We start from the raw sequence: 57671 nt of genomic DNA, 5'->3' as shown, positions 1-57671 counted from the left end.
GGGCCAGGCACCGGCCACCGACGGGCGTTCGGCATACGGGTCGAGGAACGGCGCGGCGCGCAGGCGTTCGTCGACACCGGGACGCCAGCGCACCGAGCCCAGCACCATCGCCGCGACGTTGATCAGCAGCGACCAGAACGTGCCGTGGGTGAGCGGGTCCCAGCCGCTCATGCCGAACAGGCGCTGCGGCTGCAGCCAGGTCAGGCCAAAGGGACCGGCGGTCAGCCAGGCCGGGTCGGTCCAGCCGGCATGGGTCAGCGCCGGCAGCAGCAGCGTGTATATCCAGGTGCCGAAGCCGAGCACGATACCGGCCTCGACGCCGCGGCGGCTGGCCCCGCGCCAGTACAGCCCGCCAATCAGGCCGGGTGCGAACTGCGCCACCGCTGCAAACGCCATCAGGCCGTAGGAGGCCAGGGTGCTGTCATTGCTGCTGCCGCGGTAGTAGCTGTAGGCGGCGAAGGCCAGCATCAGGATCGCCAGGCGGCGGATCCACAGCACGCGCGAGGCCACCTCGGCCGCTTCGCGGTGGTCGCCACTGCGGCGCAGCAGCACCGGCATCACCAGGTCGTTGCTGACCATGGTGGCCAGTGCGATGGAGGTGACGATGACCATGCCGGTGGCCGCCGAAAAACCGCCCACATAGGCCACCAGCGCCAGCAGGCGGCGGCCCTCGGCCAGTGGCAGGGCCAGCACCATGCTGTCATCGGCGACCGTGCCGCCGCTGCCGAACAGCGAGACGCCGGCCGTGGCGATGGGAATCACCATCGCCGAAATGATGATCAGGTAGCCGCCGAACATCCAGCGCGCGCGCCGCACGTCGCCGACATCGGCGCATTCCACCACGGCCACGTGGAACTGGCGCGGCAGGCAGATGATGGCCAGAAAGCCCAGCAGCGTCTGCGAAATGAAGCCCACCGGCGGCAGGCCGGTGAACAGCGTATGCGCGCCGCGCACCACCGCTTCGCCACGGTCATTGAGCCAGAGGAAGGCAAACAACCCCACTGCGACCATCGCGATCAGCTTGATCATCGACTCGAAGGCAATAGCCAGCATCATGCCGTGGTGATGCTCGGTGGCATCGATCTGGCGGGTGCCGAACAAGGTGGCGAACAGCGCCATCAGCAGCGCCACGTACAACGCCGGGTCTTCGAAATAGCCGGTAGGCCCGTGGTGCCCGGTCAACACCTCCAGGCTCATTGCCACCGCTTTGTACTGGAGCGCCAGGTACGGCACGATGCCGATCAGCGCGATGCCGGCGACCAGCGCCGCCAGCCGCCGCGAACGGCCGAAGCGCGAGGAGATGAAATCGGCGATGGAGACCACGTTCTGGCTACGCGCGATCAGCGCCAGGCGCTCGATGATGCGCCAGCCGAACAGCAGCATCAGCAGCGGGCCGAGGTAGATGGGCAGGTAGCCGATGCCGTTGCGCACCGCGGTGCCGACCGCACCGTAGAAGGTCCACGACGAGCAGTACACCGCCAACGCCAGGCTGTAGACCACCGGGCGCAGCCACGGGCGGTCCGGGTACATCGGCCGCCGGTCGCCCCACCAGGCCACGCCGAACAACAGCGCGGCGTAGGCAACCGAGACCAGCAGCAGAATCCAGCTTGAGACCAAGGGCCGTGTTCCCGGAGCAGACGTGGCCCCAGTGTAGTGGGTTATGTCGCAACTGGCTCTTGTAGGGGTTCGACGCTTGGCCGAGCGTGTGGGGCCACCCTCGCCGAAGGACGTACGACATGGATCCCGCCACCGCTGCAGACCCGTCCACGTGGATTCCGCTCACCGTGCCGCAGGGTAACCCCGGGCCCGCTCCCAGCCTGCGGCAGGCCGCCCGTCAGCTCAACACGATCGAGAACGCGACCCTCTACGTGCGCGGCAACGTCACCCTGACCCGCACGCGGGTGTCCCGGCAGCGGGAGGAACGCGTGGAAGAGCACGAGCATCTTCGACGTGAGGCAAGGCGCGAACTGGGCCTGCAGAAGCCGTCCCAGACCTACCCACGTCCGGATCGCGAGCGGATCGCCACCTTGATCGCCGACAACGTCATGAAGCGGGTTCCGCTGGGAACGCGTGCGCCGACAGAACTTCGGCTCATGTACCTGGAACCCACCGTCGGCACGTCGTACGGTCGCCTGGTGGACGGCATCGCCTTCAAAGTTTCCGCCTGGTGGCTGGACGCGCCGCCGCCACTGCGTCCGGTGACACCAGAACCCGGCCCAGGCTGGTACCCGCACAATCCGCTGGGAGACCCGCGCCCGGAGCTGGATCTGGAACGCGCGCCCCTCCACGTCAGTGGAAGGCGGATGCTCGACGACCTGCGTGGGCTCAGCGTCACGCCGCTACCGGCCCGATCGACCGCGACGGCAACCGCAGGTGCACCTGGGTGCCCTGCCCCGCCTGGCTGTGCACCTGCACCGAGCCGCCGGCCGCGTTGATCAGGCGCACGGTGACCGCAAGCCCCAGGCCGGTGCCCTGCCCGATCGGCTTGGTGGTGAAGAACGGCTCCAGGCAGCGCGCACGCACCTCTTCGCTCATGCCCACGCCGGTGTCTTCCACCCGCAGCAGCAGCTGGTCGCCCTCGGCCGGTTGCAGCGCCAGGGTGAAGCGGCCGCCCTCCGGCATGGCCTGCTGCGCGTTGACGGCGAGGCTGAGCAGGATGGATTCCAGCTGCGCCGGGTCGAAATGGATCAGGCGCTGCACGCCGCCGGTGTCCACCTGCACATCGACGCCGCGCGGAAACATCTGCTCCAGCAGCGGGGTAAGGCCGTTGACGGTAGTGGCCGCGTCCAGCAGCTGGGGGCGCGCGGCCTCCAGGCGGCTGAAGTCCATCAGCCGGCGGCTGACCGCGCTGGCCCGGCGCACCGCCGCGTCCGCGCCGTTCAAGGCGGCCTGCTGCGGTTCGCCCTGGCTGCGCCCGGCCTTGGCCACATACATCTGGATCAGCCCCAGCAGATGATTGAAGTCATGCGCGATGCCGCTGGCGAGGCGGCCCACGTTCTCCATCTTCATCGCATGCACCAGCTGGTCGCGGGCACGCTCCCGCTCCTGGATCTCCACCTGCAGCTCGTCGCGCTTGCGCGCCAGCTCCTGGCTGCGCTGCTGTGCCATCTGCAGACTTTCACGCAGCCCGGTCACGCTGTGATGCAGCAGCCAGGCGGTGAGCAGCACGCCGAACAGTCCCACGCCGAGGTCGGTACCGACCAGCTGCAATCGGTCGCCGCGGAACATCGCCCCGGACGCATCCACCCAGGCTCCCAGCAGCTGCAGGCCACACAGCGCCGCCGCCGCCCAGCTCAGGGTGCGATGACCCAGTACGGCTGCCACCAGAAGCAGCGGCACGATCTGACCCAGCTGCAGCCGCATCAGCGCCGCCAGCCCCCAGTAGCCGTAGACCAGCATCAGCAGCGGCAGCTGCGCCAGCACGAAGGTGGTGGCCGCGCGCACGCTGCGCCCGGCATGGTGTTCCACCAGGCAGAGTGCACACAGCAGCACCTGCAGCACCGCCACGGCCGGCACCATCCGGTCCAGGCCGGGCCCGGTGCGATAGGCCAGCCAGCCGGCGAACACCACGTGGTACAGCGCCACCAGCAGCAACAGGCCTCGCAGCAGGGTGTCGGTGCGGCGACCCAGCCCGGTCGGGGCAGGCGCAGCGGGATCGTGGTGCGGCGGTACAGGCATGCGGTTCAGCAAGTCCCCGCCGGAAGGGCCGGCGGCTGGGGGCAACGCAGGTATAGTAGCCATCGACCCGGGGAAGTCGCAGTTTTCATGTTCATCAAGCCGTTCATCCGGCGCGTGTCACCCGCGCTGGTCTGTCTGTTGGCGCTCAGCGCCGCACCGGTGCACGCGCAACGCGCGGGCGAAGGCACACCCTTGGCCGCGCAGGTGGAGCAGTGCCAGGCCACTCTCAGCAGCGCGCCACAGACCTCGCTGCAGCTGGCGCAGACACTGTTGGCCCACCCTGACCTGCCGACCTCGGTGGAGATCAGCGCGGTGGGTTGCCTGGGTTTCGCGCTGCGCCAGCAGGGCCAGCTGGACCAGACCGCTGACCTGCCCGCACGCCTGCTGGCGGCCGCTCAGCGCGACGACGCCAGCACCGACGACCGCATGCGCGCGCAGTCGCTGGCCGCACATCTGCTGCTGTGGCAGGGCAAGCAGGCACAGGCGCTCACCCTGGTCAGCGAATTTCTGGACGAAGCCGTGCAGCAGCGCGACGTGCAGGGCCAGATTGCGTCACTGATGATGATCTCGATGATCCGCGGTGAGGCCATGGGCGACGCGGCCGGCGCACTGACCTACCTGCGCAAGGCCACCGAGCTGACCGACCATCTGCGCCGGCCGCCGTCACCGGGCGACCTGGTCGTCTACTACAACTACGGCTACGCCCTGCTGCTGCTGCAGCGCTACGACGAGGCGGCGGCGGCCTTCAAGCGTGCCGAGGCGGTCGGGGTGCGCCTGAGCGGGCAGGACCTGATGATGCAGCGCATGGCCAGCCACCGCGCCGAGATCGCACGGGTGCGCGGAGAACTCGATGCCGCCGAAGCCGGTCTGCGCGGGGCACTGACCTGGCAGGCCGCGCAGGATCCGCAGGGACAGATAGTCACCCTGCAGCGCCTGGCCCTGGTGAAGCTGGACCAGGACGATGCGCGGGCCGCCCAGCCACTGGCGGAGCAGGCGCTGGCGCTGGCCAAACGCGGCCACTTCGACGAAGAGGTACGCCAGGGGCTGGAACTGCTGGGCGACATTCATCTGCTGCTGGGCGAGCGCGGCAAAGCCGTGGCCCTGTCGCGCGAAGCGCGGCAGCTGGACCAGCGCCGGGCCCAGGACAAGGCCCTCGCGCAGCTGGCACAGCTGCAGGCCACCGCCGAACGGAGCATCAACCCGACCCAGGTCAACGCCGTGCAGGACCTGGAGCGGGTGAAGGTGATCCGCAACAGTGCGGTGGTGGCGCTGGCCCTGGTGCTGGGCGTCGCCCTGGTGATGGTGGGCCGTCTGCGCCGCCAGCGGCAGCAGCTGACCACCCTGATCAGCACTGACAGCCTTACCGGGCTGCCCAACCGGCGCGAGGCCGAGCGGTTGTTGGAGAGCGAGATGCCCACCTTTGCCAGCACGCGCCGCACGGCCCTGCTGCTGGTGGAAATTGACGACTTCAAATCACTCAATGACCAGCACGGCCAGGCCGCCGGCGACACCGTCCTGCGCGCGGCGGCCAGCTGCCTGCGCGCCGCCTGCGACCGCCACGACGTGGTGGCACGCTGGGGCGGTGCCGGCTTCCTGGTGGCCCGCCACGACACCCAGGCACAAGCCGCCCAAGCCCTTGCCAGCCACCTGTGCCTGCAGATCGAGCGGATGGTGGTCGAGCTGGCACCCGGCCAGCACACCACGGTAACGGCCAGCATCGGGCTCGCCCCGCTGCCGCTGTTTGCGGATACCTCGGCGGTGCTGGAGGACAGCCTGCGCGCCAGTGATCGCGCCCTGCAGAGCGCGCGCCGCAGTGGCCAGAACGCCTGGGCCAGCCTGTGGGGCGAACGGGCCGGGCAGGACGTGGACCTGTATGCCCTGCTGCACGACCCGGCCGATGCGATGGCGCGCGGCTGGCTGTCGTTGTCCGGCAGCCGGCCGATGTCGTGGACGCCGGCCCGCTATTAGCGGGCCACCTCGAAGCGCACTTCCACCCGGCGGTTGGGCAGCAGGCATTCCAGCAGCGCCGCACGCGGGGCAACGCCCGCGCACTGCTGCACCTGCTGGGTGTCGCCGCGGTATTCGTAACGGACCTTGGCCGGGTCGATACCGCGACCGATCAGCAGGTCGCGCACGGTCTTCGCACGCCGCTCGGACAAGGCCTGGTTGGCATCGAAGCCGCGACCCTGCATGCGGTCGGCATGGCCGACCAGGGCCACTGATTGCAGCTGCAGCTTTTCACTGGCGATGCTGGCCAGAGCGCGGTCGATGCTTTCCAGCGAATAGGTGCGGATGTCGCGGTAGCCGTCGCGGTCGAATTCGAACAGCACGTTGGCCACCAGCGGACCCGGCGCGGCGCTGACCGCCGCCGGTGCGGCGGCGCACTGGCGTGCCGCCGCCTCGGCATCGTTGACCAGTTCCTCGGCAATCTGGATGTACGGCTTGGAATGCCGCCACTGCTGCTGGTTGAACTCGTTGCCGGCATGCACCAGCTCCACTTCACCGCAGGCCACCTGCTGCTGCGCGCACATGAAACCGGGGCTGCCGTGCACCACGCGCAGGCGCTGCCACAGGTCATCGCGCAGGTACTTGGCGTTGTTTACCAGCGGGGTGTCGGTGGGCATGGGCTGCACGCCCTGCTCCATGCCGTTGATCAGCTTTTCCGATTCGGTCAGCGCCAGCTGCGGGAAATCACTGCGGTCATTACGGCTGTACTCGTGAAACGACACATCCAGCCAGCACTGGGCCTTGGCCAGGTGGTAATCACGGATCGGGCGGCCACCGTCGTTCAGCGCCTGGATGCGGCCCTGGGTAGCCTCATACGCGCTGTGATCGGCATGAATCGCCTGGTCGCTGATGCGCTGCTGCTGCGGAGCCAGCCGGGTCTGCTGGGCAGACGCAGTGGCGGCCAGGCCAGCCAACAGGGCCACGCTCAAGGTGGTGCGGGCACAACGGGTCATGCGGTTGAAGTCATTCATCAGGGCATCCTCAGCGGGCCGGATCGCGGTAGCGGACGGGGTCCGGCCGGAACAGGTCTTCGTCGAACTTGAAGCGCAGGCGCAGGAACACGCCCTGCTGGGTGTATTCGTAACCGTTGAGGTCACGGTCGCCGGCAAAGCCGGTCCAGTTGTAGCCAGCCGACAGCCACAGGTTCTGGCGCAGCAGGCGGCCGATCTCCAGGCCGTAGGCGTACTGGTTGGCACCGGACTGGCCACGGAAAGTGGAGCCGAGCACGCCGATGTCCCAGTTTTCGGTGATGTCGTACACCACCCGCGCGGAGAACAGCATGGCGCGGAAACGGCTGTTGACGCGTGCACCGTCGCTGTAGGCGAACTGGTCCTGCTGCCACTTGCCCGCCACGCGCCCGGTCAACCACCACGCCCGCGAGGGATGCCAGTCGGCATGGGTGGAGACGATGTGCGCGCGGGTGCGCACGTCCTGGCTGCTGCCATCGACAACGCCGCCATCGCTCAGGGTCAGCCCGCTCTCGTCGCGCTCCAGCTTGTACTCGTAGCGTGCCAGCGCATTGATCCGGTTGCGGTCGGTATCGCGGTAGGCCACGCCCAGCTGGAAGCGGTTCTGCAGTACGTCGCCGCGCGCGTCATAGCGCGTGCTCAGCAGGTAGTTGCGGCCCAGCAGGGTCCAGTCGCGGCTGAGCTTGCGCGCCAGCATGAACTGCACCAGCGTGGTGTCGAACGCTTCGTTGGTCTCGGTGTCCGGCACATCGTCGGAGATCCGGTGCTCGACCCGGAATGCGCCGCGCCACAGCGGGTTGGCACTGTAGTCCAGGCCCAGCGCCAGGCCGGTGCTGTCACCGGTGCTGCCGTCGATCACCTTGACGTGCTCGGCCGAACTGCTCAGGCGCAGGCCCTGGGCGATGTCCCAGGTGTTGCGGATGCCCGAGGCGGTCTGCACGTCACGGCCGCTGATCGCATCACGCAGGCTGTATTCGCTGAAGGTCTGGGTATCGCGCAGGTAGCTGCTGTCGATACCGAACACCAGCGCGTCGGCCTCGCGGTCGGTGGTGGTGATGCCATAGGCGCTGGTCAGGCCGGTCTGCTTCTCGTAGCGGCCATACAGGCGGCTGCGTTCGAACACCTGGTAGTCCAGGCCGGCTGCCAGGCGGCGACGGTCCTCGCCGCTGACGCTGTTCTCCACTTCAGCGCCGGCGCTGAAGCGGTCGGTCAGGCGATAGCCCAGGCCGAGGCGGGCGCTGTCCGATTCCAGCTCGGTGCCCACCGGCAGGTCGCTGGTGAGCGGGCTGCCACTGCTGCTGCCGTTGATCACCATCAGCCCGGTGGCCGGGTCCAGCGCCTGCTGGCCATAGCCGAGTGCGCCACCACCGGAGCCGGTGGCGAAACCGCCGGTCAGCCCCCCAGCGTTGCCGAACGGCACGCCGGACGACCATGGCGAGGTCACGCCGATGGTTTCGCGGATGCTGCGCACGCCCAGGTCGACGGTCAGACGCTCGGTGGCGGCCACACGCACGCCGGCACCGCCAGCGTCACGCTCGCCCCCCTCCGGATTGCGGTCTTCGCTGCGCAGCCCTTCCAGATACAGCTCCAGACGCGGGCCGACGCGATAGTTCAGCTGCGCGTTGTACTCGCCACGGCCACCGTACAGCGGTGCCGCCGGGTTGTTGAAGGCCGGGTCGGTGCGGGCCGCGAACAGGCGTGCGTCGAACTGCTTGGCACTGTGCGCGAATTCCACACGCCACGCGTCGCCTTCCACTTCGCCGGTCACGTCCTTGAGCCCTTGCGAGGTGACCTGGTTGATGGTGTTGGTGTTGACCTCGCTGCGGGTACGCGCGAACTCGGCGACCAGCAGGGTGTTGTCACCGAAGCGATAGCTGGCGTTGGCGCTGCCCATGCGGAACGCGGCATACGGGTTGCGGTCTTCCACCGCCGCCGCGCCCACTTCCATGCGATCGGTCAGCTTGACCTGCGCATCGGCCCCGCCCACCCAGAACTTCTCGGTGTCCTGGTCCAGTTCATAGGTGATGCGCAGCGATACCGGGTTGAGGTCGCTGTCGAAGGCCGGCAGGAACTGGTTGAGCAGGATACGGCCGGAGAACGGTTCGAAGCTGTAATCCACCAACCGTGCCAGCGCGCGCACCGACACGATGCGGGTCGGCTGGTTGCGGTCGCGGGTGATCACTTCCACGCGCTCGCTGCCTTCCAGCACCGCGTTGTTGCGCAGTGCATACGGGCCGCTGCCCTGGCTGCGGAACTCCTCGATCACCTGCCGCAGCGAATCCTGCATGGCGAAGACATTGCTGCGCACACGCTCGCTTTCGAAGTGCCAGCCCAGGCCGGTCGCGGTGCGGTTGTAAGTGCCCAGGCTGCGCTGCGGGATCGGGCCGCTGCCGCCGATGCCGGTAGCGGTGGCCAGGCCGTCGCCGGTCTGGAAGTCACCGTACAGCAGATAACTGCGCTTGTTGTCGATACGCACGTACAGGCGCTCGGCCGAGCGCGCATCAAAGCCCCGCAGCGCGCTGTCGCCGTACACCGGGTAGAACTCCTCGGGCTGGATGTCGCGCAGCAGACGGCCACGGGTGTCCTTGTCCGAATCGTAGGCGGCGGTAAGCAGGTACTCGCCCTTGATCCGGCCCTTGACGAAGAACGCGGTACGGGCGGCGGCGTTGGCCTTGCCGTTGTTGAACTGACGCTCCCAGCGGCGGATGTCACGGTCGAAGGCATCGTGGTTTTCCACCGGCGCAATCGCGCTGGCGTTGCCGCGCCGGCGGAAGTTGATGATGCCTTCGACCAGGCCCGTGGCCAGCAGCTCGCGCATTTCCGGCAGGAAGCCGATGCTGCCCTGTGCGGTCTGGTCGCCGGCCGTCACCCGCAGCAGTACGTCCTGCGGATCATGCGGCGCGATCAGGTCGAACCCGGCGCCGCCGTCAATCACCTGCAGCTGCACACCCGGAGTGACCTTGTCGGCGTCTAGTGCACCGGGGCCGAACTCGTCGGTGCGCGATCCCGGCAACCGGATGCGGCCGCCGCTGTTCTCGATGGTGATCCAGGTGGTGCCGGTCAACGGACGCGCGTTGCCATCCAGCAACTGCACACGCACATGCACGGCGCTCTGGCCATCGGCCGGCACGCCGTCGCGGTCCAGTTCGACCACGATCCGGTCAAGCACGTCGCTGCGTGCGGCCAGCGCGCGCGGCGCGGCGTCCACGCTGACCGGGCTGCGCGGATACAGGGTGCTGGCATCGCCCAGCACCGGGGTGAAGCGACCGGGGGTGCCGGTGCTCTGGGCGAAGGCCGGCATGGCTGCCAGGGCACAGGCAAGCAGGCTCAGGCGCGGCAGGCCGCGCATCAGGGGGGCGCGGCTCATGGCTGGCCCTCCGTCGCCGCGTCCTGCGCGGGCGGTAGTTCTCGCGGATGCACGATCGGTCTCTGGTTGGCCGTGTCGGTGGCCTGCTGCGGGGCACGCGCCGGCTTGCTTTCAAAGCGCAGCGCACCCTGGCCGGGCTCGGTTTCCGGCGCGCTGACTTCACCCTGGGTGCGGCGGGCCTTGACCTGCTCCAGCACCGGGTTGGCACAGCTGCCTTCAATGAAGTCGGCGCGGTGCAGCTCACCGTTCTTCAGGTCGAGGAACAGGCTGTCGGCATCGCCGAGGTTGCGGTTGCTGCTGGTGGTCAGGCGCGCGCCACGCGGCAGCGTGCTGGCGTCGACCTTCAGGGTGTGGCTCTGCGGCGGCAGACCACAGAAGCTGTACTTGCCTTCCGAGTCGCTGATCACCCAGGTGCCGTCCGAGAAGTACATGCGCACGCCCGGAATGCCCAGCTCTTCGCGGTCCTGCACGTGGTTGTTGTTGCAGTCCACGAACACCTTGCCAAGCACGCAGGCCTGGTCGGTGAACACGCCACCGGTAACGCGCACGCGGTACTCGGCGCGGTTGGAGGCCAGCGCGCCGGGCAGCGGGGTGATCCCGACCGGGTCGATGCAGCCACCGGCGATGGAACAGCCGTGGGCCTGCGCGCGGTTGACGCCGTCACCCTGCTGCGCACCCACACCGACCCGCACGCGGTAGGTCAGCACGATCTGTCCACCGACGCTGATCGGACCCACGCCGAAGCCCAGCAGCGGGCCCGGCTTGCCGGCCGGATCGCTCACCGCGCGACCATCGGCACGCGCGGTGCCGTCGATGTAGGTGAAGCCACGCGGCAGACGGTCGATCACGTTCACCGACTGCAGCGCACTGCCGGCGGTCTGGCGGATGGTGATGGTGTACTGCACGGTGTCACCGATTTCCGCGGTCTGGCGATCGCCGCTCTTGCTGATCACCAGCCCGGTGGCCACTGCCGTATCCAGCGGCAGGTGGTTGTGCACGATGGCAGCCGTGGCCGAACCGGCGAACAGGTTCAGGTAGTACTGCGTGGCCGTACCCACCGCGCCGGTCGGGGCTTCGCTGTTGGGCTGCACCACATGGTTGGCCCCGGCCGAACCGGCCGGCGACAGCGCACCGCTCTGCGGCGGAATCATCGTCGACACGAACTGGTAGCCCCCCGGCGGAGTCACCACCAGCTGGAACTCGCAGCGCGCGGGCGCAGCCGGGCCGAAGGCGAACTGGTAGAAGCCTTCGTTGCCCACCGTCATGGCGATGCTGCTGCCTTCAATGCGGTAGCCACCGCCACTGCCGTTGAGGATGCTGGTAGCCGGGTCGAAGCCGCTGCACAGGCCCACCGGGCTCAGCGTCACCACCGCATTCGGCACCACGTCACGGGTGGTGGCGTCGTACACCACACCCGACGGGTCCACCGGCAGGCTCTGCTGGGCCAGGTGCTGGCCCGCCGCCAGCACCACTTGCAGCTGGCTGACGCCGTTGTCGCTGGTGCGGCACGCACTGGTGCCACTGCGCGCGATCGCGCCGTCGGCATCGCAGGGGGTCTGCACGCCGTTGGCGGTTTCGCGGGTCACCGGGAACGGCCACAGCACGTTCGAACGCGGGTCGCGGAAGCGGATGTTCCACTTCGTGCCCGGCACCACGTCGCTGAAGCGGTAGCTGCCATCCGCCGCCGTGACCGTGCTGGCCGCGAGCTGACCACTGGTGGCGTCAACCAGCTCGACGATCCAGGCCGGCAGGCGCTGGTCGGCACCGTCGAGCAGCTGGTCATCGTTGCCGACGTCATACCACACGGTGCCGCCCACCGAGGCGCTGAGCTGAACCGCATTGGGCACGCGGCAGGCGTTCTGGGTGATCGCCGCATCGCACAGCGGCAGCTCGGTGACCTCGCCTTCGAACGCAGCGCGCTCGGTCGGGGTCGGCGCGCGGAACGGATTCTCGCCGCCGCCTTCCACCAGCACCGCGTTGTTGACGGTGCCGGCTTCGGCCGCTGCCGCGCTCACGCGCACCTGCACGGCGATGCTGTCCGGCGAGACCGCACCTGCACCGAGCACGCGCTGGCTGACGCAGCTGAAGCGGACCGCGCCGGGTTCGCCGGTGCAGGTCCAGCCGCTACCGGTCGGCACGCCGTCCAGGCTCAGCCCGGTGGGCAGGCGGTCGTGCACGGTGTACTCGCCACGGCTGGGCTGCTGCCCGCCATTGCGCACCTGCAGCGTGTAACCGGCCACGTTGTTGACGGTGAAGCGAGTGACTGTCGACGCCTTGGTGACCATCAGGTCCGGCGAGTCGCCGATTTCGCCGAAATCGTTGTCGATCGAATCCACGCCCAGCGGCAGCACGATCTGGCTGATCGCCGACGGCACGGTGGTGCGGTCGGTGACCACGCCCACCGGCAAGCCGTCGATGGTGCCGGCACGGGTGATGCCATTGAGGGTCTGCGGCGGCTGAGTCGGCTCGGTCACCTGGTAGGTGCCCGGGCGCAGGTCGTCGAAGCGGTAGCGGCCCTCGGCATCGGTGGTCTGGTTCAGCGACACCGGCTGGCCGAGGTCGTCGCTGCCATCCAGCACCACGCTGACCCCGGCAATGCCGCCCTCGCCCGCATCCACACGGCCGTTGTCATTGCTGTCGTTGTAGACGCGGCCGCTGATCCTGCTGACCGGAATCTCGCCGAAGTTGTTGTGGATCGACTGCTGGTTCACGCCCAGCGGCACCGCGCTGATCTGCGATACCGCGGTACCGGGCGTGGTCACCGTGCCGCCGGTGCTGCCGGCGACGGTACGGCCGTCACGGGTCGCGGTGGGCTGGTCGGGCTCGCTCACGGCGTAGGTGCCCGGCGGCAGCTCTGCGAAGCTGTAGCTGCCATCAGCATCGGTCACAGTGCTGCGGGTGAGGGTGTTGCTGGTGACGTCGGTGCCGCTCAGCAGCACGCGCACGCCGGCCAGGCCGGGTTCGGCCGGGTCGACCACGCCGTCATTGTTGCGGTCCAGCCACACCTTGCCGCTGATGCCGCTGTTGAGTGGCAGCTCGCCGAACAGGTTGTCCACCGAGGCGCTGCCCGGCGTGCTCAGGTCAATCGTGCTGATCCGGCTCGGCACGGTGCTGACCGGGGTGGCGGTGCCCTGCGGCGTACCGCCCACGCTGCCGGCGGTGGTGATGCCGTTGCTGGTGCCGGCTGGCTGCTGCGGTTCGGTCAGGGTGTACATGCCCGGGCGCAGGCCTTCGAACACGAACTGGCCGTCGGCGTCGGTCCGGACCTGCACGTCCACGCTAGCCCCGGTGTCGTCGGTGCCGGTGACCTGGATCACCACGTCTTCAATACCGGTTTCGGCAGCACCGCTGCGCGCACCGTTGTTGTCCACGTCGAAGAACACGCTGCCACGCACCGAGACCGGCTGGATCTCGGCGAAGTTCATGGCAATGCCGTCCTTGCCGGCCGGCAGCACGATCGCGGTGATCGCGCTGGGCAGCACGGCCACGGCCGTCGCCGTGCCCACCGTCACCGCGTCGATGGTGCCCGCGCGGGTTTCGCCGTTGAGCGTGGTCACGTTGTTGAACTGCGGCTGGGTGGCCTGCTCGGTCACGCTGTAGGTGCCGGCCAGCAGGTCGTCGAAACGATAGCGGCCGTCGGCATCGGTGACCGCAGCGGTCACGGCGGTGCCCAGTGCGTTGACGGTGCCTGCCGGCAGCTGCAGCTGCACGCCCGCCAGGCCGGGTTCGCCAGCGTCCTGGGTACCGTTGTTGTTGCGATCCAGGAACACGATGCCGGTCAACGACGCGGCGCGTTCGCCGAAGTTGTTGTCGGCCGAACCGGCGGCCGGCAGGTTGCTGATGTCGATGCGGTTGGTCGGCTGCTCGCGGCCATCAGCCAACCCGGTTGGCTGGGTTTCGGTGATGCGGTAGTCCTGCCCGGCAATCGCGCCGGGGTAGCTGTACTGACCGTCGGCGTTGGTGACCAGATCGACCGTGGTGTCGTCCGGGGAACCGAACACACCGTCGGTGCCTGCGCCGACGATACGCACCTGCACATCGGGAATGCCGACGTCGCCGGCATTCACGCTGCCGTCGTCGTTACGGTCCAGGTAGACGGTGCCGGTGATCGGCGCATTGGCCAGCTCACCGAACACATAGCCGGTGGCGTCCTGGCCGGCCAGGATGGCAATGCCCGAGAACACGTTGGCCACCGCGTTGCTGCCGCGCGTGTCGGCATTGCCCACGGTGTGCTTGCCGTCCAGATAGCCGGCCGGCTGGGTTTCGGTCACCGTGTAGGTCATGCCCGCCTGCGGCGGCAGCAGGTCGCCGAAGCGGTAGGCACCGGTCGCGTCGGTTGTAGCGGTCAGGTTGACCGCATCGCCACGCACGTCGGTGCCGGTGAGGGTCACGGTGACGTTGGCGATCGGGTTTTCACCCGCGTCGCGCACGCCATTGTTGTTGCCGGCGGCGGTGTTGGAGAAGTCCTCGAACACCTGCCCGGCCAACGAACCCAGCTTCTCGCCGAAGTCATTGCCGCTGGAACCGGTCAACGCCAGTGCGTTGACGGTGATGGTGTTGCTGGCGTTCTCGGCCGCGTTGGCATAGCCCTGCGGCTGGGTTTCGACGATGCGGTAGTTCTGGCCAACGACCAGTTCGTCGAATTCGTAGCGGCCCTGTGCGTCCGTCTGCGCGGTGACCGCCGCCAGATCATCGGCACTGCCGAACGCGCCGTCTGCACCGGCTCCGGTCAGCGTGATGGTGATGCCCTGCAGACCGCCGTTGGGCTGCGAGTTGCGGGTGCCAATGTCACCGGCATCGAAATCACCGTTGCTGTTGCGGTCCAGGTACACATGGCCGCTGATGGCGGTGATGGCGTCTTCGCCGAAGTTGAATGCGGTGCCGTCCTGTCCGCTGGACAGATCGATGTTGCTGATGCGATCCGTGGTGGCCGCATCACCCGGCGCACCGGTACTCACCGTGCAGCCGCTGCACGCAACACCGCCGACAAGGCCGGGATTGATCGCGCTCGGGCGGTTGCGGTAGCTGCCGGTGGGCAGCACTTCGCGCAGCGTGTACGACAGCAGCGGGTCGAGTGCATTGAAGGTGTAGCTGCCGTCGGCACCGGTGGTGGTGCTGGCCAGCACGGTACCGGTGGCGTCGAGCAGTTCGACCGTCGCGTTGGCGATGGGCGCATCACCGGCGTTGCGGGTGTTGCTGTAGTTGCTGTCGACGTAGACGAAGCCAGCCAGCGACGGGCGACGCACTTCCGGGAAGTTGTAGCGCACGGCGTCCACGCCGGCGGTCAGCGCGATGCCGGTGTAGACCGAATCGGCGGTGGTCACCGGGGTGACGGCGGCAAAGGTGCCGCCCGCGGACGGTGCCTGCCCGCCGGTGGTCGGCGGTGCCACCGGACCATTGACGTAGGTGGCCGGCTGCACCTGGGTCAGCGTGTAACCATCGCCATTGGCCGGAGCCAGGTCCTGGAAACGATACGCGCCGCTGGCATCGGTGTTGGCGATCAGTGACACGGCATTGCCGTAGGCGTCCTCACCGCTCAGGCGCACTTCCACGCCGGAGATCAGCGGTTCGCCGGCCTGCACGGTGCCGCCGTTGGCCGCTGCGCGGTCACGGTCCTGGAACACCACGCCGGCCAGCGACGAGCGCACGACCGTATGGGTGGTGGTGCCTTCATCGTTGGTCGGCACCGGGTCGACCTGGTCGCTGGTGGCACGGGCGGTGTTGGTGCCGGTGCCATTGGCGGGCACGGTGGTCCAGCGCGCGGGGATCAGCACGCGGGTGCGGCCGTCCAGGGCAAGGTCGCCCATGCGGCAGGTCACGTTGCGGCCACTCAGCGTGCAGGTGCCGTTGCCGTTGCTCTGCACACCGACGTCAGCGGTGGTGCCGGCCTTCTGCCAGGTGATCGCGGCGGCACCGCCGAGCACTTCAAGGCCGGCCGGCAGGGTGTCGGTGACCACCACGCCTTCGCCGCGCATCGGCGAATCACCGCTGCGGTCGCGCGAGAGGCTGTGGCCAGGGCCGTTGTTGACCACGTCCAGCACGAACCAGAACGGCTGGCGCAGGCTGATGGTGGTGGCCGCCGCCGGCAGCGGCTGCATCGGGTCCGGGTTCGGGGCCAGCACCACGCTGTACTTGCTGGTGGCCAGGTCGGCACGGGTGCGGATGCTGGTTTCCTGCACCGCGCTGTTGTTGCTGGTGTCGCGTTCGGTTTCGGCCGAACGCGTGGTCACTGCGTTAAGCAGCGTCGCACCGGTCGCCGGCGGCGAGTTCAGGTACTGGTAGACCAGGTACAGGTAGCTGGTCTGGCCAGCGGCGATCACGCCCTGCTCGGTGGTGGACACGCCGATGCTGGGCATGGTGCACGACAGGGTCTGCGGCGCGGTGGTGGGGTTGCTGCTGCCCGCGGCCACGGTGCAGCGGTCACCCGGTGCTTCGAGTGCGCCCTGCGGCGTGGTCTGGGTGCCGATGCGGCTGCCGACGAAGGCGACGTTCGCACCAGCGGCCGGGGTGATGGTGTCCTCGATGATGGTGCGGGTGGCCAGCGACGGGCCTTCATTGCGCACGTTCACCTGGTACAGGATGTAGTTGTTGGCTTCCTGGCCCGGGCGCGAATCGAAGCCCAGCGGATCGACGCCGCCATCGAAGTTCGTGTCGATCTTGTTGACGATCAGGTCGACTTCGCCCGCTTCGAATACCAGCACCGCATTGCGTACGTCGTCGGCGGTGCTGCTGTTGTAGTTGTAGCTGCGGCCACTGCTGTCGGTGCCATTGGCGGGAATGGCGGTGCCGGTGTTGTCCGGGTCGAAGTGGAAGGTGCCGACGTTCGTGAACTGGCGGCCGGTATTGCCGCTGTTGACGTTCGGGCGGATCACCACGTTCATGGTCTGGGTGGAGTTGTTGGCCATGTCCTGCGGCGCGCAGGTCAGGCGCAGCGTGGCCGGTGCACCACCGGTGTTGAACCACGAGGTCCCGCCCGGCGCGGTGGCCGAGCTGATCGACGGGTCGAACGATGTCACCGCGCACGCCGTGTTGCCGCTGCCGGTGCGCGAGGCGGAGACCAGCACGAACCCGGCGTCGTTGGCCGGCAGGGTGAAGGTGTCGCTGAACACCACGCCCCGTGCCGTGGACGGACCCCGGTTCTGGTAGGTGATGCGGTACGTAGTGTTGACGCCGGCGCGGCCCGGGCTGCCGGAGGTGATGTCCTTGGCGGTGGTGGCGACATTGGCCACCGGGTCGATCTGCACCCAGTCCGAGGCGGAGTTGTTGTTCGGGTTGGCTTCGCCGATGGCACCGGTGACGGACGGGTCCACGCTGACCCCGGCGGTGTTGCAGAAACGCCCGGCCGGCTGCGCCTGACCGGCGCAGGTAGTGGCCCCCTGGGCCTGGCTGTCGTACAGCGCGCGGTTGACCCGGAAGGCGATGGTCGCGCTGGCGTTGCTGCCCAGCGCGATATCACGCGAGCGGCACACCCATGCGCTGCCGTTGAGACCACAGCTCCAGCCGGCGGGCGTGGTCACCTCGGTCACAGTGGTCGCACCGGTGACGAAGCCTGGAATCGGGTCGTTGACCACCACGCCGGTGGTCGCTGCACCCGCGTTGCTCACCACCAGCGTGTAGGTCACCGACGCGTCGGTGTCGAGCAGGATGTTGTCGGCGTCGCCGACCGCATTGGTGCGCTTGGTGATCGACAGGTCGGCGCGCGCATCGGTGGAGCGACTGGAGGCACCGGTGCAGTCATTGGTGGTGTTCGGGTCGAGGTTGATGCCGCCGCCCGTGGTCGGCTCGGCCGAACCGCCGCTGCCGCCGGTACAGGCGGTGTTGGTCAACGTGCCCTGCAGGCGCGCCAGCGTGCGCAGCGTCAGCGGCTGTGAATTGGCGTTGACCGCCACCGGGTAGTTGCTGGTCTGGGTACAGGTCACCACCTGCGCTGCAGTGCCGCTCCAGGCGGCGTCCACGCTGCAGCTGAAGTTGCCCACGCTGATCGGCGTGTTGGCGGCGTAAGGGTTCCCGTTGGCATCCACCCACTCCTCACCCACAGCCAGCGTATCCACCAGCTGCAGATTGCCGGTGACTGTGCGCGGCCCCAGGTTCTGCGCCCGGATCGAGGAGGTCATGACGCTGTCGGTGCGCAGGCCGGTGTTGTTCCAGACCGGCACCAGCGTCGGGGCCTTTGTCTTGGTGATGCGCAGGTCGGCACCGTCGGGAATGACGGTGAGACCAACGCTGCCGGTGTTGTTGGCGGTGGCCGGGTCAGGCGTGGCCGCACTGATCACGGCGGTGTTGGTGACCGTGCCGCTGCTGTTGGTGCCGGTTGACGGCACCTGCGCCTGGATGCGGATCTCGGCCTGCGTGCCGAACGCGAAACTGGCCGCGTTACACGTGACGCGGGTGCGCTCGGCGTTGACCGTGCAGCTCCACCCGTTGGGGCCGGAGACGCTGTTGATGATGAAGCCTTCCGGCAACGGGTCGTCGATCACCACGCTGCTGGCGGTGCTCGGGCCATCGTTGCGCGCGGTCAGGGTGTAGGTCACCACCGAGCCGGCCGCCGCAGGCGCGGGCGACACCGACTTGGACAGCAGCAGGTCGGCACCGGCGGTGACCGCCGTGGTCACCTGTGCCGAGTTGTTGTTCGGAATCGCGTCCGGCACCGAACCGGCATTGACCACCGCCGAGTTGACGATGTTGCCGGTGCCGACGTTGACCTTGCCGCGGAAGGTGTAGCTGGTGGTTGCGCCGACGGCCAGGGTGCCGTTGTAGGTGCCGTTCTGCTGGTTGAATGACCAGTCCGCGCCGCTGGGGGTGCCCACCAGGGTGACGTTCGGCGGCAGCGAGTCGACCACATTGAAGCCGGTGGTCACGCTGGGGCCGTTGTTGCGCACGATGAGGCGGTACAGCACTTCGCCGCCGCCAATGACTTCCGTGAGGTTGGCGGTTTTTTCCAGCTCCAGATCCGCTGCCGCCTGGATGGTGGTGTTCTGGCTGGTGCGGTTGTTGGCGACGTTGGTGTCGCTGCCGAAGAACGCGTCGTTGTTCTGCAGGGTGTTGATCGGGGTCGTGGCCGGCGGCAATGCCGAGGCGAAGCCGATGGCCGCGCGCAGGGTGATCGTGGCCGGCTGCGAGGCCAGCGTGGTCACCGGCAGCTTGAATTCGTAGGGCGTTCCGCTGGCCGCCAGGGTCGGGTTGGTGCAGACCACGCGGGTGGTCCCGTTGGCACCGGCCGAGCTGCTGCAGCCGGCGGGAGCGGTGCTGCCCAGCGCGGTACCGGCCGGCAGGTCGAAGATCGTGACGCTGCCGGTGGCGGTGTCGTTGGCTCCGTTTTCAACCTTGACGTTGTAGATCACCGTGGTGCCCGCCGGCACCGGGTCGTAACCGGTGTCGGAGAAGTCGGTGATCTGCAGGTCGATGGCCAGCGCCGGCAGCGGGAGCAGCAGCAGGGTCGTCAGCGCGCCTCGCAGCCAGGCGTGGCGCGCGCAGGACGCGCGCGCGCGCTCGAACAACGACACCGCCGCGCAGGTGACTGCGCGATCGCTCTGGCTGGACATGCGTGTTTTCCCCTGTTCCGGTTGCGGCCCGGCAGGGGCTGTCGGTCAGCGCGATGCGTTCGCGGCTGGTCCAGACACTCCCTGTCGGGTGAATCCCCGGGGTGCAGGCGACCGGCGTCGCCGGCAGGTCCGGGCGGCGCGCATTGTGTTGTGAATAATTTGTGAAGTCAGTGCCGCGGCGCTAACGGTTGCTCACCGAAGCTCACGCGGGTGGGACGCCAAGAGCAGCCGGGCAAGCCCGGCTCTACGGGTCGGATGCAATCAGGCCGCGCCGTCCGTCCACAGATAACCGGCACCGCGCAGCGCGCGCACCGGCAGCACCAGTCCGGTCGCGCTCTGCACCCGGCTGCGCAGGCGATGCACCAGCACGTCCAGACGGTGCGGGTCGAAATCCCACGGGGTGTCGGTAACCGCCGCAATCAGCGTTTCGCGCTCTACCGGCGCACTGGATGTGACCATCAGCGCGCGCAGGAAGCCGCGCTCGGCCCCGGTCAGGGCCAGCGCCTTGCCGTTGGGAGCCTGCAGGCTCCAGCCGTCGCTCTGCAGCTGCCAGCTGGGCACGGACGGCGCAGGTGCACCCGTTGCCGAGGGTGCGCCCCGATGCAGGCGCCGGCGCAGGCTGACCAGTGCGGCGGCCAGCAGATCGCCGGCCACCGGCTTGACCAGGTACACGTCCGCGCCCTGGGCCAGCCCATGGGTCATGTCGTGGGTGCTGCCGCGCCCGGTGAGCATGACGATGCCGATCTCGGCCATGCTGCGCAGATGCCGCGCGACGGCGTAGCCGTCTTCGCCCGGCAGGCCGATGTCGAGCACCACGATGTCGCAGCGCTCCACCGCCAGATGCCGGTACAGCGCCTCGGCGCTGTCCAGTCCACGCACCTGCGCGCCGCGCCAGCGCAGCTCGTCCACGCTCAATGCCAGCAGTTCCGGGTCGTCCTCGACCACCCAGACGTGCAGGCCCTCCAATGTCGTCTGCGGGGCCGCGGGATCGCCGCGACCGTCTTCCTTCACTGCCACCCGGTACCCGTCACATCTTCTTGATTCCGGGGCCAGTCTGCCCCGGTTTCGCGTCAAATGCGACCCGGGGGGTCCCCGACCATGGTCGGGGGCCTCCCAAACGCCCGGCGCGCTTACTCGGCAGGCACACCCATTTCCTTCAGCAGCTCCGGAGCCGGGTACACCTTGGCCAGCAGCCAGCGCAGGTAGCGCATGTCCACGTGCACGGCGCGCTTGAAGCGCGGGTCGAACCACCAGCTGGCGCTGACCGACTCCCAGTTGCTGTCGAAGTTGAGCCCGATCAGCTCGCCCCGCGCATTCAGCACCGGCGAACCCGAATTGCCACCGGTGGTGTCCAGGTTGGTCAGGAAGTTGACCGTCTGGGTCTTCAGCACCGGGTCGGCGGTGCTGCCGAAATCACCCTTGGCAATCGCCGCCAGCAGCGGCTTGGGCGCATCGAACGGGTAGGCGTTGGTGTTCTTCTCGACAATGCCGGCCACGGTGGTAACCGGGTCGAAATGCACGGCATCGCGCGGCGACAGGGCTTCGACCTTGCCGTAGCTGATGCGCAGGGTGCGGTTCGCGTCCGGGTACACCGCGCGGCCCTGCTTGGCCCGCCAGGCAAACAGCGCCTGCATGTAGGCCGGGCGCAGGCGCAGCTGCTCGCCCTCACGCTGCTTGCGCTGGTCTTCCAGGCGGAGCTGCGCGGCCACCAGTGGGCCGGCCAGGTCGATCAGCGGATCCGCAGCCAGGGCCTTGCCTTCCTTCGCCGCGGCGAAGCGGCTCAGGCGCTGCGCTTCATCACCCAGCGCGGTGCCGGCGTACAGCGTGTCCAGGGCTTTGACCAGCGCCGCCGGGGTGCGGCCGAAGGCGGCGTCGAACTCGGGCACGCGCTGCGCATCGGGCAGCTGCTGGTAGCGGGTCAGCAGGTTGGTCAGCAGCGCCTTTTCCACCGCCGGCGCATAGCGGCGCTGGACCTGCTTCAAGGTGCCTTCAATCAACGCCTGGTCGCGCTGCTGGTAGCCGGTTTCGCGTTCGGCATCGGGCTTGGCCGATTCAATGCGCAGACGTTCCAGCATCAGCGCCGAGCGCAGCAGCTGGCTCTGGCTGGCGGCCAGGTCCAGCAACAGGTCGCGCTCGCCCACCGATGCGCCCTGCGACAGGGAGGCGAACAGGGCCTGGATGTCGCCCTGGTACTTCGCGTCGGTGGCCTGCAGCATCGCCGCTTCATCGCTGGCGCGCTGGGCCTTGGCATCGCTGCGCAGCAGGCCTTCCAGCTCACCGGCGGCACGCTTGCGGTTGTTCTTCAGCGACTGCAGCTGCGAGGCATAGCGGGTGCGCGCCTGCGCATCCTTGGCGGTGGCTGCTTCGATGGTGTCGATCATCTGCTGGAACACGTCGACCCGGCGCGGCAGCACCGCATCGATCTGGCCGGCGAATTCGGCCGCGGTGCGGTGGCGGTAGGTGATGCCCGGGTAGCCGGCCAGCATCGCGTAGTCGCCGGTCTTCGGGCCATCCAGGGCCATCTTCAGGTGTGCCGGCGGCTGGTACGGCACGTTGTCCGGGCTGTAGGCGGCGGGCTTGCCGTCTTTGCCCACATAGGCGCGCAGCAGGGTGAAGTCACCGGTGTGGCGCGGCCACATGAAGTTGTCGATCTCATCGCCGTAGTTGCCGATCGCGCGCGGCGGTGCGTACACCAGGCGCACATCGCTCAGTTCCAGCTGGCGGATGCGGTAGAAGTCGGTGCCGTAGTACATGTCGGCGATGCTGCAGCGCACGTTGCCGGCGCTTTCGCACTCGGCCACCAGGCGCTTGCTGGCCTTGTCCACCGCGTCGAAATAGGCGCGGCCGGTCTTGCCGCGCGCATCGCGCAGCACCTCATCGGTGACCTTGTCGAAGCCGGTGGTGACCAGCACGCGGAAGTCCGGGTTGGCCGGGCGCTCATCGCTGCGGCCGCTGGCGATGAAGCCGTTGTCGATCAGATTGTGCTCGGGCGAGGTGTTGTACTGGATCACGCCCATGGCCACATGGTGGTTGGTCAGCAGCAGGCCGTCCGCGGACACGAACGAGCCGGTGCCACCGCCGGCACGGACCACCGCGCTCAGCGGCGGTGCGGTCACGTTGGCCAGATCGGCCGGGTTGCCCTTGAAACCGGCCGCCTTCAGCGGCTTGGCCAGCTCGGGCAGCTGGGTCGGCATCCACATGCCTTCGTCGGCGTGGGCGCTGGCGGCCAGGGTCAGGCCCAGGGCCAGGGCGGTGGAGAGGGCAGTGCGTGCGGACATCGGCATTTCCGGCAGTACGAAACAGCCCGGGACCATAGCCGCTGGGGGGTGTGGGGGCAACGGCCAATGGTCAGGGGCGACACCGGCTGGCTAGAATCACCCCTCGAGCAAGGGGGATTGCAGATGATCGTAGGGATAGATCTCGGTACCACGCATTCGTTGATCGGCGTGCACCGGGCCCAGGGAGGGGAGCTGTTCCCCAATGCACATGGCGACCTGCTGACCCCGTCGGTGGTCAGCCTGGATGGCGATACCGTGCTGGTCGGCAAGGCCGCGCAGGAGCGCCTGGTCAGCCACCCGCAGCACACCGTGGCGCACTTCAAGCGCTGGATGGGCAGCGACCGCGAGGTCCGCCTGGGCGGCCGTGCGTTCCGCGCCGAGGAGCTGTCCGCGCTGGTGCTGCGCTCGCTGCTGGCCGATGCCGAAGCGGCGCTGGGCCAGAAGGTCGAGGAAGCGGTGATCAGCGTGCCGGCCTACTTCTCCGACGCGCAACGCAAGGCCACCCGCGCCGCTGGCGAACTGGCTGGCATCCGCGTCGAGCGCCTGATCAATGAACCCACCGCCGCCGCGCTCGCCTACGGGCTGCAGCAGCGCGATGAAGAGGGTCGTGTGCTGGTGCTGGACCTGGGCGGCGGTACCTTCGACGTCTCGATTCTGGAGCTGTTCGAGGGCGTGATCGAAGTGCACGCCAGCGCCGGCGACAACTTCCTCGGTGGCGAGGACTTCCTGCAGGTGCTGGTGGATGCCTTCCACGCCGACCAGGGCCTGGGTGGCAAGACGCTGGCGGCCGCCGAACAGGCCCAGCTGCTGCGCCGCCTGGAGCAGTTCAAGCGCGAGCTGAGTTCGCAGGGCGACTGCACGCTGCAGATGACCCTGGCCAACCGCGAGTTCAACTGGACGCTGGACGAAGCGCGTTACGCGCAGCTGTGCGAGCCGCTGCTGCAGCGCATGCGCGGCCCGATCGAACGCGCCATCCGCGATGCGCGGATCAAGCCGGAAGCACTGGATGACATCGTGCTGGTTGGCGGCGCGGTGCGCATGCCGATGATCAGCCGCCTGGTCACGCGCATGTTCGGCCGCCTGCCGTTACGCCACATCCACCCCGACCAGGCGATCGCGCTGGGCGCGACCGTGGCGGCCGGCCTGAAGAGCCGCGACCAGACCCTGGAAGAGATCGTGCTGACCGACGTGTGCCCGTACACGCTGGGCACCCAGGTCTCGCGTCGCGGCCCCGACGGCGGCGAGCGCGCCGGCTATTTCCACCCGATCATCCAGCGCAACAGCGTGGTGCCGGTGAGCCGTGAAGATCGGTTCTTCCCGGTGCGCGACGACCAGCGCGAAGTGGTCATCGACGTCTACCAGGGCGAAAGCCCCACCGTGGACAAGAACATCAAGCTGGGCGAACTGCGTATTCCGCTGGCCCGTGGCAAGGCCTCCGAGAAGGGTCTGACCACGCGCTTCACCTACGACGTGAACGGACTACTGCAGGTGGAAGTCACCGAAGACGCCAGCGGCAAGCGCTACGAGCTGGTGCTGGAACAGAACCCGGGGCTGCTCTCGCCGGAGGAAATCCAGTCGCGCCTGCAGGCGCTGCAGGGGCTGAAGATCCACCCGCGTGACGTGCAGCAGAACGTGGCGGTGCTGGCGCGTGCCGAGCGCCTGTATGAAGAGTTCATCGATCAGCGCGAACTGGTCCAGCACTGGCTGCAGCAGTTCCGCCATGTACTGGACAGCCAGGACCTGGCGCGTATCGAGAAACACCGCGGCGAGCTGCTGGAGGCGATGGACGCGCTGGAACGCGACGCGTGAGTTGGGGCCACGCCGAACTGGAGCTGGACGAGGACGCCGACGAACGCGCGGTAAAGCGCGCGTACGCCAAGCGGCTGCGCACGACGCGACCGGATGAGGATCCGGCTGGGTTCCAGCAGCTGCATGAGGCCTATCAGGCAGCGCTGGCGTACGCGAAGTATCGGGCGCAGTGGGACGCGGCGGAGGACGAGCAGGACGACAGTGAGAACGTTGCTCAGACGGTGTCTGCCCTGCCGGCCAAGGACCCGGTCTCCGTTGAATCGCCTGAGCCGCCTGCACCGTCGGCAGAACGCGCCGCTTCGGTTCCGTTCGTAGCCGGGCTGCGTCCGCTCGAACCGGAGTCCGACGAACTGAGGCAACACGACCCGGTGCAGCCGGTGGCGACCGGCTCCGCATCGCCGTCGGTGCCTCCCCCGCGTCCAGATCTGCAGGTCTCCGAACTGAGCGAGCCTCCACTGGACGTCACCGCGTTCGCCGAACGCGTGCTCGACGCGGCCTCGAAAGGGCCACCGGTGGAGTTCGAACGCTGGCTGCAGCAGCGGAGGGAACTATGGTCGCTGCGTGACAAGCCCTTGGTGGGGGCGCAGGTGCTGTGGCACGTTCTCTACGGCAATGCGCCCGTGCGTATGGAGAACTTCGATGCGCTGAGCCGCTGTTTCGGTTGGGACGAGGTCGGCAGCGAGCTGGACCCGGATACGGCACGCACCGCCCGCCAGCGACTGCATCGTGAGTGGGTCGTGCAGCCCGACAATCATGCGTGGTTGGCGCACTACCTGAACCGGCCCGGCGCGTCAGTCAACCCGGTACAGGCCGGGAAGCGACTGGCGTGGCTGAGCCGTCCGAACAAGCGGTGGCGCGCCCTGCTGTACGCCTCGCTGCTCGAACGCGTACCGGCCATGCGACACCTGCTGGATGTGCTGGGCATTGAAACGGTGGAACAGGCCCCCGCATCGCTGCAGCGGGAACAGGTGGCGTTCTGGTTGGCGTTGACCCGGCCCGGCCAGTTCAATGTCCCCAAGATGCAGCTGGTGGCGCTGCGCAGCCTGGCATGTGCATTGGCGTGGCTGACGTTGATCGTGGTCGCTGCCCTGGCCGTCCGCCCGAATGGGCCGAGGTCGATGGGACAGACCCTCGAACTCGGCCTGTACGGTGCCCTGTTGCTGTTCGCTGGCGGCATGCTGGTGATGCCGATGCGACGCCTGCTCGAATGGCAATCTGCGGACGAAGTGCCCGGACAGCGCGCCCTGTGGCTGCAACGATTGTTGGTGCCCACGCTGGCCATTGCCTCCATTCTGATCATCCATGTCCTGGACCAGCGCATCGCCGGCACGCTGCTGGCGTTTTCCGCCGCCCTGATCGCGCTGGTGCGCTGGTGGCGTCGCGGTGCTTTCGAACTGCAGCTCAGCGGACGGTTCGGCGGCTGGGGGTTGCTGGCGCTCGTCCCGCTCGTCAAGGTGGGCGGCGTCGCTCTGCTGTTTGGGGAAGTTCCAGCGGCCGCCGCCCTGATCCTCTGGGCCATTGATGCGGTCAACAACCGCGCAAGGCGCTAGACCAATGAGCTGGGGCATGGATTGGCTCGGGCTGGAAGAGGACGCGGATGAGCGCGCGATCAAGCGGGCCTATGCCAGGCAGTTGCGCAGCACGCGCCCGGACGAGGATCCGGCCGGGTTTCAACGTCTGCATGAGGCGTATCAAGCCGCGCTGGCCTGGGTGAAGTACCGAGACGGGCATACGCTGGGCAGCGCAGAGGTACAGGAGGTCGAAACAGGACTGGCCCACGCGACGCAGTGCCGGCCAGACCTCGGCGACACGCTTGCGGGGGTGTCGCCCGTGCACACCGACGCCCAGGCCTTGCATGACCCGGTTATTTCAGTCACCAGCGGCGGCGCAGTAGCCGAGGTTCCGCCTGTACGGCCGGACCTGCAGTTACCGCCCGTTGCGCCGCCTGCGCTGGATGTCGAGCGCTTTGCGCGCAGGGTGACCAAGAAGGCGTGCCGGATCGATTCCCATGCCATGGCACAGTGGCTGACGGCACAGCCGGAGTTGTGGTCGGTGGGTGACAAACCCCGCATTGGCGAGGCAGTACTGCAGCGTCTGCAGCGGGTGGACGCGCCTATCCACGAATCTACGTTTGATGCACTGGCGGACTGCTTCGGCTGGAACGACGTAGGCAGTGGCGTGGATCCCCTCGACCTGGAGGAATGTCGGGAGCGGCTGCACGGGCTGTGGCTGTTCCGCCTTGATGAGGTCGACGACCCTACTGTGTACCGCGCGCCCCTGCGTCCATCCCCGGCTCCAGGCGAGGACGACCGGCGCGTTGCGCGGCTGCGCCGGCCATGGAATCGACTGCGTGCGCTGATGTCGGCGACCCTGCCAGGCCGTGCGCACGAGATGGGCGAAGTGCTGGCACGGTTTCGCGCGAAGGCAGGCAGCCGACCGCTGCAACCCCGTCAGATTGAGTTCTGGCAGGCGTTGAACCGTCGGAATGAAGTCAACGGCACCAAGATCCAGCTGGCGATGTTCCGCAGCGCGCTGCTCGGAGTTGGCGTGGCGGCGCTCATTTTGGTGAAGGGGATTGCCGATGGCTTCGCTGGCGGGCACCGGGGTTACTGGGGCGACCTTCAGCCGGCATTGATCGTGGGCCTCAGCCTGCTGGTGCTCGGATCAATGATTTTGCCGCTGGTAGGATTCGTGCAGTGGCAAGCCGGTGCCGAGCATCCGCGCCCTCGCGGCTGGATCGTGCGCCTGCTGGTGATTCCAGTCCTGGCCTGTGCCGCGCTGTGGCTCATGCGGGGAACGGACGTGCGCCTTGCCGGGGTGACCCTGGCGTGGCCGGTGGCGGCCTTGGCAATGATTCGATTGCTGGCACGCGGTCCGTTCCGGATGAAGTTCAGTCCGTGGATGATCGGCGTGGTCGTGATCCTGTTGCCATGGCTTGAAAAATTCGGGGCGGTGCTGGCCGTCGGCGAGATTGCTGCAATTGGCGCGCTGCTACTGTGGGCGACAGACGCCGTCGCGCAGGTACCGCTCTCGAACGCGCCGCGAAAGCCGCGGGGCCACCCATGAGCTGGGGCCTTGAGTGGTTGGGGCTGGATGCCGGTGCAGATGAGCGGGCGATCAAGCGGGCGTATGCGCAGCGGTTGCGCAGCACGCGTCCGGATGAGGATCCAGTCGGGTTCCAGCGCCTGCACGATGCCTATCAGGATGCGCTGACAGGTGGCCGAGGTGGGGACGTTCTCGTCAAGCTGCCTGCGCGCCAGCTTCCCGACGTACCACTGGATGCAGCTGAGGCGCTGCAGCAATTGCTGAGGCACAGTGGCGACGTGCCGAATGGGCAGTATGCGCAGTGGCTGATGACACAGACCCGCGATTGGTCGTTGGACATCCGGCACACCGCCGGCTGGCTCCTGATTGACACACTGCGCAGCGGCACGCTTGCACTGAACCAAGCCAAGCTGGCTGACCTGTATCGCTTCTTCGGCTTCGACGACGTGTACAGCGGCGTGGATCCCTACGAGTGGCATCAGCACGTGGTGCGTGCCCATCAGGCATGGCGACAGATTCCGCAGTCGAGCACGCCGGTGTCATTCGAGCGTGCCGCCGAGATCATCATGGGCGGTGACTCAGCGCAGATGCGCGCGAGGCTGGATGCGCTCCGGGTTCCACGCTCGCGTCTGCAGAATCTGTTCGCCGCGCTGAGACCGCGCGTCGGACGCGAGATCGGCGCGTTGATGGCCGGGTTGGACCTCCATCCTGACCGACCGTTGCCCGGTGGCGTTGATCCTGGGCAACTACGTTTCTGGACCCGGCTGCGTGCGGCGTCCGATGTGGTTGCCCTGCAGGTTGGTCTGCTACGTGTTCTGCCGTTGTGCCTGTTACTGCTTGGCGCGCTCGCATGGACCGCCGCCAACGGTGGACTGTGGTGGGCGGGCACCGCACCGGTTCCGTTGCTGGATTCGGTGGTGGTGTTCCTGGTGGCCACGCTGCTGCCCGCCTGGTTCCCGATCAGCGACTACGTCGGTGCCAGACTGCGGAACTGGCAGTGGGTCGACGAGGAGGTACCCAGCACGCAGCCCTTGTTGCGCGCATTCGGCATTCCCCTGCTGGTCGCCGGCACTGCGGTGGGGTGTGCGGTTCTGATGTCGACGGACCTGGTCTTCATCCGCACCGTGCTCACCGTGCTGATGAGCTGGAAGGTACTGCGCCTGGGCCAGCAGCGGTTGCGTGTTCGTCGTGGCGAATCGCCAAGAGCGCCGTTCATGAGCCTGCTGGTGCTGGTGCCGGCCGCATTGATGGTGTGGCCCGCGCTGGTGCTGGCGTGTGTGTACTGGGGTGTGGACCTGTATCAGAACCGCGATCGGATGCGTTGGAGTGCGCACGTATGAGCTGGGGGCTGCAATGGCTGGGGCTGGAGCCCGGCGCGGATGAGCGGGAAATCAAGCGCGCCTACGCGCAGCTGTTGCGCCGTACACGCCCAGACGAAGACCCCGAGGGTTTCCAGCGGCTGCACGCGGCGTATAGAGACGCGCTGGCTGCCGTTGCGCATGAAAGTGATTCCAGTGCACCGATGCGATCCATGCAGACACCGCAGTACGGGGCTGCGATCGAACCGCTGGATGTCACGGCCGTGGCCCAGCGCATTGCCGAGCAGGCCGCTGCGCTGGGTGCCCGCGAGCTGGATGCATGGCTGCAGGCGCTGCCCGAACTTTGGTCACTGGACGACAAGCCCCGCATCGGCCTTGCAGTGTTCTCGACCATTGCGACGTGCGAGCTGCGGCTGGCACCCAGCGTGTTCGACTGCCTGAGCCTGTGCTTCGGCTGGGACGATCTCAACAGTCCGCTGTGGCAGGAGGACGTTGAGTGGGTACGGCGGCGCTGTGAGCAGGCCTGGTTGTTGTCCGCAGACGGCGAGCAGGCGCTGGCCCGACGTTACATTGCGCAGACCGACGGCATGCTGATGCCGGAGGGCAGCGTGCTTCGGTCGATGCGCCAGCCGCGGCCACGTTGGCGAAATCGGCTGACCGCGTTGGTTCCCGGGCGCGCCGCCGAGGCCGTGGGCCTGTTGAGCGCGCTGGAATACTGGTACACGCGACAGACGCCGCCCGGGCTGGACGCGGATCAGGTCGCTTTCTGGGCGCGATTTGGCATCCGGCCCCGCCTGCACACCCTGTACAACGGTGCGCGCGTCTGCCTGGCAGGCCTGGTGCTCGGTCTTATCTGCACCTGGGGCGTGGTCAGCAGCTGGCCACTGCCACCCTCCGAAGGCGGCTGGTTCAGCGGTCCGCAGAAGGCGGTTGTGATCATTCTGGGTGCAACGCTTTTCGGGCCTCTGATTTGGGCAGCCGGCGTGTCGTGGCGGGCACTGGTGCATTGGCAGTTGGCTTGGCAGCCCAGCAGTCCCATGCCAAGGCTTCTGTGGAGGCTGGTGGTTCCGCTGCTGGTGCTGATCAGCATCGCGGTGGTGTGGCTGGGCCTGCACTGGACCGACGGCATGCCATGCGGCGCGCTCAGCGTTACCTGGCTGATCAGCGCCCTCACCCTGCACCTCGCGTGGGCGCGGCGGATGCAACGGCAGGACACCCCATCGCAGGGCAATCCCGGTGATGCGTTGAGCCTGCTCGGTGCCACCGTACTGCTGGTGCCCGCTTGGGGCGCTGCACTGCTGTGCTGGTGGATGGACCTGCGCGACGACCGCGCGTAGAGCCGGGCTTGCCCGGCTGTGCGTCATCGTTCTGTGGCCATGCGTTTGCAGGGCACTTGGCAGACCGCGCGCTTCGACCCGTGGTCATGCGTTACCGGGTGTGGTGTGTTTGAGGGCCGTCGTCTGTCGACCGACGCTACCAAGTCACCATTCCTAACGAACCCATCATTGCGATGATTCCCGTGTAGTGACACGCCATGCGTGTCATCGACCCACTCTCCGCCAGCCGATCACGGCTTTCAACGTGAATCCCCACATGCGTCCATGCAGGGATTCACTGGCGTAAGTTCATCGGCAGACCATCGCAATGCTGCCCGCCGGGCCCTGCCGGTCGCGCAGGTAGGTCACCGCAACGGTCGGCTCGTGCGGTGAAAGCAGGATGTAGCCCGGGCCGGCTTCTACTTTGACACGTGTGCCGGGTTCAATCCCCGCGCGTGATATCCACATGCCGCGTAGCTTGATGCAGGGAATCAACGGATCGTCGGGCTGGCGCTCCACACCTTCGCGGTGCAGCGTGTGAACCTGGATGCTGCGCGGGGTGTGCCAGTGGTAGATGGTGCGGGGTTTTTCTTTCTTTTGCATGATTGACCTCTCGTAGAGACTCTTCCCCGCCGGGATGGCGGGGAAGCCGGGAGGCTGAAAGCCGTCTGCACACGCACGGCGTGACGTATTTCCGCGAGGGTGTTGTATTGCGCCACCCTCCCGGCATTGTCTTGCTTACATGTGCAGTTAGAGCTTTCAGACTCTTGGGCCAACCATGCAACAGACGCAACGATAGCGGATGTAGGAATTCTTGCGTGATGTTGGCGCGGCGCGCGGTGGTTTTGCGTGGCGTGACGCGATTGGGTTGCGGCGCACGTTCGGGCGTTGTGGCGCGGGGATTCGCGGGATTTGGTGGGTGTCGCGAATGGGTTGGGTTTGGTTGCGGCGAGCCCGGTTCGCAGGGTTTTGCGGTGGCGCAATTGGCGTGTTTTGGCGGGGGGAGCGCGGTTTCGATCCGAGGTCATGCGTTACCGGATGTTGGGCGTTTCCGTGCCGTCGTCTGTCGACCGACGCTACCAAAGCAAGGGCGATCAGGGTCCGATCAGGGCCCGGAGCGAGTATCGCGGTTGGATTTTGATTTCCCGTGGCCACCGATCACCTGTCGAAGGTGGGTCGGGGTGGGTTTGCGGGACCGTCAAAAACATGGATGTTTTTGACGAGCCCCCATGGATGGGTTTACGGCGTGTCCCGCAAACCCACCCCGACCCGCCCAACCAGAAGAACGTTGAACCGAGCGTTGTTCGCGTGAATCCATCACCAGGCGCGAGATTATTTCTCGCGCCGCCAGTTGAGGGAGCCCCGGTTTTCCACGGTGCTCGATTCGAGTTCGAGGTCAAAGCCGCGGCGTAGCAGGTACTTCAGCGTGAGCACGGAACCGCTGCCGACCATCGAGACGCCGTAGCCGATGTACAGCTTGGGCGAGATGTACTTGCCGAAGCCGATCACCGAACCGCCCAGCGCGCGCGACTGGCTTACGCCTGCGTCGTCCAGGCCCAGCTTCGCGCCCAGCTGCGAGGCCAGCAGGCCACTGCCCGCCGACAATGCCGCCGAAGCTGCCGTTACCTGCTGGGTCTGGTCGCTGCTCGCGTTGGTCAGGCTGCGGCCCAACACCAGGTACGCCAGTGCTTCGGATTGCGACATCGCCGGTTCCGACCACACGTCCACGCGCGGCGACTGCGCACGCCCGGTCACATCGATGCCCGCCGTCACGTCACCAATCCGGCGCTCCGCGCGGATGTTGATGCGCGGATCCGACACCGCGTTGTAGTTCCAGTTGAGGTTGCCACGCGTGATCGTCAGGTCCTGGCCGTACGCCTTGTAGCGCCCGCGCACTTCCAGCGCACCGTTGGCCGTCATTTCCCGGCCCGGGCGCGCCCACACCTGCATCTTGCCGCCCAGCCCACCCTTCAGACCGAAGCCGGCCATGTTGACCTTGTCGCCCAGGCTCACCGTCAGGTCCATGTCCAGCGGCGAGGTCGGCGTTTCTTCCGGGTCCGCCGGGTCCAGAATCACCACGTCCTCGGACACCGAGGTACCGCGATCCAGGCGCTCCAGATCGATGTCCGCCTCCGGCACATGCACCGTGCCGCGCAGCTCCATCGCCGTCTGCGCCAGGGTGAAGTCGAGATTCGGATTGGCCACGATCCGCAGTTCCGGCGTGTTCGACAGCAACACGTTCTCGCCGTGGATGTGCAGCTGCAGCGGCTGCGCGTCGCCGAACCACGACAATCCGCCGTCCACGAACAGCGTGCCCTTGCCCGAGTTCGCCTGCGCGGTGATCTTCGCCGAACCATCCGGCTGCGCCACGAAGCTGCCCGAGCCTTGATCGAACGTCAGCCCCAGCGCCGGGAACTCACCCTTGAAGTTGCTCAGCTTGGCCTCGCCACCCAGCGACGGCTGCCCACGCGTGCCGCGCAGGCTGACGTGACCTTCAATCAAGCCGGTCGGGCGTACGATGTCCGGCGAGAACAGCTCCAGCCAGTACAGCCGCGACATGTTGAGGTACAGCTCGCCATTCAGCGGCGCGCTGGCCTCCCAGCCGGTCTGGAACTTCGCATCCACGAAGCCGTTGCCCTGGAAGCCCACGCCCAGCTTGCCGACGATCTGCGCCGGGGTCATGTCCACGCTGGCCGAGAACTGGTCATACCGCACCAGCTCGCCACGCGCGTTGTCGCCGAGGCGGATGCCGCCTTCCATCGAGGCAATGCGCGCGTTGCCTTCCCACGCGTTGCCACGCGGACGAATGCGCCCGTCCAAGGTGATTTCGCCACGCAGATGGATACGCCGGCCCGACTGCGGCGGCAGCCACGGCTGCACCAGCGCCAGTGGCAACGCGTCGCCGCGCACCACCAGCCCGTCACGCGGCCAGTTGGCGCTGGCACAGAGCGCGCCGCCGGTGGCCGCACCCAGGCAGGTGTCGCTGAGGGTGAAGTTGCTGCCCTGAACCGCGAAGGTCGCCGGGCCGCGCAGGTTCCAGGCATCGCCCTTGATCGGGGCGATGTTCAACTGCGAAAGATCACCACGCCACGCATTGCCCTGCTGACGCACCCCGCCCTGCAGCGCCACCGCACCCAGTTCGTTGCGCGCCTGCGCATCCAGACGCAGGTTGGAGACACTGCCGCGCGCATTGACGCTGAGCGTGTCCAGCAGCATGCCGACCTGCACCGCCGTGCCCTGCAGCGCCAGCGTGCCGTTGTCACCCTGCCACGGCAGGCGACCCTTGATGCTGAGCGATTCAGCGCTGTAGTCGCCGTAGCGCAGACCATTGCCGACCAGATCGGCGGTGATGTCCGGCGCGGTACGCGGCCCCCGCACCTGCACCGACCCGCGCAGGGTGCCGCTGTTGCCGGGCAGCAGGTCATCCAGCTGCACCGGGTCCAGCTGCGCCTGCACGTCGAGGCGGTCGCCCACGCTGCCCTTGGCGGTCAGGCGGCTGTTGCCTACCGCCAGCCGCACATCACCCTCGCCCTGTGCACCGCGGATCGCAAAGCGCCCCTGCGCGTCCACCGAGCGGTTGCGCAGCGTGCCCTTGATCCCGGGAACGTCCACGGTGGCTTCATAGGTCGCCGCAGTACCGGGCGCGCTGCCTGCGGGCGGCGGCACCTGCCGGCCCTTGGAGGCCAGCGAGCCGGACAGACGCCCGTCCCAGCCCGGCACGAAGTAACCCGGGTCGAACCCGGCCAGCTTGGCGGCCACGTCCCAGTCCAGCTGCGGAGCCCAGGCGACTTGCCCGGTGGCATCCAGCGTGCCGCCCGGGGTCTTGGCCTGCAGCTGCTTGATCTGTGCGGCCTGGTCGCTGCCACGGATGTCGAACTGCAGGTCGGCGCTCTGCTGCTCGCGCTCGACCGACGCCTCGCCCACGGCCGCCCACTGCTTCAGCGTGCCGGCCAGGCCCATGCGGGCTTCCTTCAGGGTCACCGGCACCGGTGCGGCTGCACCCGGCGTGGACGGGTCGGCCGCCGGCACGTAGGTGAGGTCGTTGGCGACGATGGAGAAGCGCAGGCTGGCGTTCTCGCGATCGCTGAAGTCGGCCTTGCCCTGCAGCGTGGCCTGCCCGCCGAAGCCCTTCACCACCAGCGGCGACACGGTCAGCACCTGGTCGGCCAGACCCACATTGGACGGGGCCAGTTCCACCACCAGATCGCCCTGCTGCACGCGACCCTGCAGGTGTGCCTGCCCGCCCTTGCCGTTGGCCTGGAAGTCCAGCGACAGCGGCGTGCTGGTGCTGGCGTCCATGCCCGGAACCAGCAGCGCCAGATCCAGTGCCTTGCTCTTCGCACTGGCCTTCCACACCGGGTCGTCACGGCCCTCGAAGATCAGGCTGGCCTGCAGCGGCTCCGGCGCGTAACCCGCCAGCGCCACTTCCATTCGGCCCAGATTGCCACGCGCCACCAGCCCCAGCCGCGCCGGCGTGCGACCGCGCGGGGCCGGCATCAATGCACTGATGGTGATGTCGGTGGAGTAGTCGTTGCGCGGCACATAGCGACCATCGATGCGAAAATCGCCATAGTCGCTATCCACCAGCAGCTGCTTGGCGCGGAATTCGCCCGTGGCAACTTCCAGCCCACCGCGCACCTTGTCGATGTTGATCACCGGCTCGCCGGCCTGGGTGATGCGGAAGCCGTCGATGGTGATGGTGTCGACCTGGATCGCCAGCGGCATTTCGATCTGCGGCAGCGATTCCGGCCACGACGGCATTTCGAAGGGTTCGTCACTCTTGGCCAGATTCAAGCTGGCGTCCGTGAGCTGCAGCGCGTCCAGCTGCAGTTTGCGGCCCAGCAGCGGGCGCAGGTCGGGGTCGAGGTAGGCGCGCTTGGCGGTGAAGTGGATGTCGTCGTAACGGAAGTCCAGGTCGTGCAGTACCAGCGGCCCTGCCAGCGGCCCGTCGACCTTGCTCCACTGCAGGGTGGCCCCGGCCGGCAGGCGTGCCATCACCTGGGCCAGCAGCACGTCGCGGCCGGCCACGGTCTGCAACAGCCAGTACAGCAGCAGCAGGAACAGCAGGCCCAGGCCCAGCGCGGTGAAGCCCGACCACGCCCAGAAGCGGCGCTTGCGGTAGAAGCGCACGCGCGGTGGGGCGATCTTGTTCTGCGGGGTCGGCGTGGGCGTGCTCACAGGTCCGCTCCGATGTTCAGGTACAGCTGGAACTGCGAATCCGGGTCGTTCAAGCCATGCGCGATATCCACGCGCACCGGGCCGACCGGCGACTTCCAGCGCACGCCGAAGCCGACGCCGGTGTGCAGGTCGATGGTGTTGTCGAAGGCGCTACCGGTATCCACGAACACCGCCGCGCCCCACGGGCCGCCGTTAAAGTAATGCTCGTACTCGGCCGAGCCGACCACCAGGTTCTTCGCGCCCAGCGCGTACTTGTCGGGTTCCGGGGTACGCGGGCCGACCTCACGGAAGGCATAGCCGCGGATGCTGCGGTCGCCGCCGGCGAAGAAGCGCAGGCTGGGCGGCATCGCGACCAGGTCGCTGGTCCAGGTGGTGCCGCCTTCGCCGCGCAGGATCAGCCGGTTGCTGTCGCCGACCGGGATATACCAGCGCAGCAGCACGTTGGCCTGCACGAAACTGGTATCCGAGCCCGCGCCTTCCACGCCGCCGCGCACCGTGGCGCTGCCGCTCAGGCCCTTGCGCGGGAACAGGTTGTCGTCGACGTTGACGTAGTCGGCCACCAGCTGCGGATACACCAGGGTGGAGGTGTTGTAGATCGCATTGGTGAACTCGGTGCCCGAGGCATAGCGCCAGCGCTCGCGCAGTGCGTTGACCGAGGCGATCAGGGTCCAGTTCTCGTTGAGCTGGCCGCTGCGGCTGCCGATCAGCTTGAAGTTGCGCAGGTCGATGTAGTCGGTCTGCTCGTCATACGCACTCGCAGTAAGCCCGTACCAGCCATCCAGCCAGCGGAACGCCGGCACCCGGTAGCTGACCACCAGACTCTTGCGCTTCTGCGCGTAGTCCAGCTGGGTGTTCATCTTGTGGCCGCGGTTGTTCAGGAAGCGCCGCTCGATGCCGCCGCGCACACCCGCCCCGCTCTCGCTGCCGTAGCTGACACCGGCGGTGTAGATGGTGCGCTTGGCGCGGGTGAGATTCACGTCCACCGGCACATTGCCGTTGTCGTCGGCCTGGTCCGGGCGCGGCTGGATATCGATGGTGCTGAAGTAGTCGAGCTTGGTCAGTGACTCACGCAGGCGGTCCAGCTTGCCTTCGTGGAAGTAGCTGCCGGTGTCCCAGTACACCAGCGGGTCGAACAGCTTGTCGACGAAGTAGTCCTGGTTGAAGCGGATTTCGCCCATGTTGTAGCGGCGACCGCTGTCCCAGGTGAGGTCGATGTCGGCGGCGTTCTCGGCGCGGGTGATCTCGACCCGGCGCTCGGTATAGTCGGCGTCGAAGTAGCCGCGCTCGGCCAGACGGCGGGTGATGACGATCTTGCTCGCTTCGTAGGTGGTGTGCTCGAAGCGCTGGCCCTTGCGCGGGCGGAAGTTCTCCAGGTCGTCCTGCAGGTACTGGTCGAGCTGGGCCGGGCCGGTGATGTCGATATGCTCGCGCCGCACCAGGGTGGGCGGGCCTTTTTCGACATGGATGACCACGCGCAGGGTATCACCTTCACGCGGGCTTTCCACGGTGATCTTCGGGTTGTAGAACCCGAACGGCTCCAGTGCCTGCCGGGTCTGGCGCTCGGCCTGAGACAGCAGGTACTCCAGGCGCGACTCGCCCTGCACCTGGCCGATGGTGTCGTACAGCGACAGCGAGACCTCGATGTTCTCGATCATCTCGGCGTCGTCGCCCTTGTCCAATCCCTTGATGTCCACCTTCTCGATGGTGCCGCGCGCATGCGCCGCCGAAGCGGCGAGCAGGGCCAGCACCATCAGGGGGAGGGCGTATTTCGTTGGCTGCATCGGGACAGGATAGCGGGAACGGGCCGAAAGCGAAGCCCGTTTCGCGCGGTGCGGGGGTGGCGGACATCACGCCGTGTTCACAACATGCGTCTCTGGAACTCCAGTTCCTCCCTGAGCTTCGCCCAGGTCATGGCGGGCGAAACATAGATGTCATATGGACCGCCGGTCGCCGTACCGGATTCGATGCAGATCGTGTAGTACTGCTGCCCCCGATATGCGTAATAGCAGTCACCAACCCCCTGGCAGTCCAGAAAACCGAACACCCGGGCATCGGGGTGAAGTGCCAGATTCACCGCCCCCTCCTCCACGCCCTCGGACTGCCACGCCGCAGACACGAGGCGTTGCACCGGGCCGGTGTCGTCTCCGTCCAGGTAACCCGATTCCAGGAACTCGCCCAGCGTCTTCGCCAGTTCCGCTGGTAGCGGGTCGTGGCTGCCCTCGGCCGTATCGCCGAACACCAGCGCACCTCCCTGGAGTTTCAGGAGCTCACTGAACGGCGGTCCGCACACAACCGGCGCAGAAGCGCCGGCTGTGCTGGAACTGCTGACGGTCATGGACGGCACTACTGTCTTGTCAGCATGCATACATACCTCAGAACGCCTCCGGTTCTTCCGGCACCCACAAGCGGGCGACGGGGGGCTGGGGTGGGTTGCGTTTGAACTCGGCATCCACCCATTGGGCGACCTCGGGCTTCAGCAGATCCGTCTCCGCGAGCGCTTGCATTTCGCTTTCACGAACACCCGAATTCTCCCACGCGTCGCGGTTCTTGTTGATGATGGCCTCCAGCTTCTTCTCAAGCAACCACTGCTTGCGGTGTGCGTTGTCGTCAAAGATGTAGAAGACGCGGAACTCCATGTTCGGCATCAGCGACTTCAGCTCGGCAAAGCGTCGGTCGCAACTACGCAGGCACGGGTCCATGTCCGACATCATGTACATCTTGCCCTTCATTTCGGTCACCGGACCCTTGAAGGAACCCCACAAACGTGCCGAAAGCGACGGAAATTTGCTGGATAGCGCTCTGAAGAATCCATCCAGCCACTTGCCCTCGCTGCACGAACGAATCCCGTACACGCGGTAGTCGCCCGGACGGAGCGATTTCGCGTTGCTGGGCAGCAGGTAGGAATCGCCCATGATGGAGCGCAGATTTGGCGAGAAGTTGGCGCTGTCCAGCTTGAGGATTTCCTTCTCATCCAGCTCGTAAACCGGCACTTTCTGCTTGGTACCGGGACGGGTCACGCGAAGATCGACCTCCTTCAGGGTTATCTTCTTCGACCCCTGGTTACCTTCGCCGTGCCGACCGGCGATCGGCCCCAGATCCGCACCCAGCGCGTAGTCATCGCGATACCAGTTGCTGAATGTTGGATTGTTGAACGCGTCGGCTTCCGGGACGAACACCCGGCGGACCGGGGCACCTTCGATCAATCCCTCTAAGGAGAAGAGGGGCCGCGCGTTTCCGCTGACCGCGGTCCCCTCGAGGGGAAAGTCCGGCAGTAGGTCCACCGACTCGTCGTTGAAGTACAGTCCCTGCATCTTGTAGCTGGCCAGATTCATGGAATCGAGGCCTTTCAGATTCCCGAAGGGCTTTTGTTCCAGCTCGCGCAGCCGGGCAAGTGACGCATCGTCCAGGTTCTTCTTCTGTTCCTTCAGTTCCCGCGCCTGCTTCTGCAGCTGTTTCAGCTCCAGTTCTTCCAGCGCCAGTTGGTCGTACTCGTTGTCAAACTTTCCATGCGCCCCATCCAACACGCCCATCAGCGCTTCGCGCTGGTCAACATCTTCCTGTACCAATGTGATGGAGGGCGTGGGATCGCATTCCGGCGCACGCTTCTTGGTTTTCGACTTGAACACTCCAAGCGTGGAACTTCCTGACGCGGCACTGCTCAGCGTGCAGACCTCCTTGATGGGAGCTTTCTGCATGTCCTCCAGCACCGCACGACGCAGCTGCGCCGCGTCGAGGTGCAGTGCCTGCTCGGTCATACTCATCTGCGGGAACAGTGCGGTCTGCCAGTTCGGGTGCACGACCCCATTGCCATCCTTGACCACCAGTATGCCGGCATCACCTGGAGTGAATACCAGTTTCATCACCGCGTCGCCCGGAGTGGTGCCCGCCACCGTCAGGATGAAGCCGCCTGCGTTGTCGTCGAGTACGCGGGTTGTGCGACCTTGCAGCACGCCTTGGATATGCGAGCCCAGCTGCTGGACGTCGGCCAGCGTCTGGAAGCGGTTCTTGAACACGGCTTCGCGGTGCTGCCGCTCATTGCGGACACGCAGCTTGTCACTGACCTTGTCGCGAATGTCCGGATTGAAGATCCACGATTCAAGTTCGCGCTTCTGAATCGCATTGGCCGCGTTGACGATGTCCTCGGCTTCGTCCTTGGTCAGCTCCGGGAAGTGCTTCTGCAGGTTGTCAGCGGCTGCCGGCAGGCGGTGTTGCACAGCCAGCCAACGCTGCCAGGTCTGGATGCTCTGCTGCGGGTTTTTCTGGATGACGCGGGCGAGTTCCTGGGTGACCTGCTTGACCAGCTCTTCGCGCCCGGTGGTACCCGGCAGGCCCATGCGCTTCAGCAGCGCATCGATATCCGATGCGTCGATAAGCGCGTCGATGCCTGCCAACGTTCGTGCATCGGGGACCTTGACCATCAGGCCGACCGGGCCGGTGCCAAAGCGCGCGCCGCGCGTCCATTCGCCCACGGTGTCGATGAAGGTTTCCACCGATTTTCCGTTGCCCAGAAGGGGGCTGTCTGCCCAGGCGCGCATGATGATCGACTCGTCGCCCGGCTTGCCGAGCGTGTCCGGGTCAGTGAGGATCTCCTGCACGCGCTGCTCAATGGTGGCTTCACGCACCACACGGCGAACATCGGCGCTGGGCGAGGATTCCCGCGATCGCGAACCGAACACCACGGCCAGCTCATCCAGCTTGTCTTCGGACAGACGATTCGTCTCGGCGATCCTGTTGACCCAGTCCGGCCGCTGAGGCGGCGTTTCGCGCGGCGTGTTGAGCGGGCGCAGCGTGGTAACCCCGTGCTTGCGGTCGGGCGCTTCCATCCTCTGCCATTGGCCGGCCTGCTGCTTGATCGGCGGCCCCGCGTCCTGGGTACCGTCCTGCATGTCCAGGCGCACGAAGTCCTCGCCTTCCTGCTGCGTCACTTTCACAAAGCCATCGGCCTGCTCGATGTACTCCTCCCCGTCCTGCCAGTGCACCTTGGTGCCATCAGCGAGGCGACGCTCCAACATCGGCAGACCAGCGTCGCTCAGATCCTGGCGTGAGGTGACGAAAGCCGGATTGATATGGCCCTCACCGGTGAACGCCTCCGCCTGCCGACGCCACTGCGCCAGCGCATCGATGGCCTCGTTGACGCTGGACAGGCCTTTCCGGCCGAGCTGCCACAGAGTCAGCGGCAGCGAGACCATGCCCAGCACATCCAGTGCGTCGGCCACGCTGCTGCCGATCTCCTCGATGGCTCCGTCGATGTTGCCGCGCTCCAGCGCTTCCACGCCGCTGTGGATGCCCTTGGCTACCAGCGCCAGGGTGCTGCCGATGCACACCGCGGCCATGGTGCCGCCGGTGCCGATGGTGCAGGCGAGGCCGGCCGCGATGGAGCCGAAGATGGTCAGCGCATCGGTCACCCGCTCCAACTCGCTGGTGGTCATCTCGTCCACATCGGAGATGCGCATGTCGATGAACGACTTGCCGGCCTGCCACGGGCCGCCGGTCCTGCCGAAGGTCACCGCGATGCCCGTCGCGGATTGCTTGGCGTTGAAGGCGTTGGTCAGGTCCTGATGCAGGCGAAGCGGCGCACGCGCCATCACGTAGTCCTGCGCTTCCGGCAGCAGCAGCCAGCGCTTGAATGCGGCTTCATCCAGCAGCTGGTCACCGGCGCTGGTGCCCGGTACGAATACATACTGCTTGTTGTTGGCGCTCAACGCCCACAGGCCGTGGATCTCATGGCCCCTGATCTTCACCACCTGCAGCGATGACGCACTCTTCTTCGTGCCGTCAAGGTGGCCGTGCGCCCGCATCAACGCCGCGTAGGTGGCGGCATCCAGACGCCCTTCCTGATGTGCGTTCTCGATCATCCAGGCCATGTGGACCCGGGTGTGGTTGGCCATCGAGGCATGCAGGCCATTGCTGGCGTCCTTGGCCACGTCCTTCAGGTGCGCAACGTAGGCATCGGCCAGCTGGTTGCTCCACGCCATGTCCGCCAGCACGCGGATGATCGCGCGGCGCCCGTTTTCGTCGAGCAGTTGATCGGTGTGCTGCGCGTCGGTGCTACCGTCCGCCTTCTGCACGGTGAGGTCCATGTCGAACAGGTCGATCTGGCTCGGCCACGGTTCCAGCTCCTGACGCTGGTTGGGCAGGCCGCCTTCCCAATCCGGCAGTTCCGGGAGGTTCACCGGCAGCGGCGGCCGCTCCAGCCCATGCTGCTGCCAACCGCTCACCGCCCAGTCGATCAGGGACATTTCCACGCCCTGCACGTTCAGCACGATGCGTTCGGGGTCGAGGTCAGCGAAGTCGATGCCGACCAGCTTCAGCGCGTGCACCATTTCGGTGGTGACAGCGGGCTTGGCATGGTCCTGCAGGGTCTGCACGTCGTTGTTCAGGTGCTCGGCGTGGTCAGCGTCGGTGGCCGCATTGGCAATGCCCAACGTGCTCCAGCGCAGGCGGTTGCTGGCCAGTTGCTGCTGCGCCTCCTGCCGGGCGAACTGGATGCGCTGCGCGGCCCAGTCGTCCAGCGAGTGGCCCGGGTCGGACACCGGCTTGAAGTTCAGAATGAAGCTGTCGCCCGGGTTCCAGGTTGCGGTGCCCTGCTTGCCGTTCTGGTAGGCGGCCTTGCGCTCCTGCCAGCGGTCCACCTGCTCCTGCACCTGCGGACGCAGGGCCGGCGGTGCAGCGGCAATGATGTCCTTGACCAGGGTCTTGTCGATCTCGTTGTTGACCACGTGCAGCCCGCCCTTGGCGCGGCGCTCGTCGAGGAACTGGCGGAACGCGTTTTCGTCCTTGAACACGTCGAACTTCTGCAGGTCGGCGCGATACAGCACCACCTGGCCATTGAGCCGAGAATCGTCGCTGGCACTGCGCAGCACCAGGTAGTGCGGCACGCTGAACGTCACCGTGGAGCCATCGGCCAGCACGTCGCTGTAGGTCAGCAGCGAGCTTTCCACATTCTGGGCCCCCTGCAGGTAGCCCAGCACAATGTCCGCGCCGCGTCGGTGGGCGTCCGGGCCGCTGCCCAAGGCACCGTTGAATTTGGCCTTGACCGCATCGATCACCAGCCGCGCGCGCAGCGCCTTCACCAGCGCCGGCTGCTGCAACGTGCTGCGCTCCTCCACCTGCTGCTGCAGCTGCTGGCAGTCCTTGCTGGCCAGGAAGCCCCGCAGCAGTTCCTGCTGCTTGTCGCTGAGCGGCTTGCCGTCGCGGCTGATGCGTACCGGCGATGCGCTGCTGCCCGTTCGGGTCAGGCAGTACTCCAGCAGCGGCATTTTTTCCTGCACCTTGACCCCGGCCACCGTGGTGGTGCCCAGGTCCACGTGCAGACCGGCGCTGCCGCTCTTGTAGCCGTGATGCTTCAAGGCGTCGTCCAGCACCTGCTGGGGCAGCGCTTCCAGCGAGGTAAGCACCGGTTCCAGCTCGTGCAGCAGCTTCAGCTGGGTCACCACCAGTTCCTGCTCCGAACCGACCAGGCTGGCCACCCACTTCCAGCCGTCCTGCTGGGCGATGTCCTGGGCCAGGGCCAGCGCCCAGGCCTGCATCGAACGCAGGGTGTCGGTCAGCTGGCCGTCGCCCAGCATCTGGTCGCGCTGGGCGTCGGTGAGGCCCTGTACGTGGATCTGTTCGGGCGGAGCTTCCGTCGAGGTAGTCGTGTTGCTCTGCTCAAGCGCGTGGCGGCGACGACGCTTGCCAGGCACCTCCGGCGTGCCCAGCAACTGGTCAACGCCGGAGCCCCAGGCACCGTCTACTGAGACCACTTCCTGGGTGAGCATCGCGGCCAGCTGCTCCAGGGTCGGCGGCGGTGCCTCCGGGGGCCATATGGAGTCCTTGAACCACGCCACGCCAGCGGCGGCGAGGGTGCCAGTACCCACTACGGTGGCTTTGAACGGATTCTGCTTGATGAAGTTGCCCATGCCGGCCAGTAGCGACGTGGAGACGGTCTTGGGTGCACTACCAAGCAGGGCATCGGCCGCGGGGTCGGCGGTCGGGGTCACGAACTGCCCCTCTTCCATGAGTTTTAGTTCGATTCCCTGAACTTCGGTTGCCACCTGGCTGAAGCCGGCGCGTGCGCCCACGCACGTGAGCATGGTGCCCAACCAGTTCAGCCAGCTCGCTTCTGCGCGGGGGGCTGGCGAGCTCGCCGCGTACAGCTCATCCAGCGGTGATTTGACGATGGGCCCCGCGATTGCGAGCGTGCTCGGGGCGACCGCCTTGTGCAGATCGAACGCAGCGCTGCCGGATGCCGACGACGTCGCCGTGGCCAGACGATGGGGCAGCGGTGCCGTTTCCTTGTAGCCCGCCAGGTGCTTGCGGTCTTCCGCGCGTTTGAACGCCGCCATTTCCTCGCGGTCGAGCTTGCGCATCGGGCCCGGGGCTTCGGCCATCGGGGCGAACAGCTGACCGCCCAGTCCGTTCAGACTGACCAGCTTCCGCCAGTGATGCGGCAGGTTGGCAACGAACTGGCCGACGCCCTGCAGTTGCCCGGATGCCTGCGGCAACCGGCCCTGCAGCTGCCACAACAGCACCGCCGCCGCGAGCGCGCCGCCCGCCTCTTCAATGCCCAGGTCCAGCGTGGTGGCTTCATCGGCGCTTTGTACCCACTCGTGCATCGACTGCAGGGTTTCCACCACGGTGGGCGGCAGGCTGCGGATGAACGCTTCGATGCTGTCGACGCTGCGCAGGGCAGGCAGGAATGGCAGCAGGCTTGGCAGGGCGGCGCTGATTGCGCGCCAGTCGCCTTCGTACAGCGCGCGCGCCACCTGGGCCGCGCTGGCCGCGCCGGTGATGCCCGGCAATGCGTGGGAGGCCAAGCGCCACGTGTAGGTTTGCAGGGTGGTATTGGCGGCGTTGAGAAAGAAGTTTTTCAGGGCGGGCAGCAGGGGGACCGGCTTGGACAATTCCTTCTCGAAGCGGGCGATGATCGCTTCGCGGGCAGCGGCATCGGGGGCGTGCTTCAGCTTCTCGTTGAGCATCGCAATCAGATCGCGGGCATTCGGATCAGTGCTGTCGCGGAGCTGTTCCAGGATCAGACGTTTACGTGCGGCCAGTTCCTGGCGCGTCGAGGTGCGTGTCGCAAGTGACGCGGAAGCGTCGTTGTGGATCGCGACCGGCGCGCCGGTGACTAAACACTCGTTTTCGGGCGGAGACGGCGGCAAGGCAACCGGGGAGGACCGGGACGCAGAGGTGGAGGCAACAACAGGGCTCGGCATGGTGGGGTGATTCGCGAAGTTGTGGGAGGCGCACCACCTTCAGAGCAATTGCATTGCGCTGAGCGGTGCGACCCGATACTGCGAAATCCATCATGCTTTTCGAATACAACTTCTTATCGATTTTTAGGAATTGTCCGAAAAAGAAAATGCCCGGCTTTCGCCGGGCATTCGCTGTTTCCATCAGACCGATGCGAGCAATCAGCTGGACAGATGCTCGATTGCGGCCACGCTGCCCAACCGGTCGCCCAGCCGCTTCAACAGCGCCAGACGATTGCCGCGCAGTGCGGGATCTTCGGCATTGACCATCACGCCATCGAAGAACGCATCCACCTGCGGGCGCAAACGGGCCAGACGCGCCAGCACGCTGACGTAATCCTTGTGGTGCAGGCTGGCGTTGCTGTCGTCAATGGCCGCTTCCACCGCTTCGGCGAGTTCGCTCTCCGCCGGCTCGGCCAGCAGCGACGGATCAACCATGCCGGGGATGTCGCCTTCGGCCTTGCGCAGGATGTTGCGGATGCGCTTGTTGGCGGCTGCCAGTGCTTCCGCTTCCGGCAGCGCGGCGAACGTGCCGATGGCGTCAATGCGGCGGTCGAAGTCGTACAGCGACGCCGGCTTCAGTTCCGCCACGGCGTTGAAGTGCGTGGCCGGCACGCCCTTGTCGGCGTAGTAGCCACGCAAGCGGTCGATGATGAAGTCGTACAGCTCCTGCGGCAGCGCCTCGGTCTTGCGCTCGGCACTGGGCTGCACCGCTGCCGGCAGGCCGGCCAGCGCCTTGCCCAGCAGCGCGCGCAGGTCCAGGTCGAAACCGGACTCGATGATCGTCCGCGCCAGACCCAACGCATTGCGGCGCAGCGCGAACGGGTCCTTGTTGCCGGTCGGCTTCAGCCCGGCAGCAAAGCCACCGGCCAGGGTGTCCAGGCGCTCGGCAATGGCCAGCACCTTGCCCAGCGGCGACAGTGCGATGTCGTCACCACCGAAGCGCGGCTGGTAGGCCTCGTCGATGGCCAGCGCCACCTCCGGCGAATCACCACCGGCCACGGCGTAGTGACGGCCGGCAATGCCCTGCAGTTCCGGGAACTCATTGACCATGCGCGACTGCAGGTCGTTCTTGGCCAGCAGCGCGGCGCGCTTGGCCAACACCGCATCGGCACCGACCTGCGGCGCGATCAGCTCGGCCAGCGCCACCACGCGCTGCACCTTGTCGGCCACCGAGCCCAGCTTGGCCTGGTAGGTGACGGTCTTCAGGCCGTCGCCCATCGACTCCAGACCCTGCTTGAGGTCTTCGTCGAAGAAGAACTTGGCATCGGCGAAACGCGGACGGATCACCCGCTCGTAGCCCTTGGCCACTTCGGCGACGTCCTTGGACTCGATGTTGGCGATGCCGATGAACTTCTCGGTGAGCTTGCCGCTGGCATCCAGCACCGGGAAGAACTTCTGGTTGATCTCCATGGTTTCGATCAGCGCTTCCTGCGGCACCGCCAGGAACTCGCGCTCGAAGCTGCACAGCACCGGGGCCGGCCATTCGACCAGGTTGACCACCTGTTCCAGGTTGTCGTCGGTGATCCGGGCCTGGCCGCCGGCCTTGGCCGCTTCGGCGTGGGCGCTGGCGACAATGCGCTCGCGGCGCACGTCGGCGTCGACCAGCACGTAGGCCGATTCCAGCGAGCTCACATAGTCGTCCGGGGTGCTCAGCCACACGGTCTTGTCGTGCATGAAGCGGTGACCGCGGCTCATGCGGTCGGCCTTCAGGCCGAGCAGCTCGGCGTCGACCACGTCCTTGCCGTGCAGCAGTACCAGCCAATGCACCGGGCGGGCGAAGCCGTACGCATGGCTGCCCCAACGCATCGGCTTGGGAATCGGCATGGCGGCGATGGTCTCGGCCAGGATCTCCGGCAGCAGCGCAGCGGTGCGCGCGCCCGGGGTCACCGAGCGATGCACGAAGCGCTCGCCCTTGGCGTCGGTGGTGCGCTCCAGCGCGCTCCAGTCGATGCCGGCCTTGGCGGCAAAGCCCTGCAGCGCCTTGGTCGGCTGGCCGTCGGCGTCCAGCGCGATGTTCAGGTACGGGCCCAGCACTTCGGCGTGCTGTTCCGGCTGTTCCACGGCTACGCCGGGCAGCAGCACGGCGAGGCGGCGCGGGGTCGACAACGGCTTGGCGTCGCCGCGTTCCACGGCCACGCCGCGCTTGCTCAGGCCGTCAATCACGCCATCGAAGAACGCCTGGGCCAGGCCCGGCAGGGCCTTCACCGGCAGCTCTTCAGTACCCAGTTCGATCAGCAGCGGCTGCATCGCGCTCATGCCTGCACCTCCTTGGCGGCCACGGCTTCGAGGCGCTTGGCTTCATACAGTTTCGCCACCGCCTGGGCCAGCGCGCGCACGCGCAGGATGTAGCGCTGGCGCTCGGTGACGCTGATCGCGCGGCGCGCGTCCAGCAGGTTGAACGAGTGGCTGGCCTTGCAGACCTGCTCATACGCGGGCAGCGGCAGGCCGGCCTCAACCAGCATCTGCGCTTCCTTCTCGCACGCGTCGAAGCGGTGGAACAGCTCCTCCACGTTGGCGTATTCGAAGTTGTAGGTGCTCTGCTCGACTTCGTTCTGGTGGTAGACATCGCCGTAGGTCACCGGCGTGCCATCCGGACCGTAGGTCCAGACCAGGTCATACACGTTGTCGCAGTTCTGCAGGTACATGCACAGGCGTTCCAGACCGTAGGTGATCTCGCCCAGCACCGGCTTGCACTCCAGGCCACCGGCCTGCTGGAAGTAGGTGAACTGGGTCACCTCCATGCCGTTGAGCCAGACTTCCCAGCCCAGGCCCCAGGCACCCAGGGTCGGCGATTCCCAGTTGTCTTCGACGAAGCGCAGGTCGTGCACCAGCGGGTCGATGCCCAGCGCCTTGAGCGAATCCAGGTACAGCTGCTGGATGTTGTCCGGGCTCGGCTTCATCGCCACCTGGTACTGGTAGTAGCGCTGCAGGCGATTGGGGTTTTCGCCGTAGCGGCCGTCGGTGGGGCGGCGCGAAGGCTGCACATAGGCGGCATTCCAGCTTTCCGGACCGATCGAGCGCAGGAAGGTGGCCGGGTGGAAGGTGCCGGCCCCGACCTCCAGGTCCAGCGGCTGGATCAGCACGCAGCCCTGCTGCGCCCAGTACTGGTTGAGGGTCTGGATGAGGCCCTGGAACGTGATCGGAACGGTCTTCGTGGCGGACATGCGGCGGATTCTTGCCTGCAAAGGGGGTGCGCTAGTATAGCGATCATGGATCATCGCCCATCGGTACCGCCCCTTCCCGCCGGCCTGGCCGGGTCCGCTGCCACGCCGGAACGGGTGCCGCTGCCGCCGGGCCGTCTCGGCTTTGACCCGGTAGCTGCGGCGCTGGTGGCCGACGGACTGGTCGCCGAGCACGACCAGGATCGGATCCGCTTTTCCGCCCACGGCGCGCGCAATGCCAGCGAAGTCCATCCGCTGGTGCTGCTGGCCAACCTGAAACTGGCCGCGGCCGGCGGCGGCGAACTGGGCCTGGAGCGGCTGACCGAATGGCTGGCCGAACGCACCGGCACCCGCTACCTGCGCATCGACCCGACCCGGGTGGATGTGCCGGCAGTGACCGCGCTGGTCTCCCATGCCTATGCACGCCGCCACCGCTTCCTGCCGCTGGCGGTCAACGCCGAACGGGTGCTGGTGGCCACCAGCGAGCCGCTGGCGCACGAATGGCTGCGCGACCTGCAGCACCTGACCCGCCGCCAGATCGAACTGGCCACGGTCAATCCGCTGGACCTGCACCGCTACACCATGGAGTTCTTCGGGGTGACCCGCTCGGTGCGCGGCGCACGCAGCGACGCCCGCGGCGAACCCAGCGGCACCCTGCCCAGCTTCGAGCAGCTGGTGGAACTGGGCCGCGCCGGCGACGTCAACGCCGACGACCACCACATCGTGCACATCGTCGACTGGCTGCTGCAGTACGCCTACGAGCAGCGCGCCTCGGACATCCACCTGGAGCCGCGCCGCGACATGGGCCGCATGCGTTTTCGCATCGACGGCGTGCTGCACAAGGTGTTCGAGGTGCCGCCGGCGGTGATGACCGCCGTGGTCAGCCGGATCAAGGTGCTGGGCCGCATGGACCTGGCCGAGCGCCGCCGCCCGCAGGACGGTCGCATCAAGACCCGCTCGCCGGGTGGGCGCGAAGTGGAAATGCGCCTGTCGACCATGCCCACCGCCTTTGGCGAGAAGTGCGTGATGCGCATCTTCGACCCGGATGCGGCGTTCAAAAGCATCGACCAGCTCGGTTTCAGTCCGGAAGAAGCAGCTGGCTGGACCGCGCTGGTGGAGCGCCCGCACGGCATCGTGCTGGTCACCGGCCCGACCGGCTCGGGCAAGACCACCACCCTGTATTCCACCCTGAAGCGGCTGGCCACCCCGGACGTGAACGTATGCACGGTGGAAGACCCGATCGAAATGATCGCGCCGGAATTCAACCAGATGCAGGTGCAGACCAACATCGACCTGGACTTCGCCGCTGGCGTGCGCACCCTGCTGCGGCAGGACCCGGACATCATCATGATCGGCGAAATCCGCGACCTGGAAACCGCGCAGATGGCGGTGCAGGCCTCGCTGACCGGCCACCTGGTGCTGTCCACCCTGCACACCAACGACGCCCCCTCGGCAATCACCCGCCTGCTCGACCTGGGCGTGCCGCATTACCTGATCGCCTCGACCGTGAACGGCATCCTGGCCCAGCGCCTGGTCCGCACCCTGTGCCCGCACTGCAAGGTGCCCAAACCGCTCAGCGCGGCGCAATGGGCGGCGCTGGCTGATGCCGATGAAGCATTACCAGAGTCGCCCACGCCATATGCGCCGGCTGGTTGCATCGACTGCCGGCGCACCGGTTACCTGGGGCGCGTGGGCCTGTATGAGTTGCTGCCATTGGGTTCGCGGCTGCGCGGGCTGATCCGGGGCGACATGGATCTGGCCGGTTTCAGCCGTGCGGCGCGTGCTGAAGGGTTGCGAACCCTGCGCCGCGCGGGGCTTGAAAAGGTGGCGGCAGGGCTGACTACAATCGAGGAAGTCCTGTCTGTACTGCCGCCCCCGGATGAACCACGCGCCCTTCCTGATTCTTGAAACCGGCCAACCGGTCGCCTCGCTGCGCCGGTACGGGCGTTTTCCGCACTGGATCCGGGTCGCGGCCGGGCTGGAAGCCGATGAAACCGTGGTGGTGGATGTGGAGCACGGCGGGCAGCTGCCCGACCCCGCCCACTTCGCCGGGGTGATCGTCACCGGCTCGGCCGCGTACGTCACCGACCGCGCCGACTGGAGCGAGCGCAGCGCGCAGTGGCTGCGCGATGCCGCCTACGACGGCCGCCCGGTGTTCGGCATCTGCTACGGCCACCAGCTGCTGGCCCACGCCCTGGGCGGTGAGGTGGCCTACAACCCGGCCGGGCGCGAGTCCGGCACCATCGAACTGGCGCTGGACCCTGCCGCGGTGGACGACCCGCTGTTCGCCGGGCTGCCGGCGCGCTTCCCGGCGCATGCCACCCACTTGCAGACGGTGCTGCGCGCGCCGGAAGGTGCCGCCATCCTGGCCCGTTCGGCGCAGGACAACTGCCATGCCTTCCGCTGGGGCGAGCAGGCCTGGGGCGTGCAGTTCCACCCCGAATTTGCCACCCACCACATGCGCGGCTACGTGCGCGCCCGCGCCGAGTGCATCCGCAGCCACGGCGGCTGCGCCCGCACCGTGGCCCGCGGGGTCAGCGCCGCGCCACTGGCCCGCCAGCTGCTGCGCCGGTTCGTGCGCCAGGCGCGCAATGTCGAACGCGGGCATTGATCGCGCCACATCTTCAGGTGGCGCGCACATAAAACAGGGATAATCGAGCCAGCACGGGGCCTGCGGCCCCTACTCCCCCTGTTCCGGATTGGTATGAGAGACATTCGCAAGCTGCCCGCCTCGGCGGGTGCCCAATGGCTGCTGGACACATTCACGCTGTACCGCCGCGCGCCACTGCAGCTGGCCGTGCTGGGCATCATCGGCATGCTGGTCAGTTCGTTGATCGCCATCGTCTCGCAGGCGCTGCCGGGCTGGCTGAGCCTGCTGGGGCAGCTGCTGTCGGTGGCGGTGGGGCCGATCCTGTTCGGCGGCATGCTGTGGGCGGTAAGTGAGATCGACCAGGGCCACCGCGCCCAGCCGGCGCACCTGTTGCAGCCGATTCGCGACCGCCGCGTCAGCCACCTGCTGGTGCCGCTGGCGATCCAGATGGTCACCATTCTGGCCCTGGGTGCGTTGCTGTTCGTGATGATCGGAAGCGACGGGCTCAACAGCATCGGCGAAGCCACCCGTAATCTGCAGGTCCTGCAGCAGTCGGACACCGCACCCAGCAACGAACAGGTGCTGGCCGTGTTCGACCCGGTGCCGGTGAAGCGTGTGCTGCTGTGGATCGCGCTGGTGTTTGCGGTGTTCGTCGCGCTGAGCATGGCCATGTTCACCCAGCCGGCGCTGGTGATGTTCGACCGTCAGAGCGGCATGCACGCGCTGCGCATGAGCCTGCAAGGCTGTGTGGAGAACTTCGGTGCGATGACCGTGTTCATGCTGCTGGGCCTGGTGGCCATGCTGTGCATCTACTTCCTGGTCGCCATTCTGATGCAGATCGCGCTGTTGTTCGGCGGTACCGCGGCCGCCACCGCGCTGATGCAGCTGGTGGTCACCACGGTGATCATGCCGTTGTACGTGGGCGCGGTATACGCGTCGTGGAAGCAGATGTTTGCCCACCGCACCCGCGGTAATCCGCCGCCGGTGCCGCCGGCGAACGGCCCGAAGAACATCTTCGCGGCGTAATCAGTAGAGCCACGCCCTGCGTGGCTGCGCGGTGCCGCCTTGGTCGAAGCCACGCAGGGCGTGGCTCTACGCGGTTTCCGCCTTGTTTTTCGGCACCAGCCAACGTGCCGCATGAATACCCAGCTCGTAGAGCAGGCACATCGGAATGGCCAGCATCAGCTGCGACACCACATCCGGCGGAGTCAGCACCGCCGCCAGCACGAAGATGCCCACGATGGCGTAGCCACGGCCTTCCTTGAACTGTTCCGGAGTGATCCAGCCCAGCAGGGTCAGGATCACCATCGCCACCGGCAGCTCGAAACTGCTGCCGAAAGCGAAGAAGATCGCCAGGACGAAATCCAGGTACGCATTCGCATCCGGGGTGATCGCAATCACCTCCGGGCGGAACGTGGTCAGGAAGTGAAACACCGCCGGCAGCACCAGGAAGTAGGCAAATGCGCAGCCGATATAGAACAGCAGCACCGACGACACCAGCAGCGGCACTGCCAGGCGCTTTTCGCGCGCATACAGACCCGGGGCCACGAACGACCACAGCTGGAACAGCAGCCACGGCACCGCAATGAACAGCGCCACGAAGAAGGTCAGCTTCAGCGGCGCGAAGAACGCACCGGCCGGGTTGGTGGCAATCATCGACTGCCCGTTCGGCAGCTGCGAGATCAGCGGTTCGGCCAGCCAGGTATAGATCTGCCGCGAAAACGGCATCAGCCCCAGCAGAATCACGCCCAGACCGATCAATCCGCGCATCAACCGCGCGCGCAGTTCGATCAGGTGTTCCACCAGCCCGCTTTCGGGGGCCTGCTGATCGCTCATGGCTTGCCCTCCGGCACGGTTCCGGTGGGCGGCACGGGAGCCGGGTCACGCGGCGAACCGCCGTCGATGCCGGGCGGTGCCATCGCATCGCGCTGCGGTTCCGGGTCCGGCGTATCAGGCGTGGCGGGCACCACATGCTGGGCCACGCTGGCCGGCGAATCCGGAGCCGGGCCGGTCATCAGCGGTTCCTCCGCGCTGCCGGCATCGGTGCGCGCCACATCGCGCTGCAGCTCTTCGGCCTGCCGGCGTGCGGCTTCGCCGCTGGCGCGCAGCTGCGCCTCGGTGTCCTGCACCGATTGCTGCGCCTCGCGGAACTGACGCTTGATCTCATCGGCGTGCAGTTCGCGTTCCAGCTCCTGCTTTACCGAATCCCACTGGTTGCGGGCGCGACGCACCCACAGCCCGGCAAACCGCGCTGCCTTGGGCAGGCGTTCCGGGCCCAGCACCACCAGAGCGACCACTGCGATCAGCAGCAGTTCGCTGAAGCCGATATCGAACACGCCAGATCGTCCGGTCAGCGACGGTCGCGGTCGTGCTCGTTCTGCGAGGACGTCGTCGAATCGGAGTTGCGCGACTGGTCATTCAGCTGCGCAGGCGGCGCGTCTTCATCGCGCATGCCCTTCTTGAATTCCTTGACCGCACTGCCAAGGTCCTTGGCACCGCTGGTCAGCTTCTTGGTGCCGAACACCAGAAGCACGATCACCAGCACTACCACCCAATGCCACAAGCTCATACTGCCCATGTGCTGCTCGCGTACCTAGTCAACAGAGGGTTGAGCATAGCGCACCGCCACTACGACGGCGCGCGTGACGAAAGTCAGTTGCCGCCATCCAGCGATTCGGTGCGGATTTCCCCTTCACCCACCGGCTGGAAGCCCTGCTGGGCCGCGGGCTGCGCCGGAACCGCCTGCAGCGGAGCGGTGGTGGCTCCGGTGGCGCCCTGTTCAGCCGGCGGCAGCGCCGGCGCACCGGTCGGATTCGGCGCGGCGCGCGGTGCCGGTGCGGCCCCCGCGGTGCCCCGGTTGGCACGGGCTGAATAGGTAGCTTCTTCCAGCCGGTCACGGAAGGCGACCACGTCCATCGACGGCGATTCGCCGACCCGGCCTTCGAAGATCATGCGCGGCGTGGTGCTGCTGCCATAGGCGTCCAGGTTGGCTTCGTCGTCGATCTGCAGCACGGCACCGTCCAGCGCCACGCCGGCGAACAGCCCGCGCGCGCGCGACCACGACCAGATTTCGGCCTTCAGCTGGCCGTCGGTGGCGGCCGCTGCATTGCGCCCGACCGGACCTGCCGCCACACCGGCGTCGGCACCCAGGGTGAACTTGCCGTTGACCAGGTTGTCCAGGCTGCGGTCGTTGCGGAACACCAGCACCACGTCGGACGACTGCACGCCGGCCTGGAAGCCGATGCTGCCGCCGGTGAGCTTCATGAACACCGGGTTGGACCAGCTGCCGTCCGGATTCTTGACCGACATCAGGCCATGCCCGCGACGGCCGCCGATCACCAGACCGGCCTTGATGGTGTCGGGAATCACGACGATGGCGCGGCCTTCGTCGAGCAGTTTGTCCGGGATGCCCTGTTCGGGAATCGACTGGATTTCATTGAGCACGCGCACCGCGTTGCGGGCGCGCTGGTCTTCCTGGGGCCCGGCCACGGCCTGGGCCGACATCAGGCTGGCAGAGATCAACAGGACAAGGCGGATGCGGCGCATGGTGGTCTCCGAAAGCAATCAAACAACGGTAGGTGCCCATCCTGATGAGCACGCATTACAGAACCGGTAGGTGCCCACGCAAGTGGGCACGCAATACCCGAAATTAGTCAGGTTTCAATGAATCCGCAATGAGTATCCCGGACCTGCGAGAATATCCCCCATGCTCGACGCCCCCCACACCGCTGTGCTGGCGGTCAATCTCGGCACGCCGCAGACCCCCACCGCGCCCGCGGTGCGGCGCTATCTGGCTGAGTTTCTCAGCGACCCGCGCGTGGTTTCCATTCCTGCCATCCTGTGGAAACCGCTGCTGTACGGGCTGATCCTGCCCCTGCGAAGCGGACGTTCGGCCGCCAAGTACGCCCAGGTCTGGCTGCCCGATGGTTCGCCGCTGATGGTGTACACGCGGCGGCTGGCCGAGGCGATGCAGACCTTGATGCCGGACCTGACCGTGCGCCACGCCATGCGCTACGGCGCACCAGCGCTCACCACCGAACTCGACCGGCTGGCTGCTGAAGGCGTACGCCGCGTGGTCGTGCTGCCGCTGTATCCGCAATATTCCACCACCACCACCGCGTCGATCGAAGACCAGCTTCGGCAATGGCAGCCGCGCCATCCGGGCGTCACCGTCACCCTGGTGCGCGATTACGCGGTAGACCCGCAGTGGGTGGACGCCGTCGCCGGCAGCATCCGCGCCTGGTGGGACCAGCACGGGCGTGGCGAGAAACTGATGTTCTCGTTCCACGGCATTCCGCAGCGCCTGGCCGACGCCGGTGATCCCTATCCGCAGCGCTGCGAGGCCAGTGCGCGCGCGATTGCCGAGGCACTGGGCCTGGGCGACGGCGAGTGGCAGCTGGCCTATCAATCGCGCTTCGGGCGCGAGAAGTGGCTGCAGCCGTATGCCGAGCCGACGCTGTGGGGATGGGCGGAATCCGGCATGAAGCGCATCGACGTGGTCTGCCCCGGGTTCGCTACTGACTGCCTGGAAACACTGGAAGAAGTGGCGATGGGGTTCACCGAAACGTTGGCCGAACGTGGCGCGCAGATGCGCTACATCCCCTGCCTGAATGATGCGCCGGAGCACGCCCGGGCTCTGTCGCGGCTGAGCGTGGCGGCGCTGGCATGATCCTGCAGCCGTTCGATCTGGCCCTGGCCACCACCTCGGTGGCTGGTCTGCGCTCGGAGCACCGCGACGCCCCCCGCGTGCTGGCGCTGCATGGTTGGCTGGACAACGCGGCCAGCTTCATTCCGCTGGCCGCGCACCTGCCCGCGCTGGATCTGGTCGCCATCGACCTGCCGGGGCATGGCCATAGCGCACACCTGCCGTCGGGTACGCAGTACAACACCCCCGGTGCCATTTGCCACGTGCTGGACGTCGCCGACGCGCTGGGCTGGGACCGCTTCACCCTGCTCGGTCATTCCATGGGGGCGGGCATCGCCAGCCTCACTGCCGCAGCGGCTCCCGAGCGCATCGAGCGTTTGATCGCGATTGAGGCGCTGGGTGGGCTGCGCGGGCCGGAAGAAGAAACCGCCAGTCGTCTGCGCGAGCATGTGCAGGCTGCGCGCCGGCTGGGCGACAAGCGCCTGCGGGTGTTCGCCGATCTCGCCGCACCGATACGCGCCCGCATGATGGCCAACCAGCTCAGCGAGTCTTGCGCTCGCCTGCTGGTCGAGCGCGGGGTGATGCCGGTGGAAGGCGGCTACAGCTGGTGCAGCGACCCGCGCCTGATGTTGCCCACTGCATTGCGGATGAGCGAAGCGCAGATCGACAACCTGCTGGCCGCGATCGAGTGCCCCACCCAGGTGGTGTACGCCAGTCCGGCACAGTCCTATTACCCCGAACCGCTGCGCAGCGAGCGGTTGCGGCTGCTGCGGGATGGGCGTTCGGCGGTGTTCCCGGGTACGCACCATCTGCATATGGAGCATCCGGGGACAGTGGCGGCGGTGATCACCGGGTTTCTGCAGGGCCAGTGACGCATCCGGTCCCTCAGGCCGGGTTGAAAGGGTCACTGAAAGTCGCAGGTGACCTGCAAGCGGCAAAGTGAGACGCAGGTCGTGGTGCGGGCGAGGTCGTGTCTGTTTAGTGGCGCGTTCCGACAACCATGGTTGTCCTTTCCTGCGAGCGTTTCATGCCCGGTCCTTCCCCTTCTGTTACCTGCGCCGCGGCAGGTTCTGCGTCCGCCAGGGTGGGCCGCCCGGACCGCCCGGCAAGCTGTCCACCCCGCGTTGTCAGCGGCGCACTTGACCAGATCAGCAACAGCGCCGACGCCGTCGTTCCACGTCCCACCACACCGATACTGGATGCGGCGTGGTCAGGTGTCATCACCGGCTGGCTGACTCATGCAGCCACCGCGATGCGCGATGCACCCGGCCTACCGCGCGTGGGCGTGCCCACGCTCTATCTTTGGCGGGCCTACAAGGCGGCCGCCTGGCACGTGCTGCCGAGCACGCTCACCCTGCTGCTGGAGTCCGAACACCTGTGCCGGTTGTTTGGGCTGGATGCGCCATTGCCGGATACGGTGTGTGCGCCACTGCTGGACGCGGTGCGGGGCGAGATGGCGCGTGCCGCTGCCGCCGGCAGCCCGTTGCAGCAGGATGGCGACGTGTTGATGGACTACCTGGAAGGCTGCATGCATCAGCCGGCGAAAGACGTGCTGGGGAATCCGTTGCTGCGGCCGTTGTTCGATGCATTGCATGAAGTCGCAGTGAGAAAGCCCGCGCTGACCCACTTGGGGAACATCGCAGATCCTGCCGCACCGACGGTAACCGAGGGTCGTCGCGTTGCGCATTGAACCGATGGCCATCTGCACCGTGGTGGTGCCGCGCCCAGCGAGCGCGCCGCCCCGACTGGGCGACGCAGCCCGGATCGAGGTTCGCAATGGATCCGATGCGGAGGTTCTTCGGATGCCGGCTTTGGGCGGCGATGGTCTGCGCCTGCGCCGGGTCTCTGCGCCTGAAGCGGCGGTCATCGGCGAGCACCTGGTCTGTTACGGCGTGCACAACCCGCCCTCAACGCAGGCCGTGCTGGCGGACCATGGCACCCATCTGAAGGCGGAGTGGCTGCGACTGCTGGATCACTGGACCTGCTGCGCCGCCAACAGCCTTCGCCAGGAGGCTGTCGCCCTCCGGGCGCAGGGCGGCGAGGCTCCGGCCTCGTGGGCGGCTTACCTGGTGGCGGCGCGGTGTCTGTTACAGGGTGAACTGGAGCAGGTGCTGGATTCATCGTGGTGTGCCAGCCTGCTGCAGCTGGAGGCTCCGTTACCGCCTTCGCTGCGAAGCGCATTACTTCACGCACTCGATCTGCAGATCCACGCCGGCGGCGTACTGGACGATGCCGGTCGGGCGCGCGCCAATGAGGTGCTTGAGGAGCTGTATCCCGCGCTGCAGGGGCCGGCATTGGAGGCGATGCGGCACACACTGCTGGCCCATCTGTTCGCTTCCCTGCACAGGCAGGCGATAGCCGAGAACACCGCGGGCACGGAGTTCCGGGTCATCCACCTGCACGTGCCGCCTACGTGATCTGGTCGGCGATTGATTCGCGCACAAAGAAAAACCCCGCTGCGTGAGCAGCGGGGTTTTGGGTGTAAACCCTGGCGATGACCTACTCTCGCATGGCTTGAGCCACACTACCATC

At 67.2% G+C, this 57671-nt stretch carries 31 protein-coding genes and 1 pseudogene (1 of these 32 running past the window's edge); 14 read left to right on the top strand and 18 right to left on the bottom strand.

Features of this window, described 5'->3' with window-relative positions; all coding sequences use genetic code 11:
* Positions 1-1617, bottom strand: a pseudogene (locus RT551_RS11355) (sodium:solute symporter family protein) (its annotated part extends 42 nt beyond the left edge of the window); the annotation flags it as partial.
* A gap of 119 nt (positions 1618-1736) precedes the next feature.
* On the opposite strand from RT551_RS11355, the gene RT551_RS11350 reads away from it, so the two are divergent.
* Positions 1737-2435 (top strand): hypothetical protein, encoded by a 699-nt coding sequence (locus RT551_RS11350; RefSeq protein WP_313458639.1) that lies wholly within the window; start codon positions 1737-1739, stop codon positions 2433-2435.
* Here RT551_RS11350 and RT551_RS11345 read toward each other — a convergent pair.
* On the bottom strand, positions 2332-3678 hold the full coding sequence (locus RT551_RS11345) for an ATP-binding protein (RefSeq protein WP_313458636.1): 1347 nt from the start codon (positions 3676-3678) through the stop codon (positions 2332-2334). The two genes, RT551_RS11350 and RT551_RS11345, sit on opposite strands and share 104 nt — an antisense overlap.
* A gap of 87 nt (positions 3679-3765) precedes the next feature.
* Between RT551_RS11345 and RT551_RS11340 the strand changes: the two genes are divergently transcribed.
* Positions 3766-5646, top strand: a complete 1881-nt coding sequence (locus RT551_RS11340; protein ID WP_313458633.1) for a GGDEF domain-containing protein — start codon at positions 3766-3768, stop codon at positions 5644-5646.
* Here the strand turns inward: RT551_RS11340 and RT551_RS11335 are convergent.
* The 5 genes from RT551_RS11335 to RT551_RS11315 all read right to left on the bottom strand — a co-directional run bounded on the left by RT551_RS11335 (position 5643) and on the right by RT551_RS11315 (position 22840).
* Complete coding sequence (locus RT551_RS11335; protein ID WP_313458632.1) at positions 5643-6656, bottom strand: OmpA family protein; 1014 nt, start codon at positions 6654-6656, stop codon at positions 5643-5645. The two genes, RT551_RS11340 and RT551_RS11335, sit on opposite strands and share 4 nt — an antisense overlap.
* A gap of 10 nt (positions 6657-6666) precedes the next feature.
* Positions 6667-10020, bottom strand: a complete 3354-nt coding sequence (locus tag RT551_RS11330; protein ID WP_313458629.1) for a hypothetical protein — start codon at positions 10018-10020, stop codon at positions 6667-6669.
* The gene (locus tag RT551_RS11325) at positions 10017-19562 is read right to left on the bottom strand and encodes an SdrD B-like domain-containing protein (RefSeq protein WP_313458627.1); all 9546 of its coding nucleotides are present in this window, start codon (positions 19560-19562) and stop codon (positions 10017-10019) included. The genes RT551_RS11330 and RT551_RS11325 overlap by 4 nt, the downstream gene beginning before the upstream one ends.
* A 261-nt stretch (positions 19563-19823) precedes the next feature.
* The gene (locus RT551_RS11320) at positions 19824-20579 is read right to left on the bottom strand and encodes a response regulator transcription factor (protein WP_313458624.1); all 756 of its coding nucleotides are present in this window, start codon (positions 20577-20579) and stop codon (positions 19824-19826) included.
* A 113-nt stretch (positions 20580-20692) separates the two neighbouring features.
* Entirely contained in the window at positions 20693-22840 is a 2148-nt protein-coding gene (locus RT551_RS11315) for a S46 family peptidase (protein WP_313458622.1), read from the bottom strand.
* Between the two features lie 123 nt (positions 22841-22963).
* Between RT551_RS11315 and RT551_RS11310 the strand changes: the two genes are divergently transcribed.
* From RT551_RS11310 to RT551_RS11290, 5 genes are read left to right on the top strand one after another with little or no spacing between them, the layout of a single operon-like run.
* Positions 22964-24649 (top strand): molecular chaperone HscC, encoded by a 1686-nt coding sequence (locus tag RT551_RS11310; protein WP_313458619.1) that lies wholly within the window; start codon positions 22964-22966, stop codon positions 24647-24649.
* Positions 24646-26199: a hypothetical protein gene (locus RT551_RS11305; protein ID WP_313458617.1), complete on the top strand. Its 1554-nt coding sequence runs from the start codon at positions 24646-24648 to the stop codon at positions 26197-26199. The genes RT551_RS11310 and RT551_RS11305 overlap by 4 nt, the downstream gene beginning before the upstream one ends.
* A gap of 4 nt (positions 26200-26203) precedes the next feature.
* A complete protein-coding gene (locus tag RT551_RS11300) occupies positions 26204-27715 on the top strand; it encodes a hypothetical protein (RefSeq protein ID WP_313458614.1) in 1512 nt (503 codons plus the stop codon).
* The gene (locus RT551_RS11295; protein WP_313458611.1) at positions 27712-29034 is read left to right on the top strand and encodes a hypothetical protein; all 1323 of its coding nucleotides are present in this window, start codon (positions 27712-27714) and stop codon (positions 29032-29034) included. Before RT551_RS11300 ends, RT551_RS11295 begins: the two co-directional genes overlap by 4 nt.
* A complete protein-coding gene (locus RT551_RS11290; protein ID WP_313458609.1) occupies positions 29031-30350 on the top strand; it encodes a hypothetical protein in 1320 nt (439 codons plus the stop codon). Before RT551_RS11295 ends, RT551_RS11290 begins: the two co-directional genes overlap by 4 nt.
* Positions 30351-30638: 288 nt before the next feature.
* On the opposite strand, the gene RT551_RS11285 is transcribed toward RT551_RS11290, so the two are convergent.
* The 7 genes from RT551_RS11285 to glyQ all read right to left on the bottom strand — a co-directional run bounded on the left by RT551_RS11285 (position 30639) and on the right by glyQ (position 47907).
* Positions 30639-30932, bottom strand: coding sequence for a hypothetical protein (locus tag RT551_RS11285; RefSeq protein WP_313458606.1), 294 nt, complete (start codon positions 30930-30932; stop codon positions 30639-30641).
* A 729-nt stretch (positions 30933-31661) separates the two neighbouring features.
* Positions 31662-35507: a translocation/assembly module TamB domain-containing protein gene (locus RT551_RS11280; RefSeq protein ID WP_313458603.1), complete on the bottom strand. Its 3846-nt coding sequence runs from the start codon at positions 35505-35507 to the stop codon at positions 31662-31664.
* The gene (locus RT551_RS11275) at positions 35504-37288 is read right to left on the bottom strand and encodes an autotransporter assembly complex family protein (protein ID WP_313458600.1); all 1785 of its coding nucleotides are present in this window, start codon (positions 37286-37288) and stop codon (positions 35504-35506) included. The genes RT551_RS11280 and RT551_RS11275 overlap by 4 nt, the downstream gene beginning before the upstream one ends.
* A 77-nt stretch (positions 37289-37365) precedes the next feature.
* The gene (locus tag RT551_RS11270; protein ID WP_313458599.1) at positions 37366-37842 is read right to left on the bottom strand and encodes a hypothetical protein; all 477 of its coding nucleotides are present in this window, start codon (positions 37840-37842) and stop codon (positions 37366-37368) included.
* Between the two features lie 37 nt (positions 37843-37879).
* Positions 37880-44704, bottom strand: a complete 6825-nt coding sequence (locus RT551_RS11265) for a hypothetical protein (RefSeq protein ID WP_313458598.1) — start codon at positions 44702-44704, stop codon at positions 37880-37882.
* Between the two features lie 198 nt (positions 44705-44902).
* A complete protein-coding gene (gene glyS / locus RT551_RS11260) occupies positions 44903-46999 on the bottom strand; it encodes a glycine--tRNA ligase subunit beta (protein ID WP_313458595.1) in 2097 nt (698 codons plus the stop codon).
* Positions 46996-47907 (bottom strand): glycine--tRNA ligase subunit alpha, encoded by a 912-nt coding sequence (gene glyQ, locus RT551_RS11255; protein WP_125359410.1) that lies wholly within the window; start codon positions 47905-47907, stop codon positions 46996-46998. Before glyQ ends, glyS begins: the two co-directional genes overlap by 4 nt.
* Positions 47908-47952: 45 nt before the next feature.
* Between glyQ and RT551_RS11250 the strand changes: the two genes are divergently transcribed.
* From RT551_RS11250 to RT551_RS11240, 3 genes are all read left to right on the top strand, one after another.
* Entirely contained in the window at positions 47953-49812 is a 1860-nt protein-coding gene (locus RT551_RS11250) for a GspE/PulE family protein (RefSeq protein WP_313458593.1), read from the top strand.
* Positions 49784-50515 carry a glutamine amidotransferase gene (locus RT551_RS11245; protein ID WP_313458591.1) on the top strand — a complete coding sequence of 244 codons (732 nt, stop codon included), beginning with the start codon at positions 49784-49786 and terminating at the stop codon, positions 50513-50515. Before RT551_RS11250 ends, RT551_RS11245 begins: the two co-directional genes overlap by 29 nt.
* A gap of 93 nt (positions 50516-50608) precedes the next feature.
* Positions 50609-51520, top strand: coding sequence for a BPSS1780 family membrane protein (locus RT551_RS11240; RefSeq protein WP_313458589.1), 912 nt, complete (start codon positions 50609-50611; stop codon positions 51518-51520).
* Positions 51521-51586: 66 nt separating this feature from the next.
* On the opposite strand, the gene tatC is transcribed toward RT551_RS11240, so the two are convergent.
* The 4 genes from tatC to RT551_RS11220 form a co-directional block, all read right to left on the bottom strand.
* Positions 51587-52330, bottom strand: a complete 744-nt coding sequence (gene tatC, locus RT551_RS11235; RefSeq protein WP_311193115.1) for a twin-arginine translocase subunit TatC — start codon at positions 52328-52330, stop codon at positions 51587-51589.
* Positions 52327-52830, bottom strand: coding sequence for a Sec-independent protein translocase protein TatB (tatB, locus tag RT551_RS11230; protein ID WP_313458587.1), 504 nt, complete (start codon positions 52828-52830; stop codon positions 52327-52329). Before tatB ends, tatC begins: the two co-directional genes overlap by 4 nt.
* A 14-nt stretch (positions 52831-52844) precedes the next feature.
* The gene (gene tatA / locus RT551_RS11225; RefSeq protein ID WP_311193117.1) at positions 52845-53072 is read right to left on the bottom strand and encodes a Sec-independent protein translocase subunit TatA; all 228 of its coding nucleotides are present in this window, start codon (positions 53070-53072) and stop codon (positions 52845-52847) included.
* 74 nt (positions 53073-53146) lie between these two features.
* Entirely contained in the window at positions 53147-54040 is an 894-nt protein-coding gene (locus RT551_RS11220; RefSeq protein ID WP_313458585.1) for a lipid-binding SYLF domain-containing protein, read from the bottom strand.
* A gap of 160 nt (positions 54041-54200) precedes the next feature.
* Between RT551_RS11220 and hemH the strand changes: the two genes are divergently transcribed.
* From hemH to RT551_RS11200, 4 genes are all read left to right on the top strand, one after another.
* A complete protein-coding gene (gene hemH / locus RT551_RS11215) occupies positions 54201-55163 on the top strand; it encodes a ferrochelatase (protein ID WP_313458583.1) in 963 nt (320 codons plus the stop codon).
* Positions 55160-56011, top strand: a complete 852-nt coding sequence (locus RT551_RS11210) for an alpha/beta hydrolase (RefSeq protein ID WP_313458580.1) — start codon at positions 55160-55162, stop codon at positions 56009-56011. Before hemH ends, RT551_RS11210 begins: the two co-directional genes overlap by 4 nt.
* A 380-nt stretch (positions 56012-56391) precedes the next feature.
* A complete protein-coding gene (locus RT551_RS11205; protein ID WP_313458578.1) occupies positions 56392-56829 on the top strand; it encodes a hypothetical protein in 438 nt (145 codons plus the stop codon).
* Between the two features lie 112 nt (positions 56830-56941).
* Entirely contained in the window at positions 56942-57556 is a 615-nt protein-coding gene (locus RT551_RS11200) for a hypothetical protein (protein WP_313458576.1), read from the top strand.
* The last annotated feature ends 115 nt before the right edge of the window (positions 57557-57671 follow it).

The sequence above is a fragment of the Stenotrophomonas sp. genome (genome assembly GCF_032103445.1).
Taxonomy (GTDB): Bacteria; Pseudomonadota; Gammaproteobacteria; order Xanthomonadales; family Xanthomonadaceae; genus Stenotrophomonas.
The sequence above is the reverse complement of the archived record's forward strand: the minus strand, read 5'-3'. Positions and strand labels throughout refer to the sequence as shown.

What these genes read in the sequence shown, in the direction of transcription:
- RT551_RS11245 (WP_313458591.1), top strand. Translation starts at nt 49,784, where the DNA reads ATGAACCACGCGCCCTTCCTGATTCTTGAAACCGGCCAACCGGTCGCC.
- RT551_RS11210 (WP_313458580.1), top strand. Translation starts at nt 55,160, where the DNA reads ATGATCCTGCAGCCGTTCGATCTGGCCCTGGCCACCACCTCGGTGGCT.
- RT551_RS11340 (WP_313458633.1), top strand. Translation starts at nt 3,766, where the DNA reads ATGTTCATCAAGCCGTTCATCCGGCGCGTGTCACCCGCGCTGGTCTGT.
- RT551_RS11250 (WP_313458593.1), top strand. Translation starts at nt 47,953, where the DNA reads ATGGATCATCGCCCATCGGTACCGCCCCTTCCCGCCGGCCTGGCCGGG.
- hemH (WP_313458583.1), top strand. Translation starts at nt 54,201, where the DNA reads ATGCTCGACGCCCCCCACACCGCTGTGCTGGCGGTCAATCTCGGCACG.
- tatC (WP_311193115.1), bottom strand. Translation starts at nt 52,330, where the DNA reads ATGAGCGATCAGCAGGCCCCCGAAAGCGGGCTGGTGGAACACCTGATC.
- RT551_RS11275 (WP_313458600.1), bottom strand. Translation starts at nt 37,288, where the DNA reads ATGCAGCCAACGAAATACGCCCTCCCCCTGATGGTGCTGGCCCTGCTC.
- RT551_RS11300 (WP_313458614.1), top strand. Translation starts at nt 26,204, where the DNA reads ATGAGCTGGGGCATGGATTGGCTCGGGCTGGAAGAGGACGCGGATGAG.
- tatA (WP_311193117.1), bottom strand. Translation starts at nt 53,072, where the DNA reads ATGGGCAGTATGAGCTTGTGGCATTGGGTGGTAGTGCTGGTGATCGTG.
- RT551_RS11285 (WP_313458606.1), bottom strand. Translation starts at nt 30,932, where the DNA reads ATGCAAAAGAAAGAAAAACCCCGCACCATCTACCACTGGCACACCCCG.
- RT551_RS11290 (WP_313458609.1), top strand. Translation starts at nt 29,031, where the DNA reads ATGAGCTGGGGGCTGCAATGGCTGGGGCTGGAGCCCGGCGCGGATGAG.
- RT551_RS11345 (WP_313458636.1), bottom strand. Translation starts at nt 3,678, where the DNA reads ATGCCTGTACCGCCGCACCACGATCCCGCTGCGCCTGCCCCGACCGGG.
- RT551_RS11310 (WP_313458619.1), top strand. Translation starts at nt 22,964, where the DNA reads ATGATCGTAGGGATAGATCTCGGTACCACGCATTCGTTGATCGGCGTG.
- RT551_RS11240 (WP_313458589.1), top strand. Translation starts at nt 50,609, where the DNA reads ATGAGAGACATTCGCAAGCTGCCCGCCTCGGCGGGTGCCCAATGGCTG.
- RT551_RS11205 (WP_313458578.1), top strand. Translation starts at nt 56,392, where the DNA reads ATGCGCGATGCACCCGGCCTACCGCGCGTGGGCGTGCCCACGCTCTAT.
- RT551_RS11325 (WP_313458627.1), bottom strand. Translation starts at nt 19,562, where the DNA reads ATGTCCAGCCAGAGCGATCGCGCAGTCACCTGCGCGGCGGTGTCGTTG.
- RT551_RS11200 (WP_313458576.1), top strand. Translation starts at nt 56,942, where the DNA reads ATGCCGGCTTTGGGCGGCGATGGTCTGCGCCTGCGCCGGGTCTCTGCG.
- RT551_RS11265 (WP_313458598.1), bottom strand. Translation starts at nt 44,704, where the DNA reads ATGCCGAGCCCTGTTGTTGCCTCCACCTCTGCGTCCCGGTCCTCCCCG.
- RT551_RS11270 (WP_313458599.1), bottom strand. Translation starts at nt 37,842, where the DNA reads ATGACCGTCAGCAGTTCCAGCACAGCCGGCGCTTCTGCGCCGGTTGTG.
- RT551_RS11330 (WP_313458629.1), bottom strand. Translation starts at nt 10,020, where the DNA reads ATGAGCCGCGCCCCCCTGATGCGCGGCCTGCCGCGCCTGAGCCTGCTT.
- RT551_RS11350 (WP_313458639.1), top strand. Translation starts at nt 1,737, where the DNA reads ATGGATCCCGCCACCGCTGCAGACCCGTCCACGTGGATTCCGCTCACC.
- glyQ (WP_125359410.1), bottom strand. Translation starts at nt 47,907, where the DNA reads ATGTCCGCCACGAAGACCGTTCCGATCACGTTCCAGGGCCTCATCCAG.
- RT551_RS11335 (WP_313458632.1), bottom strand. Translation starts at nt 6,656, where the DNA reads ATGAATGACTTCAACCGCATGACCCGTTGTGCCCGCACCACCTTGAGC.
- glyS (WP_313458595.1), bottom strand. Translation starts at nt 46,999, where the DNA reads ATGAGCGCGATGCAGCCGCTGCTGATCGAACTGGGTACTGAAGAGCTG.
- RT551_RS11315 (WP_313458622.1), bottom strand. Translation starts at nt 22,840, where the DNA reads ATGTCCGCACGCACTGCCCTCTCCACCGCCCTGGCCCTGGGCCTGACC.
- RT551_RS11295 (WP_313458611.1), top strand. Translation starts at nt 27,712, where the DNA reads ATGAGCTGGGGCCTTGAGTGGTTGGGGCTGGATGCCGGTGCAGATGAG.
- RT551_RS11220 (WP_313458585.1), bottom strand. Translation starts at nt 54,040, where the DNA reads ATGCGCCGCATCCGCCTTGTCCTGTTGATCTCTGCCAGCCTGATGTCG.